General features: G+C 54.9%; 46 protein-coding genes and 1 riboswitch (1 of these 47 running past the window's edge). Of the genes, 22 read left to right on the top strand and 24 right to left on the bottom strand.

Annotated features, from left to right (window positions below; all coding sequences use genetic code 11):
* The 4 genes from dnaA (at position 1) to gyrB (ending at position 6,090) form a co-directional block, all read left to right on the top strand.
* Positions 1-1,380 (top strand): chromosomal replication initiator protein DnaA, encoded by a 1,380-nt coding sequence (gene dnaA, locus K0I63_RS00005; protein ID WP_220082148.1) that lies wholly within the window; start codon positions 1-3, stop codon positions 1,378-1,380.
* Positions 1,381-1,400: 20 nt separating this feature from the next.
* On the top strand, positions 1,401-2,501 hold the full coding sequence (gene dnaN, locus K0I63_RS00010; protein WP_220082149.1) for a DNA polymerase III subunit beta: 1,101 nt from the start codon (positions 1,401-1,403) through the stop codon (positions 2,499-2,501).
* A 72-nt stretch (positions 2,502-2,573) separates the two neighbouring features.
* On the top strand, positions 2,574-3,656 hold the full coding sequence (gene recF, locus K0I63_RS00015) for a DNA replication/repair protein RecF (RefSeq protein ID WP_220082150.1): 1,083 nt from the start codon (positions 2,574-2,576) through the stop codon (positions 3,654-3,656).
* Positions 3,657-3,672: 16 nt separating this feature from the next.
* Complete coding sequence (gyrB, locus tag K0I63_RS00020) at positions 3,673-6,090, top strand: DNA topoisomerase (ATP-hydrolyzing) subunit B (protein ID WP_220082151.1); 2,418 nt, start codon at positions 3,673-3,675, stop codon at positions 6,088-6,090.
* A gap of 87 nt (positions 6,091-6,177) precedes the next feature.
* Here the strand turns inward: gyrB and pxpA are convergent, their stop codons facing one another.
* The 5 genes from pxpA to glyQ all read right to left on the bottom strand — a co-directional run bounded on the left by pxpA (position 6,178) and on the right by glyQ (position 11,604).
* Complete coding sequence (pxpA, locus tag K0I63_RS00025; protein WP_220082152.1) at positions 6,178-6,912, bottom strand: 5-oxoprolinase subunit PxpA; 735 nt, start codon at positions 6,910-6,912, stop codon at positions 6,178-6,180.
* Positions 6,902-7,834, bottom strand: a complete 933-nt coding sequence (locus K0I63_RS00030; protein WP_220082153.1) for a 5-oxoprolinase subunit C family protein — start codon at positions 7,832-7,834, stop codon at positions 6,902-6,904. The genes pxpA and K0I63_RS00030 overlap by 11 nt, the downstream gene beginning before the upstream one ends.
* On the bottom strand, positions 7,831-8,517 hold the full coding sequence (gene pxpB / locus K0I63_RS00035) for a 5-oxoprolinase subunit PxpB (protein WP_220082154.1): 687 nt from the start codon (positions 8,515-8,517) through the stop codon (positions 7,831-7,833). Before pxpB ends, K0I63_RS00030 begins: the two co-directional genes overlap by 4 nt.
* 99 nt (positions 8,518-8,616) lie before the next feature.
* Entirely contained in the window at positions 8,617-10,686 is a 2,070-nt protein-coding gene (gene glyS / locus K0I63_RS00040; protein WP_220082155.1) for a glycine--tRNA ligase subunit beta, read from the bottom strand.
* A gap of 12 nt (positions 10,687-10,698) precedes the next feature.
* The gene (glyQ, locus tag K0I63_RS00045; RefSeq protein WP_011863820.1) at positions 10,699-11,604 is read right to left on the bottom strand and encodes a glycine--tRNA ligase subunit alpha; all 906 of its coding nucleotides are present in this window, start codon (positions 11,602-11,604) and stop codon (positions 10,699-10,701) included.
* Between the two features lie 109 nt (positions 11,605-11,713).
* Here glyQ and K0I63_RS00050 point away from each other — a divergent pair, with 109 nt between their 5' ends.
* Positions 11,714-12,283, top strand: a complete 570-nt coding sequence (locus K0I63_RS00050) for a DNA-3-methyladenine glycosylase I (protein WP_220082156.1) — start codon at positions 11,714-11,716, stop codon at positions 12,281-12,283.
* 5 nt (positions 12,284-12,288) lie between these two features.
* Here the strand turns inward: K0I63_RS00050 and K0I63_RS00055 are convergent, their stop codons facing one another.
* The 8 genes from K0I63_RS00055 to fadB form a co-directional block, all read right to left on the bottom strand.
* The gene (locus K0I63_RS00055; RefSeq protein WP_220082157.1) at positions 12,289-12,966 is read right to left on the bottom strand and encodes a hypothetical protein; all 678 of its coding nucleotides are present in this window, start codon (positions 12,964-12,966) and stop codon (positions 12,289-12,291) included.
* Positions 12,967-13,178: 212 nt separating this feature from the next.
* Positions 13,179-16,364, bottom strand: coding sequence for an amidohydrolase family protein (locus tag K0I63_RS00060; protein ID WP_220083344.1), 3,186 nt, complete (start codon positions 16,362-16,364; stop codon positions 13,179-13,181).
* Positions 16,365-16,683: 319 nt separating this feature from the next.
* Entirely contained in the window at positions 16,684-17,124 is a 441-nt protein-coding gene (locus tag K0I63_RS00065) for an MOSC domain-containing protein (RefSeq protein WP_220082158.1), read from the bottom strand.
* Positions 17,125-17,289: 165 nt separating this feature from the next.
* Positions 17,290-17,535, bottom strand: a complete 246-nt coding sequence (gene tusA, locus K0I63_RS00070) for a sulfurtransferase TusA (protein ID WP_011863825.1) — start codon at positions 17,533-17,535, stop codon at positions 17,290-17,292.
* A 133-nt stretch (positions 17,536-17,668) separates the two neighbouring features.
* The gene (ybaK, locus tag K0I63_RS00075; protein WP_220082159.1) at positions 17,669-18,133 is read right to left on the bottom strand and encodes a Cys-tRNA(Pro) deacylase; all 465 of its coding nucleotides are present in this window, start codon (positions 18,131-18,133) and stop codon (positions 17,669-17,671) included.
* Positions 18,117-18,605, bottom strand: coding sequence for a GNAT family N-acetyltransferase (locus K0I63_RS00080; RefSeq protein WP_220082160.1), 489 nt, complete (start codon positions 18,603-18,605; stop codon positions 18,117-18,119). Before K0I63_RS00080 ends, ybaK begins: the two co-directional genes overlap by 17 nt.
* 354 nt (positions 18,606-18,959) lie before the next feature.
* Positions 18,960-20,123, bottom strand: coding sequence for an acetyl-CoA C-acyltransferase FadA (fadA, locus tag K0I63_RS00085; protein ID WP_144202293.1), 1,164 nt, complete (start codon positions 20,121-20,123; stop codon positions 18,960-18,962).
* Positions 20,124-20,144: 21 nt separating this feature from the next.
* Positions 20,145-22,295 carry a fatty acid oxidation complex subunit alpha FadB gene (gene fadB / locus K0I63_RS00090; protein ID WP_220082161.1) on the bottom strand — a complete coding sequence of 717 codons (2,151 nt, stop codon included), beginning with the start codon at positions 22,293-22,295 and terminating at the stop codon, positions 20,145-20,147.
* Between the two features lie 304 nt (positions 22,296-22,599).
* Between fadB and pepQ the strand changes: the two genes are divergently transcribed.
* From pepQ to hemG (K0I63_RS00110), 4 genes are all read left to right on the top strand, one after another.
* Entirely contained in the window at positions 22,600-23,922 is a 1,323-nt protein-coding gene (gene pepQ, locus K0I63_RS00095; protein WP_220082162.1) for a Xaa-Pro dipeptidase, read from the top strand.
* Positions 23,923-23,936: 14 nt separating this feature from the next.
* Entirely contained in the window at positions 23,937-24,551 is a 615-nt protein-coding gene (locus K0I63_RS00100; protein WP_220082163.1) for a YigZ family protein, read from the top strand.
* Between the two features lie 152 nt (positions 24,552-24,703).
* A complete protein-coding gene (locus tag K0I63_RS00105; protein ID WP_011863832.1) occupies positions 24,704-26,161 on the top strand; it encodes a TrkH family potassium uptake protein in 1,458 nt (485 codons plus the stop codon).
* Positions 26,161-26,688: a menaquinone-dependent protoporphyrinogen IX dehydrogenase gene (hemG, locus tag K0I63_RS00110; RefSeq protein WP_144202301.1), complete on the top strand. Its 528-nt coding sequence runs from the start codon at positions 26,161-26,163 to the stop codon at positions 26,686-26,688. Before K0I63_RS00105 ends, hemG (K0I63_RS00110) begins: the two co-directional genes overlap by 1 nt.
* Positions 26,689-26,709: 21 nt before the next feature.
* Here hemG (K0I63_RS00110) and K0I63_RS00115 read toward each other — a convergent pair whose 3' ends face one another.
* Positions 26,710-27,015, bottom strand: coding sequence for an ArsR/SmtB family transcription factor (locus K0I63_RS00115; RefSeq protein WP_011863834.1), 306 nt, complete (start codon positions 27,013-27,015; stop codon positions 26,710-26,712).
* 272 nt (positions 27,016-27,287) lie between these two features.
* On the opposite strand from K0I63_RS00115, the gene hemG (K0I63_RS00120) reads away from it, so the two are divergent.
* Together hemG (K0I63_RS00120) and K0I63_RS00125 are read left to right on the top strand one after the other, a co-directional pair.
* Positions 27,288-27,821, top strand: coding sequence for a menaquinone-dependent protoporphyrinogen IX dehydrogenase (gene hemG, locus K0I63_RS00120; RefSeq protein WP_220082164.1), 534 nt, complete (start codon positions 27,288-27,290; stop codon positions 27,819-27,821).
* Positions 27,822-27,936: 115 nt separating this feature from the next.
* Positions 27,937-28,473: a thioesterase family protein gene (locus K0I63_RS00125; protein WP_220079531.1), complete on the top strand. Its 537-nt coding sequence runs from the start codon at positions 27,937-27,939 to the stop codon at positions 28,471-28,473.
* Positions 28,474-28,492: 19 nt separating this feature from the next.
* On the opposite strand, the gene K0I63_RS00130 is transcribed toward K0I63_RS00125, so the two are convergent.
* Entirely contained in the window at positions 28,493-29,140 is a 648-nt protein-coding gene (locus K0I63_RS00130; RefSeq protein WP_220082165.1) for a glutathione S-transferase family protein, read from the bottom strand.
* Between the two features lie 81 nt (positions 29,141-29,221).
* Complete coding sequence (locus K0I63_RS00135) at positions 29,222-30,121, bottom strand: LysR family transcriptional regulator (protein ID WP_220082166.1); 900 nt, start codon at positions 30,119-30,121, stop codon at positions 29,222-29,224.
* Positions 30,122-30,350: 229 nt separating this feature from the next.
* On the opposite strand from K0I63_RS00135, the gene K0I63_RS00140 reads away from it, so the two are divergent.
* Positions 30,351-31,040, top strand: a complete 690-nt coding sequence (locus K0I63_RS00140) for a DNA-3-methyladenine glycosylase I (protein WP_220082167.1) — start codon at positions 30,351-30,353, stop codon at positions 31,038-31,040.
* Between the two features lie 379 nt (positions 31,041-31,419).
* On the opposite strand, the gene K0I63_RS00145 is transcribed toward K0I63_RS00140, so the two are convergent.
* Positions 31,420-32,175 carry a TorF family putative porin gene (locus K0I63_RS00145; protein ID WP_220082168.1) on the bottom strand — a complete coding sequence of 252 codons (756 nt, stop codon included), beginning with the start codon at positions 32,173-32,175 and terminating at the stop codon, positions 31,420-31,422.
* Between the two features lie 424 nt (positions 32,176-32,599).
* Between K0I63_RS00145 and K0I63_RS00150 the strand changes: the two genes are divergently transcribed.
* The 3 genes from K0I63_RS00150 (at position 32,600) to K0I63_RS00160 (ending at position 38,984) form a co-directional block, all read left to right on the top strand.
* Complete coding sequence (locus K0I63_RS00150) at positions 32,600-33,760, top strand: efflux RND transporter periplasmic adaptor subunit (RefSeq protein WP_144202315.1); 1,161 nt, start codon at positions 32,600-32,602, stop codon at positions 33,758-33,760.
* Positions 33,761-33,769: 9 nt separating this feature from the next.
* Positions 33,770-36,919 (top strand): efflux RND transporter permease subunit, encoded by a 3,150-nt coding sequence (locus tag K0I63_RS00155; protein ID WP_220082169.1) that lies wholly within the window; start codon positions 33,770-33,772, stop codon positions 36,917-36,919.
* 223 nt (positions 36,920-37,142) lie between these two features.
* Complete coding sequence (locus K0I63_RS00160; RefSeq protein ID WP_220082170.1) at positions 37,143-38,984, top strand: M14 family metallopeptidase; 1,842 nt, start codon at positions 37,143-37,145, stop codon at positions 38,982-38,984.
* 60 nt (positions 38,985-39,044) lie between these two features.
* Here K0I63_RS00160 and K0I63_RS00165 read toward each other — a convergent pair whose 3' ends face one another.
* Entirely contained in the window at positions 39,045-39,836 is a 792-nt protein-coding gene (locus K0I63_RS00165) for a class I SAM-dependent methyltransferase (RefSeq protein WP_220082171.1), read from the bottom strand.
* Positions 39,837-40,051: 215 nt separating this feature from the next.
* Between K0I63_RS00165 and K0I63_RS00170 the strand changes: the two genes are divergently transcribed.
* Positions 40,052-40,822, top strand: coding sequence for a DUF4097 family beta strand repeat-containing protein (locus tag K0I63_RS00170; RefSeq protein ID WP_220082172.1), 771 nt, complete (start codon positions 40,052-40,054; stop codon positions 40,820-40,822).
* An 89-nt stretch (positions 40,823-40,911) separates the two neighbouring features.
* On the opposite strand, the gene K0I63_RS00175 is transcribed toward K0I63_RS00170, so the two are convergent.
* From K0I63_RS00175 to K0I63_RS00190, 4 genes are all read right to left on the bottom strand, one after another.
* A complete protein-coding gene (locus tag K0I63_RS00175) occupies positions 40,912-41,733 on the bottom strand; it encodes a phosphatase PAP2 family protein (RefSeq protein WP_220082173.1) in 822 nt (273 codons plus the stop codon).
* A 92-nt stretch (positions 41,734-41,825) separates the two neighbouring features.
* Positions 41,826-42,644, bottom strand: coding sequence for a phosphatase PAP2 family protein (locus K0I63_RS00180; protein ID WP_220082174.1), 819 nt, complete (start codon positions 42,642-42,644; stop codon positions 41,826-41,828).
* A gap of 162 nt (positions 42,645-42,806) precedes the next feature.
* Positions 42,807-43,187 carry a GIY-YIG nuclease family protein gene (locus tag K0I63_RS00185; RefSeq protein WP_258406913.1) on the bottom strand — a complete coding sequence of 127 codons (381 nt, stop codon included), beginning with the start codon at positions 43,185-43,187 and terminating at the stop codon, positions 42,807-42,809.
* Positions 43,102-45,162: a S9 family peptidase gene (locus K0I63_RS00190; RefSeq protein ID WP_220082176.1), complete on the bottom strand. Its 2,061-nt coding sequence runs from the start codon at positions 45,160-45,162 to the stop codon at positions 43,102-43,104. Before K0I63_RS00190 ends, K0I63_RS00185 begins: the two co-directional genes overlap by 86 nt.
* Before the next feature lie 139 nt (positions 45,163-45,301).
* Positions 45,302-45,501: riboswitch (FMN riboswitch) on the top strand.
* 169 nt (positions 45,502-45,670) lie between these two features.
* Here K0I63_RS00190 and ribB point away from each other — a divergent pair.
* Both ribB and K0I63_RS00200 read left to right on the top strand, forming a co-directional pair.
* The gene (gene ribB / locus K0I63_RS00195) at positions 45,671-46,324 is read left to right on the top strand and encodes a 3,4-dihydroxy-2-butanone-4-phosphate synthase (protein ID WP_220082177.1); all 654 of its coding nucleotides are present in this window, start codon (positions 45,671-45,673) and stop codon (positions 46,322-46,324) included.
* Positions 46,325-46,705: 381 nt separating this feature from the next.
* Positions 46,706-49,921 (top strand): EAL domain-containing protein, encoded by a 3,216-nt coding sequence (locus K0I63_RS00200; RefSeq protein WP_258406914.1) that lies wholly within the window; start codon positions 46,706-46,708, stop codon positions 49,919-49,921.
* Positions 49,922-50,098: 177 nt separating this feature from the next.
* Here the strand turns inward: K0I63_RS00200 and ftnA are convergent, their stop codons facing one another.
* Complete coding sequence (gene ftnA, locus K0I63_RS00205) at positions 50,099-50,623, bottom strand: non-heme ferritin (RefSeq protein ID WP_011863852.1); 525 nt, start codon at positions 50,621-50,623, stop codon at positions 50,099-50,101.
* 529 nt (positions 50,624-51,152) lie between these two features.
* On the opposite strand from ftnA, the gene K0I63_RS00210 reads away from it, so the two are divergent.
* From K0I63_RS00210 to moeB, 4 genes are all read left to right on the top strand, one after another.
* Positions 51,153-54,263 carry an efflux RND transporter permease subunit gene (locus K0I63_RS00210; protein WP_220082179.1) on the top strand — a complete coding sequence of 1,037 codons (3,111 nt, stop codon included), beginning with the start codon at positions 51,153-51,155 and terminating at the stop codon, positions 54,261-54,263.
* Positions 54,260-55,330 (top strand): efflux RND transporter periplasmic adaptor subunit, encoded by a 1,071-nt coding sequence (locus K0I63_RS00215; RefSeq protein ID WP_220082180.1) that lies wholly within the window; start codon positions 54,260-54,262, stop codon positions 55,328-55,330. Before K0I63_RS00210 ends, K0I63_RS00215 begins: the two co-directional genes overlap by 4 nt.
* A gap of 181 nt (positions 55,331-55,511) precedes the next feature.
* Complete coding sequence (moeA, locus tag K0I63_RS00220) at positions 55,512-56,759, top strand: molybdopterin molybdotransferase MoeA (protein WP_220082181.1); 1,248 nt, start codon at positions 55,512-55,514, stop codon at positions 56,757-56,759.
* 10 nt (positions 56,760-56,769) lie between these two features.
* Positions 56,770-57,537, top strand: coding sequence for a molybdopterin-synthase adenylyltransferase MoeB (gene moeB, locus K0I63_RS00225; protein WP_220082182.1), 768 nt, complete (start codon positions 56,770-56,772; stop codon positions 57,535-57,537).
* A 128-nt stretch (positions 57,538-57,665) separates the two neighbouring features.
* Here the strand turns inward: moeB and folM are convergent, their stop codons facing one another.
* Positions 57,666-57,671, bottom strand: the 3' end of a protein-coding gene (gene folM, locus K0I63_RS00230; RefSeq protein WP_220082183.1) for a dihydromonapterin reductase. It continues 702 nt past the right edge of the window; the window shows 6 of its 708 coding nt (coding positions 703-708); its start codon lies beyond the right edge, outside the window; its stop codon occupies positions 57,666-57,668.

Below are 57,671 nucleotides of genomic sequence, written 5' to 3' on the forward strand. Positions count from 1 at the left end.
GTGGCGGTTTCACTTTGGCAGCAATGTATCGGACGACTACAGGACGAGCTTTCCGCTCAGCAATTCAGCATGTGGATCAGACCGTTACAAGCCGAAATGGATGGGGAAACTCTTGTGCTATATGCACCGAATCGATTCGTACTCGATTGGGTGAGAGATAAGTACCTCAATACCATCAATCAGTTCTTCACCGAACAGATGGGTAGCGACGCCCCTAAGCTGCGTTTCGACATCGGCAGTCGCCCTGCGAGCAAACCGGCAGCGCCGGCTGCCTCGACCAAGAGCCCAGTTGCACCCGCGGCAAAATCCCCAAGCAAGCCGTCATTTAATAGCAACGAACCCGCGGTCACGGCGAATCATAGAAGCAATATGAATCCCACCTACCAGTTCGACAACTTCGTCGAGGGTAAGTCTAACCAGCTGGGTAAGGCGGCCGCCTTGCAGGTGTCTGAAAATCCGGGCGGCGCCTATAACCCCTTGTTCCTCTATGGTGGTACGGGCTTGGGTAAGACTCACCTGCTGCACGCCGTGGGTAATGGCATCATCAAGAACAATCCGAATGCCAAGGTGGTCTACATGCATTCCGAGCGCTTCGTGCAGGATATGGTGAAGGCGCTGCAGAACAACGCGATCGAAGAGTTCAAACGTTACTATCGTAGCGTCGATGCGCTGTTTATCGATGATATTCAATTCTTTGCTAACAAAGACAGATCCCAGGAAGAGTTCTTCCATACCTTTAATGCCCTGCTAGAGGGCAATCATCAGGTGATCCTGACTTCAGATCGCTATCCCAAGGAGATCGACGGGGTGGAAGATCGCCTCAAGTCCCGCTTCGGTTGGGGTCTGACGGTGGCCATCGAGCCGCCCGAGCTAGAGACTCGTGTGGCGATCCTGATGCGTAAGGCACAAGAGAGTGGCATCAACCTGCCTGATGAGGTGGCCTTCTTTATTGCCAAGCGTCTGAGATCTAACGTTCGTGAGCTGGAAGGCGCGCTGAATAGGGTGATCGCCAATGCCAACTTTACCGGACGTCCGATCACTATCGATTTTGTGCGTGAAGCCCTAAGAGATCTCTTGGCTCTGCAGGAAAAATTGGTCACTATAGACAACATTCAGAAAACCGTAGCTGAATACTATAAGATCAAGATGGCCGACATGCTGTCGAAGCGCCGCTCTCGTAGCGTCGCCAGACCGAGACAGATGGCGATGGCATTGTCGAAAGAGTTAACTAACCAGAGTTTGCCCGAGATTGGCGATGCCTTTGGTGGCCGTGATCATACGACAGTGCTACACGCCTGTCGCAAAATTGCCCAGCTACGTGAAGAAAGTCATGACATTAAAGAAGATTATGCTAACTTAATCCGTACGCTATCTTCATAAACTCTGGGAAATTGAAACTGATGAAATTTTCAATTGATAGGGATGCCCTATTAAAGCCGCTTCAACTCGTGAGTGGGGCGGTGGAGAGACGACATAACTTACCTATTCTGGCAAACCTTTTAGTTGAAGTAAGTGGTCACTCACTTAAGTTGACCGGTACCGATTTAGAGGTCGAATTAGTCGGCCAGGCAGAGCTGCAGGGTGAGGTTCAAGAGGGCCGCACCACAGTACCGGCAAAGAAATTTCTCGATATCGTTAAGTCCCTTCCCGATCAAGTCGAACTCAAGATAGAGCAGCAGGACAACCGTCTATTGCTGCGCTCGGGCCGCAGTCGTTTTACCCTGGCGACCCTGCCGGCCGAAGAGTATCCCAATGTGGATGCCTTCCAGGCCGACATCGAATTTACACTCAAGCAGGGCACCCTGAAGTCGCTGATCGATGCGACTCAGTTCTCCATGGCTAACCAGGATGTACGTTACTACCTGAATGGTCTGTTGCTGGAAACCGAAAGCAATGTGCTGCGTGCCATCGCCACCGATGGTCACCGTCTGGCCTTGAGTCACCGCATGGTGCAAGATTCCCTGCCTGAGAAGCAGGTGATCGTGCCGCGCAAAGGCGTATTGGAGCTGCAGCGTCTGTTCGAAGGTGAAGATCTGGATGTGACCCTATCTATCGGTGAAAATGCCATTCGTGCCACGACCCAGAGCGCCGTGTTTACCAGTAAGCTGGTGGATGGTCGCTTCCCCGACTATCGTCGCGTGTTGCCTAAGGGCGGTGACAAGATTGTTATCGCCAGCCGAAACCACCTCAAGCAGGCGCTGCTGCGTGCCTCGATTCTCTCGAACGAGAAGTTCCGCGGCGTGCGCGTGCAGCTGGAGCAGAATCTGATTAAGATCACCGCCAACAACCCCGAGCAGGAAGAGGCGGAAGAGATCCTCGATATCGAATATGACAACGCACCGCTGGAGATCGGCTTCAACGTCAGCTATCTCCTGGATGTGCTCAACAACCTGCCATCGGATGACGTGCGCATCACGCTGATCGATGGTAACTCCAGCGCCCTGATCGAAAATCACGTCGAAGAAGATTCTATGTACGTCGTGATGCCGATGCGTCTCTAGTCTTAAGCTATGCGCGCCCGCAAGGGCGTGCATTTTCTTAGATGGCCCTAGCGCCATTGCCATGAGTATTAGATGAGTTTATCTCGCCTTCATATCGATTCCTTTCGTAATATCGCCAGTGCCCAGTTGCAGCTCGGTGACGGCCTGAATCTTATCTATGGTCAGAACGGCAGCGGCAAGACCAGTATTCTCGAAGCGATCTTCTTTTTAGGGATGGGACGCTCCTTTCGCAGTCACCTGTCTCAGCGAGTGATTCAGAACGATCAGGATAAGCTGACCCTGTTTGCCCAACTAGAGCAGGGTGAGCAGGAGACGAAGATAGGGCTTAGACGTTATCGCTCGGGTGAAACCGAGGTCAAAATGAACGGCGAAAAGGTGAAACGCCTCTCCACCTTAGCCGAAACTTTGCCCATTCAGGTGATCACTCCCGAGAGTTTTTCGCTACTTTTTGAGGGGCCAAAATCCCGTCGTCAGTTTATCGACTGGGGAGCCTTTCATACCGACAAGAGTTTCTATACCGCCTGGGCTAATGTAAGACGGATTTTAAAGCATAGAAATCAGATGCTTAAAAGCGAAACTCCTTATCAACAGATTCAGTTTTGGGATAAGGAATTGGTGCGCTACGCCGAAATTGTGACTGAGATACGAAAGCGATATGTAGGCTCGTTAAATGAACGACTTAAGGGTATAATTGAAGAGTTTTTACCTCAGGTTGATGTTAAGGTTTCCTTTACCCGAGGCTGGGATAGTAAAACTGATTATCAGACCCTGTTGCAGGCACAATATCCCAGAGATGTAGCGGCGGGACACACGGCCAGTGGTCCTCATAAGGCCGACCTCAGATTAAGGGTCGGGACTTTGCCGGTACAGGATGCCCTATCCCGAGGGCAATTGAAGTTGCTCGTATGCGCGCTGCGTATTGCACAGGGAAAGTTGCTCAAACAACAAATAGATAAAAACAGTATTTATCTGGTGGATGATCTGCCATCGGAATTGGATGCTAGGCACAGGCAACTCTTGCTGCAGCAACTAAGCGATACGGGCGCACAAGTCTTTGTCACCGCCATCGAGCCTGCGGCAATAATGGATTCGTTAAACACGCCACCCGTTAAGGTGTTCCATGTGGAACAAGGGCGTGTAACGGTAATTGAATAACCGACGAGAGAACAATATGTCAGAGAATAGTTACGATTCTTCGAGTATTAAGGTACTAAAAGGCCTTGATGCGGTACGGAAGAGACCTGGGATGTATATTGGTGACACCGACGACGGTACGGGTCTGCATCACATGGTGTTCGAAGTGGTCGATAACTCTATCGATGAGGCGTTAGCGGGCCACTGTAATGACGTGATCATTACTATCCATGCCGACGGTTCGGTATCGGTAAAGGATGACGGACGTGGTATTCCGGTTGCTATCCACCCTGAAGAGGGGGTTTCGGCGGCTCAGGTTATTATGACGGTACTGCACGCCGGCGGTAAGTTCGACGATAACTCTTATAAAGTATCTGGTGGTCTGCACGGCGTGGGTGTTTCTGTGGTTAACGCCCTGTCTGAGAAGCTTAAGCTGACCATTCGCCGTGACGGCAAGCTGTATGAACAGTTCTACACCATGGGTGAGCCCGATGCGCCTATCGCCGAGATAGGCGAGGCTACCAACACAGGTACAGAGATCCGTTTCTGGCCAAGCGCCGAGACCTTCTCGGACACACAATTCCACTTCGATATCCTGGCTAAGCGTGTTCGCGAGCTGTCATTCCTAAACTCGGGCGTAGGTATTCGCCTGATCGACGAGCGCGACAACAAGGATGAGTTCTTCAAGTATGAGGGCGGTATCAGTGCCTTCGTCGATTACCTCAACCTGAACAAGACCCCGGTCAACAAAGAGATCTTCCACTTCGTGCAGGAGCGCGAAGACGGCATCACAGTTGAAGTAGCTATGCAGTGGAACGATGGCTTCCAGGAAAACATCTTCTGTTTCACCAACAACATTCCTCAGCGTGATGGTGGTACTCACCTTGCCGGTTTCCGTAGTGCCCTGACCCGTAACCTCAACAGTTACATGGACAAGGAAGGCTTCAACAAGAAAGGCAAGACCTCTGCCACTGGTGACGACGCCCGTGAAGGTCTGACTGCGGTGATCTCGGTTAAGGTACCGGATCCTAAGTTCAGTTCTCAGACCAAAGACAAGCTGGTATCGAGCGAAGTGAAGTCGGCCGTTGAGCAGACCATGGGTGAGAAGTTGGGTGACTACCTGCTGGAGAACCCGAACGAGGCTAAGCTGATCGTCGGCAAGATCATCGATGCGGCCCGTGCCCGTGAAGCGGCGCGTAAGGCCCGAGAGATGACCCGTCGTAAGGGCGCATTAGATTTAGGTGGTCTGCCAGGTAAGCTAGCGGATTGCCAGGAGAAAGACCCTGCGCTTTCTGAAATTTACATAGTGGAGGGTGACTCTGCGGGTGGTAGTGCCAAGCAGGGTCGTAACCGTAAGAACCAGGCGATTCTGCCGCTTAAGGGTAAGATCCTTAACGTTGAGAAGGCTCGTTTCGACAAGATGCTCTCTTCACAGGAAGTAGCGACCCTGATCACCGCCTTGGGCTGTGGTATCGGCCGCGATGAGTATGATCCCGATAAGACGCGTTATCACAACATCGTCATCATGACAGATGCTGACGTCGACGGCTCGCATATTCGTACCTTGCTGTTGACCTTCTTCTTCCGTCAAATGCCAGAGCTTATCGAGCGTGGCTATGTATTTATCGCCCAGCCGCCACTGTACAAGGTGAAGAAGGGTAAGCAGGAACAGTACCTGAAAGATGATCCGGCGCTGACCGAATACCTGACCAACCTGGCACTGGACGGTGGTGAGATCCATCCGTCTCAAGACGCACCGGCCATGTCTGGCGCGCCACTAGAGAAGTTGGTGTATCAGTACCGCGAAGTGGAAGCGATTTTCGATCGTCTCGAGCAGCGTTTCCCTATCATGTTGACCGAGCGCATGCTGTATCAGCCTGGCTTGAGCAACGATATCCTGGCCGACGAGGCCAAGGTGAAACAGTGGTGTGACAACTATGTTGCTGCCCTGACCGAAGCAGAATCGGGTGGCTTCATCTTCAGCGCCGAGGCTTTCCTCGACCCAGAGCGTCAGGTCTATCTGCCTAAGGTGACGGTACGTAAGCATGGTATCGATACCCACTACCTGTTCTCTTACGACTTCCTGCAGTCGAGCGACTACCAGCGTATGACGGCCCTGGCCGAAGCGCTTGAAGGCCTGATCGAAGAGGGCGGTTATGTGAAGCGTGGCGAGCGCATGAAGGAAATTTCTTCATTCGTCGACGCCCTGGATTGGCTGATGAACGACTCTAAGCGTGGCCTCTACATCCAGCGCTACAAAGGATTGGGTGAGATGAACCCTGAGCAGCTGTGGGAAACCACCATGGATCCTGAGTCGCGTCGCATGCTTAAGGTGACCATCGAAGATGCCATCGCCGCCGACCAGCTGTTTACTTGTCTGATGGGTGATCAGGTTGAGCCGCGTCGTGACTTCATCGAGTCTAACGCCCTCAACGTGGCTAACTTGGACGTATAACGGCTAGCGAGTTTTAAAAGCCCCGGTCTTCCGGGGCTTTTTTGTATCTGTGCTACAGAAAATAATCTTTAGCGAGTATTGGATGTTTTACTCTTGATGCTCTAGGCTGGCGTGAATTGCCTTGGCGAACTCCAGTGCCTGCGGGGTGTCACCATGCAGGCAGAGGCTGGTGGCCTGGCAGCTTACCGATTCACCCGTCACCGCCGTTACTTTCTGCTCTTCGACTATGGAGCTAACCTGTTCGAGTACCTTCTGGGCATCTTCTATAAGCGTGCCTGGCTGTGAGCGGGGGGCGAGCCGACCATCGGCGAGGTAGCCGCGATCGGCGAAGGCCTCTTCGATAACCTCAAGGCCGGCGCGCCTCGCCTGCATTACCAAGGGGCTACCCGCCAATATCATCAGCTTAAGCTTTGGATTGATCGCCTCTATGACCCGAATGAGAATGTCGCCTAGAGCGGGATCCTGGGCGGCATCATTGTACAGGGCACCGTGAGGCTTCACGTGGTGGAGATCGACGCCTAGCTCGTCGCATACGGCCTTTAAGGCGTTAATCTGTTGTAATAGCGAGTTAAAAAGCGGTGCTGCCTCTATGGCTATAGATAGGCGGCCGAAATTGGCTCTGTCGGGATAGCTGGGGTGAGCCCCGACCTTTACATGGTGCGCCTTGGCGAGTTTGACAGTCGTCAGCATGCTCTGGCGATCGCCGGCGTGACCGCCGCAGGCGACATTGGCCGAGGTGACCAGTGTCAGCAGCGCCTCGTCTTGTGGACCTCCCTCGCCGAGGTCGGCGTTGAGGTCGATTCTTAGCGGCTTAACTCCCATCCATAGCCCTCGCTAAGCGATAGAAATAGTGTTGCCATTCAAGGTTAGCATCTTCTACCTGATTGGGGCTGACATGCTGAAAGCGGATCGCTTGGCCTGCTCTGGCCTGGGCCAGTTTCCAGCGATCGGCCTCGATCACCATGGCCATTCTCGGGTAGCCGCCGCTGGTCTGGGCATCGGCCTGTAGCACTATAGGTTGGCCACCCGGCGGAACCTGCACCACGCCCGGCAGCACGGCGTGGGAGCGCAGACTCAGATGTTTGGCCGAGCCCAGAGACTCGCCTGTCAACCGGGCGCCCATGCGATCGTTTTGGGGCGAGACAGTCCAGACATTGTGCCAGAAGGCCTTACGATCCTGGTCGCTAAACTGGCTCATCTCTGGCCCGGGTAGGGCGCGCAGTATGCCGTCGTTGGCCCTGTGCACAGCACCAACCGGACGACTGAAGTTCGCTTCAGCATGGGAAATCAGGTTTAGTTTGTCTCCAGAGGCGAGTTGTCGTCCCTGATGGCCACCGAATTGTCCTGCCAGGAAGGTGCCGTGACCGCCGAGAACCTCGGGGACCTCGATACCGCCGAGGATTGCCAGGTAGCCCCACACGCCTTGTCTCGGTCCCTTCAGCGTCAGGCGTTCCCCCGGGTTCACCCGGCCGCGCCAGCCGTGCCACAGGGGACGATCATCTATCTTGGCCTCGAAGCTGGCGCCGCACAGGGCGACCCAGCTCGGGGTCTTGAAGGTGAACTCATAGCTGCCACTGGCGAGCTCGATGGCGGGGGCGTTATCCTCATTGCCCAGCAGGCGGTTGGCCAGGATCAGCGAGAAGCTATCCATGGCGCCACCGCTTGGTATGCCTAGGTGCCCCTGTCCCTGCCTGCCAAGGTCTTGAATGCTGGCTAGGCCGTTTACCCTATCGAGCCGCATCATAGCGCTATCTCCACAGGGATGAACCGTACCCTGTCGCCTGGCTTGAGCAGGCATGGGGTATCGCTGGTGGGATCGAATAGTGCTAGCTGGGTTTGCCCTATGATCTGCCAGCCACCCGGGCTCGTCAGTGGGTAGATACCCGTCTGCTCGCCGCCTATGCCAACGCTGCCTGCGGGAATGGTTAATCTGGGGGTCGCCAGCCTGGGCGTGTGTAAGTGCTTGGGCAGGCCTTCGAGGTATGCAAACCCTGGTTGAAAGCCGATGAAGAACACCTGATAGCAGGCCTGGCTGTGAAGCTTGACCACTTCTTCTGGGCTGAGGTGATGGAACTGAGCCACAGAGAGCAGATCCGGCCCCGCGTCACCGCCATAACTTACCGGGATCTCTATGGTGCGGTGCTCAAGTGTCTCGGTGGGTGCGCTCTGCCACAGTTCAGCCAGTCTCGCCTGCATGGCCTTTAACTGCCTAGTCTCTCTGACAACTATGCTCAGGTTGTTCATGCCGGGGATAGCCTCTTCGACTATGGGGAACTGGCGTAGCTGCTCGGCGATCCAGCACAGCTTAGACTGCACGGCCCAAGAGAGTGTTGCCTCGGGCGAGGGATCGAGTACCAGGGCGCGCTCGCCCAGGGGATAGATATTGATCTGCAAAGAGGGGATAAACCTATGACTGTCTCTCATCATTTGAGTCTAACGAGCTTGAGGCGCAATAGCCATCAATAGCATGTCCGGACATAAAAAAACGCACCCCTGAGGATGCGTTTTTTGTTTTTAAGCAGTAACTTATTGCAGCAGCGAGATATCGGCGGCGTGCAGGAACTGGGCTCTGAGCTTAGACAGCAGCGCCAGACGGTTCTGCTTGAGGGCCTCGTCATCGGCCATCACCATCACATCTTCGAAGAAGGTGTCGACGCTTTCACGCAGGCTAGCTAGCAAGGCCAAGGCCTGTTGGTAGTCGGCGTTGGCAAACAGCGGCTCCAGTTGTGGTTGCAACTCATTGAGCTTGCTGGCCAGCGCCTGTTCGGCGCTCTCTTGTAGCAGGTTGCTGTCGATATCGCTGGCGATATCGCCTTCGACCTTGGCCAGAATGTTCGACACACGCTTGTTGGCTGCGGCCAGTGCGGCGGCCTGCTCCAGGCTTCTGAAGTGGGTAACTGCCTTGATGCGGCTGTCAAAATCGGCTGGCGAGGTTGGACGACGTGCCAGTACCGCCAGGATCACATCGACGCTGATGCCTTGATCTTGGTACCAGGCGCGGAAGCGGCCCATCAGGAATTCCAGTACTTGCTCGGCGGTGTCGGCGTTGCTCAGGTTAGCACCGTGAAGCTCCTGTGCCTTGGCAACCAGATCGACCAGGTCGAGTGGCAAGTTGTTTTCTACACAGATACGCAGGATACCGATAGCCGCGCGGCGCAGGGCGAAAGGATCCGCCGCACCTTTTGGTGCCTGACCTATGCCGAAGATGCCCACTAAGGTATCGAGTTTCTCCGCCAGTGCGACCGAGATAGAGATAGGCTGAGTCGGTACGCTGTCGCCTGAGAACTTAGGCTTGTACTGTTCTTCGAGGGCAAGGGCAACCGCCTCGGTTTCACCGTCCAGGCGCGCATAGTGCATGCCCATGGTGCCCTGTAGATCGGTAAATTCCATCACCATGTTGGTCATGAGATCTGACTTAGAGAGTAGACCCGCACGGCCCGCCTGCTCGTTGTCGGCGCCGATACCCTGGGCGATGAAGGCGGCGAGGGCAGAGATGCGCTCTACTCTGTCTTTAATGGTACCAAGCTGCTGCTGGAATACTACGGTTTCCAGGCTGGCGAGACGAGATTCCAGGCTATGCTTCTTGTCGGTCTCGAAGAAGAACTCGGCATCGGCAAGACGTGGACGAACCACCTTCTCGTTACCTGCGATGATCTGTGCCGGATCCTTTGATTCGATATTCGATACGAAGATGAAATGCGGCAGCAGAGTGCCCTCCTTGTCGAATACCGGGAAGTATTTCTGATCGCCTTTCATGGTGTAAACCAGGGCTTCGGCCGGTACGTCGAGGAATTTTTCTTCGAAGTTGGCGGTGAGCACTACCGGCCACTCGACCAGTGAGGTCACTTCTTCCTGTAGATCTTCATCGATCTCGGCGATGCCGCCCATGGCGTCGGCTGCCGCCTGAGCATCGGCCTTGATGATGGCCATGCGCGCCTGATAGTCGGCCATCACCTTGCCCTGGGTTTCCAGTGCGGTGAGGTAGTTATCGGCATGATCCAGCTCCAGAGTATCGACACCCATGAAGCGGTGGCCACGGATGGTGCGCGCCGATTCGATGCCCAGCAGTTCGCCAGGGATCAGCTCGTCGCCCATCAGCATGGTGACTGTGTGTACCGGACGGATAAATTGGGTCTTGTTGCTGCCCCAACGCATAGGCTTAGGGATTGGCAGCTTGTCTAGCGCGCGCTGGGCCATCTCGGCAACCAGTGACTTGGTTTCTACACCGACAACCTTGGCCTTGTGAAGCAACCATTCGCCCTTGTCTGTGGTAAGACGCTCGGCCTGTTCGACCGTGATGCCGTTACCGCGGGCCCAGCCCATGGCGGCCTTGGTTGGGTTGCCATCGGCGTCGAAGGCTTGGGCGATAGCCGGGCCACGCTTCTCGACAACCTTGTCTGCCTGGGCGGTCACCAGGGCATTAACCTTTAGGGCCAGACGGCGAGGCGCCGCGTACCAGGTGGCCGACTCATAGCTAAGTTCGGCCTTCTGCAGCTCTTCTTCGAAGTTAGCCAGGAAAGATTCGGCTAAGGTGCGCAGTGATTTTGGCGGTAACTCTTCTGTGCCTACTTCAATGAGTAAGTTTTCAAATTTCATCTTAATATACCTCTACTTACACATTGGGAAGCCGAGTGCTTCACGGGCTTGGTAATAGGACTCAGCCACTGACTTGGCCATGGTGCGCACGCGCAGGATATAGCGCTGACGCTCGGTGACCGAAATAGCATGACGGGCATCGAGTAGGTTGAAGGCGTGAGAGGCTTTCATCACCTGCTCATAGGCAGGCAAGGGCAGTGGCGTCTCGAGTGCTAGCAGCTCGTTACAGGCTTTCTCGCAGTCGTCAAACTGCTTGAACAGTACTTCTACGTTGGCGTGTTCGAAGTTATAGGTAGATTGCTCAACCTCGTTTTGATGGAACACATCGCCGTACATGATCTTGCCCATAGGGCCGTCGGTCCACACCAGATCATAGACGCTGTCGACTTCCTGGATATACATGGCCAGACGCTCTAGACCATAGGTGATCTCACCGGTAACCGGACTACACTCTAGGCCACCTACCTGTTGGAAGTAGGTAAACTGAGATACTTCCATGCCGTTTAGCCAGACTTCCCAGCCTAGTCCCCAGGCACCCAGAGTTGGGGATTCCCAGTTGTCTTCCACGAAGCGTACGTCATGAATATTCATGTCGACGCCTAAGGCCTCAAGAGAACCCAGGTAGAGTTCCTGGATGTTACTTGGCGACGGCTTAAGTACTACCTGGAACTGGTAGTAGTGCTGCAGACGGTTAGGGTTTTCACCGTAACGACCATCGGTAGGACGACGACATGGCTGAACATAGGCGCTGCTCATCGGCTCAGGGCCAAGAGAACGCAAGAAGGTCATAGGGTGGAAAGTGCCCGCGCCTACTTCCATGTCCAGCGGTTGAACGATGGCGCAACCTTGCTGCGCCCAGTATTCCTGCAGGGTTAAGATGAAACCCTGGAATGTTTTTACGTCATGTTTCGTCGTCATGTCTACTACTGTCAGCTTGTGATAGAAAATGGTTTCGATTATACCTTGTTGAAAAAGGCTTATGTAGGTTATTTTTTACCTTAACGGCGGAAAAATAGGAAAAAACACCATGGATGTAAAGCGTTGTGGCTGGGTCGGCGAGGATCCGCTATATAAGGCGTATCATGACGAGGTTTGGGGACGTCCCGTGTATGACAGTCGGGAGTTGTTTGCCAAGCTCTGTCTCGACGGGCAACAGGCGGGTCTATCCTGGATCACTATACTCAAGAAGCAGCAAAATTATGAGGCGGCCTTTGCGGATTTTGACCCCTATGTCATAGCCAAGTTCGACGAGGCAAAGGTAGAGGAATTACTACAAAATCCCGGCATCATACGTAACAGGCTCAAGGTCAATTCCATCATCAAGAATGCCAAGGGTTACATCGCCTTCGTGGAGCAGGGCAACGACTTCTCCGAGTTTCTCTGGAGTTTCGTCGACGGCCAGCCCAAGCTGAATCATTTTCAACGGCTGGATCAGCTGCCTGCACAGACCCCCGAGTCGGAAGCCATGTCAAAGGCATTGAAAAAGCTTGGGTTTAATTTTGTCGGCCCGACTATCTGCTATGCCTTCATGCAGGCGGTAGGCATGGTCAACGACCACACCGCCGACTGTTTCTGTTACCAAGATAAGTCTAACTAAGGTGCTTAGTAACCTTTAAAGCGCATGGTAGAAGGGTCATCTGTCTGTAGGTAGATGGCCTGAAACTGTGTCTCACCCGTGTCGAGTTGGGTCTGCTTGATAAATGCGTAATTTTTATCAAATTCACTCAATTTATCAATACTTTGTTGGCTGATAGTGTCAGTTGTAAGGCTTAGGACGCAGATTCTGTCTCCGCAGGCATATTTTTCACTGTATATGGTCTCCGGCAAACGGGTGAGTCTGTCCGCCAGAGCCGTCTGGCGCTGTTGGCTGGTGGCATCATAGTTGTCGAGGGACTCGATGAGATCGACATAGGCTTCCAGGTCTTTATCAAATAGCTTTTTTATCTGCTCACCATCAACGACCCCCTGCGCGTCAATGATTTGCGCCACCAGCACCTTGGCCGAGGTCTGCTTGTCGTCCTCTACCTCATTCGATTCGGGTGTATCTGTATCGATCTCATTCCCGCCGTCGGTGTTCTCACTTATAAGGCTTTCTGTTTCTACCTTGCTGCTTGTTTGGGGCTGGGTCGGAGACTGACCTTGAGTACTCCTGTCCTGGTCAGGCTGAGCGATAGGAATCTTTGGCTCATCTCTTGATTGAGCTTGGTCTGCCTCTAGCATCAAATAGGCGATGGCCGAGGCGGATAATAATATGAGTAGGGGAAGTTTTAGGAATTTCATTTCCAGCATCCTTTTGGTTGTGCTCTTCCAGATTGAGCTTTGGTCGATTAGCTTAGGCTAATTTGCTGGCGAGTGTAAATGCAAGATATAAAAAAAGGATGTTCCACGTGAAACATCCTTTTTGCTTTTTAGGTCATTTTTGATCTGTTTTTAAATTTTTCTGAAATTAAAATTTGTGGCTTATCTCTGCCAGATTTTAAAATTGAAAACGTTTAAATTTCGAAGAAAAATGGCTTACGTTTGGTCTTGTCACCATTGAGTTGATTCATCGACTCGGCATCGAACAGCTTACCGTTGACCATGGTGTAACTCACCTTATCTGTGACACGGATATTCTCAAGGGGATTGCCGTCGATAACGATCAGGTCGGCAAGCTTACCTGTCTTGATCGAACCGAGTTGATGATCCATGCCGAAGGTTTCCGCCGGGTTGATGGTTGCCGTCTTCAGCACCTCCATGTTGCTCATGCCACCCTGGGCAAACATCCACATCTCCCAATGAGCGGCTAAGCCTTCGCGTTGACCGTGGGCACCAATGTTGGGTTTCACTCCCAGCTCGTTGAGCTCGTTGGCGACTCTGGCAACGTTGAAGTGGTTATAGTGAGCATCGGGCGCGGTGGGGCGACGCATAGAGCGGGCCTGCAGCAGATCACTCGGCACATACTTAGACAGGCGAGGGTGAGCCCAGACGTCTGTCTTATCGTACCAATAGTTCTCGCCCGAGATACCACCGTAGGCGACGACCAGTGTCGGCGTGTAGTGAACCTCTGTTTGACTCCAGAATTGCTTGATGTCGCTGTAGATGGCTGCGGCGGGCAGCGAATGCTCTACCGTGGTGTGGCCATCGGCGATCATGGTCAGGTTATGCTGCAGCAGGCTGCCACCTTCCGGTACCACCATCATCTCGAGTTCTCTCGCCGCGGCAATTACCTGTTGACGCTGGTTGCGCCTTGGCTGGTTATAGCTCTTCACGCTGAAGGCGCCCACCTTCTTGAGGCGCTCCAGATGGAACTTGGCGTCGTCCAGCGAGTCGATGTGCGAAGTATAGCCTGGCATGTTGGCACCGTAGAGAATCGTCCCGGTAGAGAAGATTCTCGGCCCGACGATATTACCGGCCTTCTGCTGCTCTGAGGCGGCGAAGATCTCCGTGGTGTCGTTTGAAGGGTCGTGAATACTGGTTACCCCAAGCGCCAGATTAGCGTAGAGCTCCCAGTTCTGCTGTGGAATGATCTCATTCTCGCCCTGAGCGCCGTGGGCGTGGGCATCGAACAGGCCAGGCATTATGCTCTTGCCCTTGATGTCGATAACCTGTGCACCCTTTGGCACTTGGGTGCTGGCGTCGCCGACAGCGATGATCTTGTTATTCTCGACGATCACCACACCGTTTTCGATCACCTTGTCATCTTCCATGGTGATCACTCGGCCGCCGACGAAGGCTATGGTTCCACGTGGAACATCAGCCTTCTTCTCGAAGCCAATCTGAGTGATCTTTGGTTCGATGGCTACAGCCTTTTCATCACTCTTATAGTCGGCGTCGACATCCATCTGGTACAACTCTGGGCCTAGGGTCCAGTAGAGCTGGTCGCTGTCGCCGTTCCAGCTAATGCTTTCACCGGCGCGCACGCTGAGCTGAGTCACAGGGAGATTATCGGCCTTAGGACCTATCTCTATGGTCTCGCCATGCTTTGCAAATGGGGTTACCCAGACCTTGAAACGCTCGGCGAAGGCCAGTTGCTTGCCGTCTGGAGAGACCCTGAATTCGGTGGCATGCTTGCTGGTGTAGTGCACCCGTTTCTGGAAGCCATGCAGGTTGATCGAGGCGAGTTGAGGCGTCTCGCCATGATCCATGAAATAAACACGGTCGCTGTCGGCACCAAACTGGGGTTGAAATCCATCGGGTGTTATCTTGTGGCTCTCTTTGCCCTTGATGTCGACCACATAGAGGCCGGGCTCCTGTGACCAGGTGCGTGGCGTGATATAGCCGCCTTTGATCTTACGGTAAACCACGAGTTCGCCATCGGGCGAGAAGGTGGGCTCTACATATTTGCCCGGCTCCTGGGTCAATGTCTTGCTACGACCGCCTCTGGCGTTGATGACACGAACACTACCCTGTTGGTCGTCGTCCCAGGTGGTGAAGACAATCTTCTTACCGTCGCGAGACCACTGAGGATAGAGTTCTCTGACCTGGTTGTCCAAGTCCGTTAGGCGGCTGACCTTACCCTCGGGCAGACGCTTAACCCAGAGTTTACCTAGGGCCTCATATACCACCTTGTCGCCGTCCGGTGATACCTGCGCCATGCGCAGCATCTTCACGTCGAAGCTATCTTGGTCGATATTCTGTTTGAAGCGCACCGATGGCTGTACCGCCAGTTCAGTTTTCACCTTGAAGGGGATCTCTTTGACCGACTTGCTCTCGACGTCCAGGTGATTGATCTTACCGCCCGCCCAGAAGACTAACTCCTGGTTGTCGGCTGTCCAGCTCATGGTAGGGTAGACGCCATGGATGGCCCAGGTTTCCTGCATGTCACGATCTAGCTTGTCGTAGAGCTTGGTCTTCTTGCCAGACTTTAGATCCAATAGGTAGAGGGTAGATTGGAAACCATCACGCTTGATGTAGGCGAGTTTAGTGCCATCCGGGCTCGGGGTTGGGCGAATCGCGCCGCCAGTGCCTTCGACCAATACCTCTATGTCACCGGTCTGGGTGTCGTAGCGTTTGATCTTATAGATGCCTTTTACCGAGTCCTTGGAGTAATGGAAGGTCTTACCCGGTGTGGCATCCTGGCTGAAGTAGACGTAGCGGCCATCTGGTGAATAGGCTGGTTCCCCCAGGTCTTTCTGCTCGTTGGGGCGCTCTGTCAGCTTAACGCCTGTACCGCCGGCAACGTGATATAGCCAGACTTCGCCTGCCCCCAGGCTGCGGCTGCCGGTAAAGTGTTTACGGCCGATGAGATATTGAGAATCTGGGCTCCATGCCGGGCTATTGAGCAGGCGGAAGGTTTCCTTAGTGACAGGGCGGGGATCTGTGCCGTCGGCGTTCATCACCCAAATATTGTCGCCGCCATCTTCATCTGAGGTGAAGGCGATGTATTTGCCATCCGGGCTATAGACGGGTTGCATCTGCCAGGCGATACCTTGGGCCAGGGGCTTAGCTTCGCCGCCTTCGATGGGCATCTGATAGATATCACCCAGCAGGTCGAACACTATCTGTTTGCCGTCTGGGCTGACGCTGACATTCATCCAGGTGCCTTCGGTGACATCTATCTTCACCTGTTCCAGCGGTGCCTTGGCCGGTGCATTAACCTGCCAGGCCGGAGGCGCATCTTTGTCTGCCGCCCAGGTCGGCAGGGCAAGTGTGAGGGCAATTGCCGTGCATAGGGGCGTTAATTTTTGTTTTAGCATAGGAGTTCCCAGTTTCATTATTATCCTTGGTTGGGCGCCTTTGAGTGGCTACAGAGAGGTAGTTGTATACAATCAGCACTAGTTATCGCACAAATTCGATAACAGTAAAACCTAAATTCTGTGACATTTGGTGAATGGTGAGGATAGCCTGGGCGGCTTAAATTGGGCTTAAGTTAGATAGGCTGAACGCCTTGATGAATATATCAAGGGATGGCTAAGTCGGTATTATCTAGCTGCTTAAGTTGTGCAACCGGGAGTGAATCGGGTTGAAAGCATAAAGGCAGCCTAGGTAGCTGCCTGTAGAGGATATAAAACTGAGCTATTTGGCTAACTGTACGCTATCGCCAATGCTGATCTCGGCATCGTTGAGTACGCGACAAGTGACGCCGCCGCGCCAGTCTGGTCGCAGAGCTGCTTCGAGTCCTGCATAGGCCATCTCCATCTTCTTGCAGGGATCGGTTTCACCTGTGATCTCCAGTTGTAAGGCGCCTACGTGAATCACCTTGCCGAGATCTTTTTCGCTGAAGCTGATGCCATCTATGAGTAAGTTGGCTCTGCGGGTGGTCCAGGGAAGTTCGGTATCGAGAGTCTCGCAGGCGGCGAGCCATTGCTGCGCCGACAGTAGGGTGACCTGACGTTTACCTGGCTTTCCAAATACATCTTGTGCAACCCCTGTGCTGGTGGTGACGAGCGCCGCCGAGGTTTCCAGCATGGGCCCACCTTTGACCACCTTGTAGCTAATGCCTTGTAAACTTGCCATTTCTATCAATCCTTTTGAATGCCGAATCTCAGTGTAAACCGTGACTCGAACCGCTGGCAAGGGGAATCGGCTGGGGGCCGAGTGCGCATAGGCGCTGGGGAAGGTGCGGGTCGATTAAGGCAGAAGAGCATGAGCGACTGCCTTAATCGGGGAACTTGAGTTGGGTTAGAGACCCTTCTTAATCAGATATTGGTAAGGTGTCGACTCGGTCTGGCTGGCGATCAGGGTGTGATCCATAAATTCACAGAAGCTGGGAATGTCACGTGTGGTCGCCGGGTCGTCGGCGATGATTAGCAGGGTCTCTCCCTCGTTCATCTTGCGCACCGATTTTCGCACCATCATCACAGGCTCGGGACAACGTAGTCCCAGGGCGTCGAGTTGGTGTTGTGCTTGTGCAAAAGGGTCGCTCATATCGTAAACCTTAATTGAAGTGAGACCGGATAAAATCGAGGGGGCTAATATTACGCTAGCCGGGCGTTTAAGCCAAGTCGCGCCCCCTGGATTTGTGATCCTATAAAGGACGTTTCACGTGAAACACACTGGATTATACCAGAGAGGCGAAACGCGCCTGAGTAACATCTTGTAGAGCCGTTGGGGTGAGCTCGATATCCAGGCCGCGGCGTCCACCACTGACATAGATTTGCGCTAGCTGCTGGGCGCTCTCGTCGATAAAGGTGGTAAGTCGTTTCTTCTGCCCAATAGGGCTAACGCCACCTAACACATATCCTGTGCTGCGCTGCACCTTTTCTGGCGCGGCCATGGCAGCCTTCTTGGCTTTCGCCGTCTTCGCCAGTTGTTTCAGGTTGAGCTTCTTGTCTACCGGGATGATGGCGACCACTAAGGTGCCGTTATCGAGTTCGGCGACCAGGGTCTTAAATACCCAGTCCAGCGGCAGCTGAAGTTTCTCTGCCGCCTCCAGGCCATAGGCGCCGGCATTGGCGTCGTGTTGATATTCGTGGAGACGATAGGGGATCTTGGCCTTATCGAGCATCTTAGTTGCGGGTGTCATGATTCTCTCTTTCTAAGGGTTTACGCATCACGCTGACCAATAGGTCTGAGTAGGGAAGTGTAGCGACAAGCTGCCAGCCTAGGCTGTGATAGAGGGCGAGGTTTTTGGCTTCGGTTTGCAGATAGAGGCCGTCTGCATCGAAGGCTAAGGCATATTGTTCGGCAACGGCAATTAACGCTTTAGCTATGCCTAGACCTCGATGAGAGGGGCTTACAAAGATGCCACCGAGCCAGACGCTATCGGCAGGATATTGAGGGTTTTCCTGATACCTGAGTTGGATGGCGCCGACGGGAACATTGTTATGCAGGGCTAGCCAGAGTTGGGGAATGCCCGCCAATTGCAGATATTGGCTCAGGGTGTGGATCAACTCTGCCTGGCTGCGATTCGGCCCCAGGTGACCCCATTCCTCATGATACCAGGTGGCCACTTGGCCTATGGCCTCTGGCTTGTCGATTAACCGAATTATTTCCATATCACCCCATCTTAATTCATGCGCCTGATGTTGATATTACAGCAGTGGTTAGGAAGTTAAAGCCAGAAACTATCTTATACCAATCGTAGTAAATAGCTGTTCATTCTAGCTTGTTAAAATGCGCGATAACGGCGTTAGTGTTTTTGATTGTAGAATAACTACTTATCTAAAAATCCTGCCTTGTTCTCACGCGTTTTCCCAGCGCTATTTCTGACCATCTACTTACTGTGATTGGTATTAGTCGCTTGAGGCGTATAAGGCCTGCTGAGGAAAGTGTGGTCTTGGTGTTTCACGTGAAACAAAAAAGGAGCGACTGGGTCGCTCCTTTACTTAGGCAAAACGGTAATGGACGCGTTAGGCGCGTTCGAATACGGTTGCTATGCCTTGACCCAGACCGATACACATGGTCGCCAGACCTAGGGTCGCATCTTTGCTTTCCATCAGGTTGATCAGCGTGGTCGAGATACGTGCGCCCGAGCAGCCCAGTGGATGACCCAGGGCGATAGCGCCGCCGTTGAGATTCACCTTCTCATCCACCAGATCCATCAAGCCAAGGTCTTTCACACATGGCAGCGACTGCGCGGCGAAGGCCTCGTTGAGCTCGATAAGGTCGATGTCGTTCATGGTGAGGCCTGCGCGTTGCAACGCTTTCTGGGTGGCTGGTACTGGACCATAGCCCATGATTGCGGCGTCACAACCAGCAACCGCCATAGAGCGGATACGTGCGCGGATTGGCAGACCTAAGGCCTTGGCTTTCTCCTCTTCCATGACCAACATGGCCGAGGCGCCGTCAGACAGTGCCGAAGAGGTTCCCGCGGTGACAGTACCGTTGGCTGGGTCGAATACCGGACGCAGGGTCGCCAGCGACTCCAGAGAAGTCTCGGGACGAATCACCTCGTCATGCATAACCTTGATCAGTGCGCCGTTGGCATCGTGACCCTCGATAGCATGGATCTCGTTGGCAAAGCGGCCTTCGACCGTTGCCGCGTGGGCACGTTGGTGTGAACGTACCGCAAACTCATCTTGCTGTTGGCGTGTGATGCCGTGCATCTTGCCCAGCATCTCGGCGGTGAGGCCCATCATGCCAGAGGCCTTAGCGACATTGGTAGCCAGGCCTGGGTGGAAGTCGACCCCATGGTTCATAGGCACGTGGCCCATGTGTTCGACACCGCCGACGATAAAGGTATCGCCCATGCCTGTCATGATGGCGCGAGCGGCCTGATGAATGGCTTCCATGGAAGAGCCACACAGACGGTTTACCGTCACCGCCCCGGCCTGTTTCGGAATGCCGGCTAGTAGCGCCGCGTTACGTGCGATGTTGAAGCCCTGTTCCAGCGTCTGCTGCACACAACCCCAGATTACGTCTTCAATAGTATTAGGATCGAGTTGAGGATTGCGAACTAAGAGGGCCTTCATCAGCTCGGCAGAGAGCGACTCGGCGCGCACGTTTCTGAATACCCCAGCCTTAGAGCGGCCCATGGGAGTACGGATGCAATCTACAATAACTGCTTGTTTCATTATTCTATTCCTTCCGGGTGATTAGGCTGGGTAGTAACTGCCGTTGGTGGCAGCCAGTTCACGCATCTTCTCGGTTACCTGATACAGGCCACCCAGGTGGGCGTACTGGTCGGCAAGGGCGACGAAGTTAGCGACACCTAAGGTGTCCAGGTAGCGGAACACACCTCCTCTGAATGGAGGGAAACCGAGTCCATAAACGAGTCCCATATCGGCTTCGGCCGGCGTGGCTATGATACCTTCTTCCAGACAACGAACCGTTTCTATGATCATAGGGATCATGGTGCGGGCGATGATCTCGTCGCTGCTGAACTCCTTCTGCTCACCGAAGGCGTTGCCCAGTAACTCATAGCTGAGCGGGTCGACCTCTTTCTTCGGCTTGCCGCGACGATCCACCGAATATTGGTAGAAGCCTTTGCCATTCTTCTGACCGAAACGTTCGGCCTCAAACATGACGTCGATGGCGTCTTTGCCTTCTTTCGCCATTCTGTCAGGGAAGCCTTCGGCCATAACGGCCTGGGCGTGATGACCTGTGTCCAGACCAACTACGTCAAGTAGGTAGGCGGGGCCCATAGGCCAACCGAACTGCTTCTCCATCACCTTGTCGATGGCCGCAAAGTCGGCGCCATCTTCTAGTAGGCCGCTGAAGCCGGCGAAGTAGGGGAAGAGTACACGGTTAACGAAGAAGCCTGGGCAGTCGTTGACCACGATAGGCGTCTTGCCCATCTTGGCGGCGTAAGCTACGACAGAGGCAACTGTCTCTTCAGAGCTATGCTCGCCGCGAATGACCTCAACCAATGGCATCTTGTGTACCGGGTTGAAGAAGTGCATGCCACAGAAGCGCTCTGGTTTCTGCAGGCTCTTGGCCAGCAGATTGATTGAGATGGTGGAGGTGTTAGAGGTGATGATGGCATCTTCGCCCACGACCTGCTCGACTTCTGCCAGTACGGTCGCCTTCACCTTAGGATGTTCCACCACGGCTTCGACCACGACATCGGCTTGCTTTAGTGCGTTGTAGTCCAGAGTTGCCGTGATGTTGTTGAGTACGCCCGCCATCTTAGCTGGCGTCGAGCGACCACGATTGATCTGCGCCGTGAGCAGCTTGGCTGCCTCGTTGAGGCCAAGCTCCAGTGCCGCCTGATTGATATCTTTCATCACGATAGGCGTGCCCTTGCTGGCGCTCTGGTAGGCGATACCGCCACCCATGATGCCTGCGCCCAGCACGGCGGCGGAGTTAACCGCTTGTGCCTGTTTGGCTGCTTTCTTGGCCTTGCCTTTAACTAGTTGGTCGTTAAGGAAGATACCGATAAGCGCCTTGGCTACGTCTGTCTTGGCCAGCTTGATGAAGGCCTGATGTTCTACCTGAAGAGCCTCGGCGCGCTCGCTCAAGGCGGCCTTCTCGATCACCTCGACAACAGCCATAGGTGCAGGATAGTGTTTACCGGCAACCTTGAATACCATGCCCTTGGCGGTGGCAAATGACATCATGGCTTCCAGCTTAGGTAGGGTCAGCGGTGACAGCTTGCGCTGACGACGGGCTTGCCAGTCAATCTTCTCGCTGATGGCATCTTGCAGCATCTGGCGTGCCGCCGTTTCCAGCAATTCTGGAGCAACTACGGCGTCGATGGCACCAACCTTGAGGGCGGCTTCTGGGCGTTGATCCTTACCTGTGGTGATCCACTCAAGTGCGTTGTCGGCACCTATCACGCGAGGTAGACGCACGGTACCGCCAAAGCCAGGGATGATGCCCAGCTTAGTTTCTGGCAGGCCGATACGCGCCGAGGTGTCGGCGATACGTAAGTCAGTGGCTAGGATAGTTTCGCAACCGCCGCCCAGGGCGAAGCCCTTGATGGCCGAGATAGTTGGGAAGGGCAGATCTTCGAGCTTGTTAAACACCTTGTTGGCGTCTTCCAGCCAGCCCTGCAGCACGCTGTCGTCTTGTGCAAAAAGTCCCAGAAATTCTGTGATGTCGGCGCCTACGATAAAGGCATCTTTGCCCGAGGTGAGCATCAGGCCCTTAACCCCTTGGGTTTGTGCTAGGGCATCGAGTGCGTCGTTAAGGGAGTTGAGGGTCTCTCGATCAAACTTATTGACTGAGCCCTCGGCGTTAAAACAGAGCCGAGCGATATTGTCTTCAAGTAATTCCACTTGAATCGTAGGACTTTGGTAGATCATTGCTTGCTTCCTTATTGCTTAAAGAGCGCCACCCACTATTAGAATCTTATAGCGTGGGTAAAAATCTCTATCTTACAGCAGGCCATCATTTGACCAGTTGCTGCTCAGTGTGCGTCTAAATCAGATAAATTTCAACACCCAATTTAAACACTTGTTTAATTTTGTTCGGTTAGGGGGATTTTTGTCCTTATGTTAGACTCACTAGATCATAGTCTCTGTGCTAAAAATAGGGCCTTGGGATAGCGCATTTCAGCCAAAAGAATGGGTGAAACCAGGGCCACAGAAGAATAACAGGAAGCTTATTATGGAAAACTTAGCCACCCTCTATCCCGCCCATATTATTGAACTGAACCGGCGTGTCGCCGAGATCACCGCAAGAGAGCAGTTGGCCGGCTTAGTGATTCATTCGGGTCAGCCCCATCGTCAGTTTCTCGATGATCTGGATTACCCCTTTAAAGTTAATCCGCACTTCAAGGCCTGGCTTCCGGTTATCGATAATCCCCACTGCTGGCTGATCGTCAATGGTCGTGATAAGCCGCAGCTCATCTTCTATCGTCCGGTAGATTTCTGGCATAAGGTCGCCGATCTGCCAGAGGATTTTTGGACGACCGAGATAGAGATCAAGGTGCTGACCAAGGCCGACAAGGTGGCGGATCTGCTGCCGGGTAATTTGCAGGAGTGGGCCTATATTGGCGAGCATCTGGATGTCGCCGATGTGCTGGGCTTTGGTAGCCGTAACCCCGAGGCGGTAATGAGCTACCTGCATTATCACAGGGCCAGCAAGACAGCCTATGAGTTGGCCTGCATGCGCCGGGCGAGTGAGATTGGTGTGCGTGGTCATGTGGCGGCAAAGAGTGCCTTCTATGCGGGGGCGAGCGAGTTTGAGATCCAGCAAGCCTACCTGGCTGCGACCGATATGGGCGAGAACGATGTGCCCTATGGCAACATCATCGCGTTGAATCAAAACGCCGCGATTCTGCACTACACGGCGCTGGAGCATGTGTCGCCCAAGCAGCGACTCTCCTTCCTTATCGATGCTGGTGGTAGCTTCCATGGCTATGCCTCGGACATTACCCGTACCTATGCCTTCGAGAAGAACCTGTTCGGCGACCTGATTGCCGCCATGGACAAGCTACAGCTGGCCATCATAGAGATGATGCGTCCGGGCGTGAAGTATGTGGATCTGCATCTGGCGACGCACCAGAAGCTAGCGCAGCTGCTGCTGGACTTCAAACTGGTGCAGGGCGATCCACAGGGACTGATAGAGCAGGGGATCACCAGCGCCTTCTTCCCCCATGGTCTGGGGCATATGTTGGGCCTGCAGGTGCATGATATGGGCGGCTTCCTCCACGACGAGCGCGGCACCCACATCGCACCGCCGGAGGCGCATCCTTTCCTGCGTTGTACTCGCACCCTGGCCGCGAACCAAGTGCTGACCATAGAGCCTGGGCTTTACATCATCGACAGCCTGCTCAATGAACTGAAACAGGATGGTCGCGCCGATTGGGTTAACTGGCAGATGGTGGATCAGGTGCGCCCCTTCGGTGGCATTCGTATCGAAGACAATGTGATCGTCCATAGCGATCATAACGAAAATATGACTCGCGATCTGGGTCTGCACGGTTAACAGGTAAGGCGTTTTTGAGCGAGAGTTATCCCATTCCGGCCAAGCCGATCACCATAGAAGAAGAGATAAAGCATAGCCGCTTTATCTCTTTTCTATTTCACTGCCCATCGGAAGATGCACTGAAGTGTGCGCTTACTAACATTAAGGCGGAGTATCCGGGGGCGAATCACTATTGCTACGCCTTCATCGCCGGAGCGCCGGACAATAATGTGGCCATGGGCAGTAGCGATGATGGTGAGCCGTCCGGCAGCGCCGGGCGTCCCATGCTGGCAAGCCTGCAGGGTGCCGAGATAGGCGAGATAGGCGCCGTCGTGGTGCGCTATTTTGGCGGCACTAAGTTAGGTGTCGGCGGCCTAGTGCGTGCCTACAGCTCTGGCATCAAACAGGGGCTGGCGCAGCTGGAGACCGAGATAAAGCAGATCCGTTATCCTGGAAGGCTGGCGTGCGATTATCATCAGCTCAAAGATGTGGAACACTTTCTCGAGCTCTGTGAGGGGCTGGTTGTCGACAAGGTGTTTACCGACAGGGTGAGCCTGAGTTTCGAGATGCCCAAGGCGACTCAGAGCCGTTTCAATCAGGAGCTGGCGACCCTGAGTCAGGGACGCCTCAAGGCGGAGTTTTCTGACTGATGCCCAAGGGGAAGCGAGCGCGGGCTAACATGTTCGCAAAGGGCTTTTTGCCTTGGGTCACAAAGCGCCGATAAATTTTATACAACTGCCGGGATAAACTATGCGAGAATGCGCCAGTGCGTCTTCGCAAACGGAATAATAAAAACGCCCTAATGCAATATAGAACCATTATAAGAATTACAGGCCTACTCATGGGGCTGTTTTCTTTGTCGCTTCTGCCGCCAGCGCTGGTTGCCGTGATCTATAAAGATGGCGGAGGCACCGCCTTTCTGCAGGCCTTCTTCCTCAGCTTGTTACTCGGCTTCGTGCTCTGGTATCCCAACAGACGTCACAAGAAGGACCTGCGCACCCGCGAGGGCTTCATGCTGGTGGTGCTTTTCTGGGGCGTGTTGGGCTCCATAGGTGCCGTGCCTTTTATCTTCTCCAGTCAGCCAGACCTCTCGCTCACCGACAGCTTCTTCGAGTCCTTCTCGGCGCTCACCACTACAGGGGCGACCGTGCTGGTGGGGCTCGATAGCCTGCCCAAGGCGATCCTCTTCTATCGCCACCTATTGCAGTGGCTCGGCGGTATGGGAATCATCGTCTTGGCGGTAGCCATCCTCCCCGTGCTCGGGATTGGGGGGATGCAGCTCTACCGGGCGGAGATCCCAGGGCCGGTGAAAGACAGTAAGATGACGCCGCGAATCGCCGAGACGGCCAAGGCGCTTTGGTATATCTATCTGGCGCTGACCATCGCCTGTGCCTTCGCCTACTGGGTCGCCGGCATGGATGTGTTCGATGCCATCTGTCACTCGTTTTCTACCATCGCCATCGGCGGCTTCTCTACCCATGACGCCAGCATGGGCTACTTCGATAGCACGGCGATCAACATGGTGTGTGTGGTGTTTCTGTTGATTGCGGCGCTGAACTTCAGCCTGCACTTCGCCGCCTTTACCCGTCGCGGCATCAACCTCAAGGTCTACCTGAGAGACGCCGAGTTTAAGGCGCTTATCGTGATCCAGCTGGCGCTGACGCTGATCTGTTTCGCAACCCTCTACCATACCGGCATCTATGACAGCGCCGAGGAGACCTTCGACTTCGCACTGTTCCAGGCGGTCTCTATCTCTACCACGGCCGGTTTCGGTACCGAAAGCTTCCACATGTGGCCGCTGTTTTTGCCTATGCTGCTGATCTTCTCCAGCTTCATCGGTGGCTGCGGTGGCTCGACTGCGGGTGGCATCAAGGTGATGCGGATGATCTTGCTGTTGCTGCAGGGCTCCCGAGAACTCAAACGCCTGGTGCACCCAAGGGGCATGTTTTCCATCCGTATCAATGGCAAGGCGCTGCCGGATCGCATCATAGATGCGGTATGGGGCTTCTTCTCTGCTTACGCCCTCGTTTTTGTGGTTTGTATGTTGATCCTGATGGCGCTGGGCATGGATAATATCACCGCCTTCAGCGCGACGGCGGCCTGTTTGAATAACCTGGGGCCGGGGTTGGGTGAGGTGGCCAGTAACTATGCCAGCATTGGCGATGGCGAGAAGTGGGTGTTGGTGGTGGCCATGCTATTCGGCCGATTGGAAGTGTTTACCTTATTGGTGTTGTTTACACCGACTTTTTGGAAGAATTAATGAGTCGTACCCTAATTATCTATTCGACCGTAGACGGTCAGACGAAAGCCATCTGTGATCAGATTGCCGAGCAGTGCAAGTCGGATACCCAGCTGGTGACCATGGTCAGCCTGGAAGAGGCCCAGTCGGTCAATCTCTCCTATTTTGACAAGGTCATCATAGGGGCAAGCATTCGTTACGGCAAACACAGACCCGAGCTGTTCCAGTACGTGAATCGCCACAGAGCCGTATTAAACGGCAAGAAGAACGCCTTCTTTACCGTGAACGTGGTGGCGAGAAAGCCGGAGAAGAATACACCCGAGACTAACCCTTACATGAAGAAATTTCTGCAGCTGTCGCTGTGGCAGCCTCAGCAGCTGGGTGTCTTTGCGGGTAAGATCGATTATCCCAAGTACCGTTTCTTCGATAAGTTCATGATCCGTTTCATCATGTGGATCACTAAGGGCCCCACAGATACCTCGGGTACCTATGAATTTACCGATTGGGATAAGGTGCAGGAGTTTGCGAAAGCCTTTAGCGAGCGTTAAAGGCTTTCATCTTCGCAGGAATTAAACGCAGTAACGCTTGTAGAGAATCGAGATCACCTCGGTGACCTGCTCGTTCTTCAGTGTGTAGTAGACGATCTGTGAGCTCTTGCGGGTCGCCACCAGATCTTCGGCGCGCAGTACCGCCAGGTGTTGTGACAACGCAGACTGGCTCAGGGGCACGTTTTCATTCAGCTGTGTCACGCTCAGTTCATTGTCGAGTAGCTGGCACAAGATCATCAGTCTATAGGGATTGGCTATTGCCTTAAGCCACTTGGCTGCGCTCTGGGCATTGGTGACCATTGCATCTACATCAATATCTTTTTGCATACGGCAACTCTCTTGTACTCGATTAATTAGATTATTCTAATTGAATGGGGAAGTGAAAGCAATGATACTCAGCCAGCCTGGGTAACTCAATGGGAGCCGACCTGTGTCCTTTTAGGATTGCTCATGATTTTGTAGTTATTTTACCCCGAGTTAAATATCCAATTGGTGGTGTATTTCACAAAAACCTTAACTAAATTGTGATCCAATTTGGGGTTTCTCCCGCACTTTGCTGCAACAATGTGGCTCTCTTTTCCGATACAGATGAGTCGCTTATGGCTTCAGTACTAATTGTTTACTATTCTCGCGGTGGCCATACGGCCAAGATTGCCCAGGCGATGGCGGCGCACTTGGACGCTCAAGGGCATAGTTGCGACGCCCTGCGTATTGGCGAGTTTGAGCATATCGATTGGGAAAAATACGACTATGTTGCCGTGGGCGCCTGCGTACTCTATGGCAGCTACCATAAGTCTGTGTTCGAATTTGTCACCCGCTACCAGGCTGAGCTGGCGGCCAAGCCTAACAGCTTCTTCAGCGTCAACGTGGTGGCCCGTAACCCCGAGAAACGGATCCCCGAGAACAACAAGTATCTGCAGAAGTTTATCGAGCTCTCTCCCTGGAAGCCGAATGACGTTAAGGTGATTGCCGGCAAGGTGGACTACCCCTCCTGGCGTTGGTATGACAGGTGGATGATCCAGCTGATCATGAAGATCACCGACGGCCCAACCGATCCTAAGGCGGTGATCGATTACACCGACTGGGAAGATGTTAAGCTATATGCCGAGCACATGCTGACCCTCAAGGATTAGCCTCTACTCTCTATTCATCGCGCCCTGGCAACAGCCCTTGCCTCGGCGCGATCTTGCTTGTCACCTGGTCTGACCTCTGGTAGCCTTTGCCCTTCATTTAAGGGAGCCGGGTGAGATGAACCTCTATTTTCGTTTGTTTTGGTTGATGTTTTGGCGGGTACGTCATTGTCGTCGAATCGATTTTCTGGGCACGAGTACCATCAGCTATCGCGCCTTGCCGCTGGATTGCGACATTAACCTGCACCTGACCAACTCACGCTATCCCGCCCTGATGGATCTGGCCCGTACCTATATGCTGGCCGAGATGGGGCTGCTGAAACGCTTCTTGAAACTCAAGTGGTTGCCGATCGTCAACGCCGCCGAGTTCACCTATATTCGTGACATCAAACCCCTGTGTAAATTCGACATTCAGAGTCGAGTGGTGGGTTGGGACGAGAAATACTTCTATGTCGAGCAGCGCTTCGTCAGCGGTGACACCCTCCACTGTATCGTGCATGTGCGCGGCGTGTTCGTGAACAACCGCAAGCAGGTGCCGATTAAGGAGATGCTCAAGGAGGCGGGCTTCGATGGCCCCGAACCTTGCCTACCGCCGGAAATCGAGAAGTGGAAAGCCTTCCTCACGCTGAAGAAAGAGCGCAACCTGCCTGCTTAACTCTTTTTGGGATTAGGGTTTAGGGAATGGGGCGAAATCCGGCCTGCACCGCGATGCGGGTGAGTTCTATCTCTTCCTGTACCTGGATCCAGGCGCCTCGGGTGTTGGCCTGATTCAGGTATCTGTCGATGGGATCCAGCTGGTACAGCTTGAGGCGATTTCTGGCGTGGATCAGGCAAGGGATCAGGGCGCAGTCCGCCATGGTAAAGGCATCGCCGCAGAGCCAGTGATGCCGCTGCAACTTGTCGTTCAGCTCATCTAGTAGCAGCATGATCTCCTTCTCTAACTGCCGCACCCTAATCGGATTATCTTCTTCACGGGCTTCCATCTGTTCCAGCAGATAGAGAGGATTGTTCAGGTCGTTGTCGATGAGGCGATCGTACAGGCGCACCTGTAGGCGCTGAGAGTAATCCTGTGGCAGCAGCCGGGTGCCGGTGGCAAATTCATGGTCTATGTAGTCTATGATGATGCTGGATTCGGGCAAGAGGTCGCCGGTGCGGGTCTTGAGCAGGGGTAATTTCCCCAAGGGATACTGCTGCTTAAATTCGTTGCGGGAAAAGGGATCGCTCAGCTCTATCACCCTGGGATAGAAGTTGGCCTGTTTTTCGTAGAGGGCGATCAAGACTTTTTGGGAATATCGTGACAGGGGATGGTAGAAGAGTTCCATCAAATGTACCTCCCATTTGCCCAGAACCAATAAGCTAATATTAGTCCGAAATCCCGCATCTGGCCTGCTTTTTAGCCTGTCTTATGCTGCCGGTGTGAGTCGCTCGGTCAGCAGTTCGATAAGTGCCCTGACTCTTGGCGGGATCACCTCAAGATAGGGATGTACCAAGTAGAGGGCACCACGCCCCAGATGATAGTCGGGCAGCAGCTGTACCAGCTGACCATTGGCAAGGTGCTGGCTTATCAAGGGAGAAGGCAGTAAGGCAACGCCCAGCCCCTGCACCACCAGTCTCAGGGTTCCCTGTAGGCTGTTGCAGTTGATAAAAGGGCTAAGCTGCAGGCGGACACGCTCACCTTCGCTGTTTTCAAACTGCCAATGCCTGGGGAGCCTGTCGCCCGCCAGGCCAATCCAATGATGATGGCTGAGATTGTCCGGATGCACAGGTGCGCCATGGTGCGCAACATAGTCTGGGCTCGCTACCAGATACTCATCGAAGCGACCCAGCCTGGTCTCGTTGACACTTGGCTGACTGGCGGCGCCTATCTGAATCGCCACATCTATCTGATGCTCGGTGAGGTCCAGCTGTCTGTCCTGGATCAGCAGGGAGAGATGCACCTTGGGATAATGCTGGTGAAACGCCTTGATGATGGGGGCTATCACTCCATCGCCTAGCGCCTGGGGGACGGCGAGGGTGATGCTGCCTTGCAGCTCGGCATCTGCTGGCTGCAGAGAGGTTTCCGCCTGCTTGGCGAGTTTGAGCAGCTCGGCGCAGTAGCGGTAAAAAGACTGGCCCTCCTGGGTGAGCGACAGGCTGCGGGTGGTCCTGTTTAATAGACGCGACTGGCATCTATGCTCCAGTTTCTTTAGGTGTTGACTCACCATGGAGCGGCTAATGTTTAGCGACTCGGCGGCGCGGGTCAAGGAGCCATGCTCGACCACACTGGCAAAGACCAGCATACGATAGAGTTGTGATGCGTCCATAATTAACCTCAACGGCCTCTCACCGACCTAGGTGCAAGCCAATTGCAATCATCTTTGGTTATTGTTTACTAATGTTGTAAAAATAAACCCATATATGGGTTATTTATTGTTCATGGTAACCAATATGTCAAAGTTGGCCGGGGTCGTCTCGTGTCATTTGGCGGGTGATCGACATGGCTGAATGGCGCGTAATCTGTATTCAACAAGCATTTAAGGAGCTGCTTACACTATGGCACGATTAGAATCGTTTGACAGTATTTACCAGCGCGCCTGTGAGCGCAAAGGCGGCGAAGCAGGCTTGGCCGCTCGTCTGCCAGAGGTGTTATCTCAGGATCAGATTGCCGAGTATACGGATGCCGAGCTGCTGTCTGAACTGAGTAAGAAGGTATTTCAATCGGGATTTGTATGGCGCATCGTCGACAACAAGTGGCCGGCCTACGAGGCGGCCTTCTTCAACTTCGAGCCCCACAAGATCTTGATGCTATCGCCTGAGCAGATCCAGCAGCGTGCCAGCGACCCCGAGTTGATTCGCCACCTGAAGAAGACCATGGCGATATATGATAACGCCCTGATGGTGCATGATATTAAGCTCGCACACGGCAGCTTTGCCAAATTTATTGCTCAGTGGCCCAGCGATAATATCATAGGGCTCTGGGGCGAGCTGAAATGCCTGGGCTGCCGCCTGGGTGGCAATACCGGCCCCTATTTTCTGCGCACCATAGGCAAAGATACCTTTCTGCTGACCGAAGATATCAAGGGATATTTTCAGGCTCACAAACTGATCGATGCCGGTTTTACCTCTAAACGTGGTTTGACTCAGGTGCAGGAGGTATTTAATGAGTGGCAGGGGCAGTCGGGCCGCTCTCTGGCGGAGATCAGCCGTATCCTCGCCTGTGGCGTGGGTGATAACCGGATATAACCTAGCTCCGTCTAAATACCTAGGATAAGTATTCTGGCCTCCTTGGAAGGGGGGGAATGCCAAAAAATGTCTGGAACATCAGAGGCCATGGACACCGGGAATATCTTTGGCCTTGTACAAATCCCCTCTATGTCCATCCATGGACACCGGGGATAAATATATCCCTATATAAATTCCCTCCATGCTCACTGACCTTCATGGATGAAGGAAATGCCATTTGATGCCGGGAACATCAAAGGCCATGGACACCGGGGATATTTTTGGGCATGTACAAATCCCCTCTATGCTCATCCCTGAGCACCGGGGATAAGTATATCCCTATACAAAAAAGCCAGCCCGAGGGCTGGCAAAGACGTGCAGAGATTGGAAACTGCTGTGCTTAGAAACTCTTGCTGACGCCGATAACGACTCGGTCATCAAAAATCTTGGTTTGTGTACCGTAAACCTTGTGGCTCTCATCCACTGTGCTGCCGTGGTATCTGAGATCGAAACTCAGGCCGGCAAAGGTTTTGCTGACACCCAGGTTCCAGTGGCCCCAGCCTTCGGCGCCGTTACCATCCAGATCCTGATAGCCGACGCTGGCAGACAAGTTAATGCCATTGTCGAACTGGTAGCTTGGATGGATGGCGTAGTTCACGCCTTGCCAGCCATCGACACCAAACCAGTCATCGACGGTCGGGGTCACTTCCAGTTGTAGGTTAGTGCGGCCGAACTGCTTACCCACCTTGAGCCATAACTCTGTGTAGTTAGAGTATGAGGCGCCCGGGTAGAGGTAGGAGAAGAGCATGACATCATAGGTGATACCAGAATCGCCGAAGGTGCCCGCCTTACCAATGTAGGGGGCGGTGACGATTTCAAGGTTTGGATCGGCAAACTTGATGTTGGAGGCATACACACCGCCGTACCACCCTTGATCATTTCCCCACCCCAGCGTGCCTTGCACGACAGGGATGTCGCCATCCATGGTTTCTGACTCACCACGAAAGACATAATCTGAGGCAAAGGTCAGCTTGCCTGTGATATTGCCGCCTAAGACTTGGGTGTCTTGCGCTTCGGCCATGACGCCGCTTGCGGCTAACAGGCTGCCAAGGAGTATCGAGCATTTTAACTGGGTTAAGGTCTTCATCATCTTCATCTCATCTAGCTGTTGTTTGGCTGATGAGGCGACTATAGGCGCAAGATGTGAATGGCCTTATCGGCACAGATGAACTGATCAAATAAAGATGTGAACAATTATGAATAGGTCTGAATTAACCCCATGTTTCATATGGTGTTAGTTTTCATCATGCCTGGATGACAGCGATCACATTTTAGACACAAAAAACGCTAAAACAGGGTGAAAACACGCAATTTTTAACTGTTTTTTAACAAGAAAACATGATTAAAAATAAAAATTTGCATTAACTTACAATATCTCCGCCCACATCTTCTTGTTGACCTTGGCTAGGTGTGAGATAAATAGTTTCTAAATCTTTTTTTAATTTTGCTTCCTCAAGATACCCCATAGCGCCTTACCCGTGCATGGGTGTTTTTTGTTGCGGCTTTGATTAGGAGTTCTCATGCGGCAAATAGTAAAAATTGCCTCGTTAGTTAGTGTGGCGTTATGGATAACAGGTTGTGGCCAGGACGAGAACCAAGGTCATTCGGCAGCAGCCCCAAGAAGCATGGAGGTTGGGGTGGTTCAGGTTGTCGAGCAGCCCCAGGCTATTCAGGTTGAGCTACCGGGTCGCAGCAAGGCATATCTTGAGGCCGAGGTACGTCCTCAGGTGTCGGGTATCATCACCGAACGCGGCTTCGTCGAGGGTGGCGAGGTAACCGAAGGCCAATCTCTCTATCAGATCGATTCGTCGACCTATAAGGCGGCGCTGGTCAGTGCCGAGGCCGATCTGGCCCGTGCCAATGCCAGCCTGGTATCTGCCAAGGCCAAGGCTGCCAGATATAAGGCTTTGATCAAGACTGATGCCATCAGCCAACAAGATTTCGACGAGGCTGATGCCCTTTACAAAGAGGCGTTGGCTAATGTGACTGTGGCCAAGGCGGCGATTAACACGGCTAAGATCAACCTGGAATACACTCAGGTGAAGGCGCCTATCTCGGGCCGTATCGGTAAGTCTTCCGTGACTGCTGGTGCCCTGGTGACCGCGAATCAGAGCGCCGCACTGGCGACGATTCAACAGCTGGATCCTATCAACGTCGATATCGCCCAATCCAGTGCTCAGCTGCTACGTCTCAAGGCCAAGCTTAAGCAGGGACAACTGCAGGCGGCTGATAATGCCGATGTACGTCTGATCCTGGAAGATGGCACGGAATATGAGCACATGGGGTCTCTCAGATTCGCCGAGGTGAGTGTCGATGAAAACACTGGCTCGGTAACCCTAAGGGCAGAATTCCCTAACCCGGATGGCGTCTTGCTACCTGGCATGTATGTGCGTGCCGTATTGAACGCGGGTACAGATCCTAAGGCGATTTTGGTGCCGCAGAAGGCGGTTACCCGTAATACCAAGGGTCAGGCCGTTGCCATGGTGATTGGCGCCGAGAGCAAGGTCGAGCCAAGAGTCGTGACGACCGCCGAGGTGATCGATCATCAGTGGCGCATCACCAGCGGCTTGAAGGCTGGCGATCAGCTGATTGTCGAGGGATTACAGAAGATACGTCCGGGCGCCCCTGTGGTGGGTAAACCACTCAGCGAGATGCAATCAGACAAGCAACCACAGAAGTAAGGTAAAGTTATGGCTCGTTTTTTCATCGATCGCCCTATCTTTGCCTGGGTGATTGCAATTATTGTTATGTTGGCCGGGGTGCTCTCTATCATGAAGCTTCCCGTGTCGCAGTACCCGAGTATTGCGCCGCCGACCGTGGTGATTAACGCCATCTATCCGGGTGCGTCTGCCAAGACCATGGAAGACACTGTGACCCAGGTGATCGAGCAGCGCATGACGGGTATCGACCATCTGCGTTACATCTCGTCCACCAGTGACAGCTTTGGTAACGCGCAGATCACCCTGACGTTCAATGCCGAGGCCGATCCCGATATCGCCCAGGTTCAGGTGCAGAACAAGCTGCAGCTGGCGATGCCGCTGCTACCGCAAGAGGTGCAGGCACAAGGGGTTAAGGTCAACAAATCCAGCTCGGGTTTCTTGATGGTACTGGGCTTCGTGTCTCAGGATGGCTCGCTGGAGAAGAATGATATCTCCGACTATGTGGGCTCTAACATCTTAGACCCTATGAGTCGTGTGCCTGGTGTGGGTGAGATCCAGCTGTTCGGTGCCCAGTACGCCATGCGTATATGGCTAGACCCGCTCAAGCTGACGCAATACAACCTCACCAGCCTGGACATCATGGCCTCGATTCGTGAGCAGAATGCTCAGGTGTCTGCGGGTCAGTTGGGTGGTGCGCCCTCTATTGCGGGTCAGGAACTCAACGCCACGGTAACGGCTCAGAGTCGTCTACAGACGGCCGAAGAGTTTAGAAAGATCATCATCAAGTCCGATCCGTCGGGCGCCAAGGTCTATCTGGAAGATGTGGCCCGAGTCGAACTGGGTTCGGAAAGCTATTCGGTAGAGTCCTTCTATAACGGCCGTCCGGCTGCCGGTCTGGCGATCAAGCTGGCCACTGGGGCTAATGCCCTGGCGACCGCCGAGCGCGTGCGTGAGAAGGTCGATGAGATGAAGCCTTTCTTCCCGCAAGGGCTGGAAGTGGTTTATCCCTATGACACCACCCCCTTCGTTGAGAAATCGATCGAGGGCGTAGTGCATACCCTGCTGGAAGCCGTGGTACTGGTATTCGTGATCATGTATCTCTTCCTGCAGAACTTCCGTGCGACCCTGATCCCGACCATCGCGGTACCTGTGGTACTGCTGGGGACCTTCGCCATCCTGTCGGCTACCGGCTTCTCGATCAACACCCTGACCATGTTCGCCATGGTATTGGCCATCGGTCTGCTGGTGGATGACGCCATCGTGGTGGTAGAGAACGTCGAGCGTGTGATGTCCGAAGACGGCTTGAGCCCGATAGAGGCCACTAAGAAGTCGATGGATCAGATCACCGGCGCCCTGGTGGGTATCGGTCTGACCCTGTCGGCGGTATTCGTGCCTATGGCATTCATGTCGGGTTCGACCGGTGTGATCTATCGTCAGTTCTCCGTGACTATCGTATCGGCGATGGCGCTTTCTGTGCTGGTGGCGATCATCCTGACGCCGGCCCTGTGTGCCACCATGCTGAAGCCGATTGCCAAGGGCCACCATGCGGTCGAGACGGGTTTCTTCGGTTGGTTTAACCGCACCTTCGACAAGATGACCTCGCGTTACGAGGCTGGCGTGGCGGCGATGATCAAGCGCGCCGGTCGCGTCATGTTGATCTACGTGGCCCTGACGGTTGCCGTGGGTTGGATCTTCATGCGCATGCCGACCGCCTTCTTACCGGACGAAGACCAGGGTATCTTGTTTACTCAGGCTATTCTGCCGACCAACTCGACCCAAGAGACGACCAAGAAGGTGATGAGCAAGATCTCCGACTTCTATCTCAACGAGACGGGCGACAGCGTCAAGTCGGTATTTAGCGTATCAGGCTTCAGCTTCGCCGGTAGTGGTCAAAACATGGGTCTGGCCTTCGTTGGCATGAAAGACTGGTCTGAGCGTACCGGTCCGGGTCAAGACGTTAAGTCGGTCGCCGGACGTGCCATGGGCATGTTCATGCAGATGAAGGAAGCCTTCGTGTTTGCCTTCGTACCGCCTGCGGTGATCGAGCTGGGTACGGCAAACGGTTTCGATTTCTATCTGCAAGACAGAAATGGCCAAGGCCATGAGAAGCTGCTCGAGGCCCGTAACATGCTGCTGGGCATGGCGTCGCAGAATCCTAATCTGGTGGGTGTGCGTCCAAACGGTCAGGAAGATGCGCCTATGTATCGCATCCATATCGACCACGCCAAGCTTCGCGCCCTGAGTATCGATATCGACGCGGTTAACAGCGTGCTGGGGACTGCCTGGGGTGGTAGCTATGTGAACGACTTCATCGACCGTGGTCGTGTGAAGAAGGTCTACGTACAGGGCGATGCCCAGTACCGTATGCAGCCGGAAGACCTCGATACCTGGTATGTACGTAACAGCCAGGGTGAGATGGTGCCTTTCTCGGCCTTTGCCACAGGTACCTGGGAATATGGTTCGCCGCGTCTAGAGCGTTTCAACGGTCTGCCTGCGATGAACATCCAGGGCGGTACGGCACAAGGTTATAGTACGGGTGCGGCCATGGCCGACATCGAGGCCATGGTAGCCAAGTTACCGCCAGGATTCGGCGTCGAGTGGAACGGCCTGTCATACGAGGAACGTCTCTCGGGTAACCAGGCGCCGGCGCTTTATGCCCTGTCTATCATGGTGGTCTTCCTGGTATTGGCGGCCCTGTATGAGAGCTGGTCTGTGCCGTTCGCGGTGATCTTGGTAGTGCCATTGGGGATCATCGGTGCCTTGCTGGCGATGAATGGTCGTGGCCTGCCTAACGACGTGTTCTTCCAGGTGGGTCTGTTGACTACCGTAGGTCTGGCGACCAAGAACGCCATCCTGATCGTCGAATTCGCCAAAGAGTTCTACGAGAAGGGCGCGGGTCTGGTGGAAGCGACCCTGCACGCGGTGCGTGTGCGTCTGCGTCCTATCTTGATGACCTCGTTGGCCTTCGGTCTGGGTGTTGTACCCCTGGCCATCAGCTCGGGCGTTGGCTCGGGTAGCCAGAATGCAATCGGTACCGGCGTATTGGGCGGCATGATGAGTTCGACCTTCCTGGGGATCTTCTTTATCCCTATCTTCTTCGTGATCGTCGAGCGTATCTTCAGCAAGCGCGAGAAGAAGGGCGCCGCAACTCAGGCTGCCGATTCGACACCACAAGAATAGGCATTAGCCATTTCGTCAAAAAGCCCGGTATTGACCGGGCTTTTTATTGCCTTAGGGGCTGTTGGCCGTTCAGGTTTAATTTTTGTTCAATCTAAATGGGTTTTGCTCAAGGCACCTGTTGTGCCGCATAGTTATTCTGTGCAAATAAGTCCTTAACGTATTGCACTTGCTGGCTATTTATTGAAAGATAATCGGCTAATAATAAGCCGTTAGGTAACTTAAGATGTCCCTATATTCTCGCGCTACGCTCCTCTGTCTCGCCGCCTTCGGCGCATCCGCCATGGCGGAGACCAGCGGCCCTCAACCGGCCCAAATCTCGTTAAATAAGACTTATATCAATGATGCCATCTTGCCGCCGAGCATCACCTGGCACGGCGCCAGCGAAGCCTTGCTGCGCGCTGCCGATGACCCTTGGGCGACGCCCTTCGAGCAGGGCGGTCTCAAGTCCAGCCCCAGCTATGACGACACCTTCGCCTGGCTGGATAAGCTGCTCGCCACCTGCGACAAGCTCCGCAAGGTTTCCTTGGGTAAGAGTCCTCAGGGGCGAGATATCTGGATGATAGTGGCGAGCCAGGAGGGCGCGGCGACGCCGGATGCATTGCAGGCCAACGGCAAGCCAACGCTCTTGGTACAGGCGGGTATCCACTCGGGCGAGATAGATGGCAAGGATGCGGGCAAGATGTTGCTGCGCGACATGGTGATGGGAGACAAGCAGGCGCTGTTAACCGGTGCGAACCTCCTCTTCGTGCCCATCTTCAGTGTCGATGCCCACGAGCGCAGCGGCCAGTTCAACAGGGTCAATCAGAGGGGCCCGGTGGAGATGGGGTGGCGCACCACGGCCAATAATCTCAACCTTAATCGCGACTATGCCAAGGCCGATACCCTGGAGATGCAGCACATGTTGGCGGCGATTAATCGCTGGCAGCCGGATCTCTATATCGACGTGCATGTCACCGACGGCATAGATTATCAGTATGATGTCACCTTCGGCTATAACCTGGCCCAGGGGCTGAGTCCCGCCAGCTATCGCTGGCTTAACGACAAGTATCGTCCCAAAATCGAGCAGGCGCTCAGCGCCCAGGGACATGTGCCCGGCCCCTTGGTATTTGCCATCGATAATCGCGACTTGAGCCAGGGGCTCTCCCTGTGGAACGCCAGCCCACGCTACTCTAACGGTTATGGCGATGCCCGCCATCTGCCAACAATATTGATCGAGAACCACAGCCTCAAGCCCTTCAAGCAGAGGGTGCTTGGCACCTATGTGATGCTGGCCTCGACCCTGGAGGTGCTGGGCGAGCAGGGCACGGCGCTGCGCAGCGCCATCAAGCAGGACAGTTATCGCTACAGCGACCGCATCACACTGACCTGGCAGTCGGAGAACCAGCCTAAGGGATGGGACTTCAAGGGGATAGACTATCGCCTGGAGCAGAGCCCCATCAGCGGCGAGACGGTCGTGCGCTGGACCGGCGAGCCTAAGCTGTACCAGAACCTTCCCGTGATAGGTAAGACACGCGCAGACATTAAGGTGAATCGTCCCAAGGCTTACTATATTCCGCCTCAGTGGCAGGAGGTGATCGAGCGTCTGAGCATTCATGGCATACGCATGACGCGTCTGGAGCAGCCTAAGACCTTGACCCTGACGCAATATCGATTCGGAGAGCCAGTGTTCGACGCCAAGGATTACGAGGGACGCCAGCGGGTATCCGCTCCTGTGTCGAGCCATAAGGCTAAGGTGGCGCTGCCGGCGGGCACGGTGAAGATCTGCACACAGCAACCCCTCGGCGATCTGGCTATCCTCTTGCTGGAGCCACAGTCACCCGACTCGCTGCTGCAGTGGGGCTTCTTCAATCCTGTCTTTACCCGCACCGAATATATCGAGCACTACGCGGTAGAGCCGCTGGCGGTCAAGATGCTCAAGGAGGACGCGTCCCTGGCGGCCGAGTTTGAGGCGGCGCTCAAGGATCCTGAATTTGCCAAGGATGCCGAGGCGAGACTGCGCTGGTTCTACGAGCGTAGCCCCTATTTTGATAAGCAGTACAGGGTCTATCCCGTGCTCAGAGACTAAACAAAAAAGCAGGCCAGGCCTGCTTTTTTTATGTCGGTTTATTCATCCCTAGTTGAAGGATTACTCAGGTTTACGGGCCGACAGGCTGTAGACCATGGGGATCGGCTTGCCCTGATGTAGCTGATAATACCTGGGCCTGTCACTTGAGAGCCCAAGGCTCTCGCCCGTCACCAGATTATCGAAGGCATCATAGGGGCTGAAGGGATACTCCTGAATCGCATCGATCTTGAGTCCGGCTTGGATGAGCGCCCCTATCACATCGGCCAGGGAGTGGGGCCAGGTCACCATGGTGTGTTTGGTGTCACTGGCGTTTTCCGTATAGGTGCCTTCCTCCTCGACATCGGGCTCTTGCTGGGCAAAATAACTGTAACCCTCCATCATTGCCTGCACGGGATGAAACTCCACCATATAAAACTCACCACCGGGCAGCAGCGATTCATAAATCAACTCTGCCCAAGGGATTAAATCTGGCAGCCAGCAGAGGGCGCCATAGGAGGTGTAGACCATATCGAATTGCTGCTGCAGCTGCGCGCCCGCCTGATAGAGATCGCTGCAGATAAAGTCGGCCTTAAGGCCGCAGGCCTCGGCCAGTCGCCTGGCATGATGGATGGCGGTGTCGGAGAGATCCACGCCAGTAACCTCGGCGCCCAGGCGAGCCAGGGAGAGGGTGTCCAGGCCGAAATGGCATTGCAGGTGCAGTAGGCTTTTTCCCTTTACCTCAAGGTCTGTTAGCTCTATCTCCTGCAGCGAGCTGTTGCCGGCGAGAAAGCCATCCACATCGTAGAAGCTGGAGTCCAGGTGTTCTAGGGTCCTGTGATTCCAGGCCGTTCGATTTAGGGTCAGATAATCCACTGCGCGTCTCATAAGTTGATGAAGTATTTCACTAAATAGTAACTAATCCTACGAATCGGGTGGTGGCATCACCATCCAAAAATCGGTTAAGCAAGATAATAACATAGCAAAAACAATTAGATAACTTGTTGGCATGTTATCTGCTTAGTTGGGCTATCTAAGCCGCCCCATCGAGGCGGTTCAAATGACTTTAACAGAGATTAAGGAAGGTGTTTATGTTGGCTCGTGTAATGACTATAGCGACGGTACTGGTATTTGGCCTCACTGGTTGCATAGTAAATGTGAACAGTGCGGGAAGGGACGATTTCGACTATCACAAGCAGACGCAGCTGACGCTGGATGCTCAGTCGCTGGAGACACTGGTTGCCGATACCGGCGCCGGTAGCCTGAAGATAGTGGGCGACGCCTCGGTTGAGAAGATCACCCTGGATGCCGACATTTATGGTTTTGATGGCGCCGAGCCCGAACTGACACTCACCCGCAGCGGCAACAAGGCCAAGCTGGTCGCCAACTTCGATGCCTTTCACCGCGCCAGCTTCTCAAACGGTAAGTCGCCCTACATAGATCTGTTGGTGAAGGTGCCAGCTGGAATCAAACTGGATATCCATGACGGCTCAGGCAGCATTGTCATTCGCGGCGTGCAGGCGGATATGGAGATCGAAGACGGCTCGGGTGCTATCGAGATAGATGGCGGCCAAAAGCTCATCATAGATGACGGCTCGGGCAGCATTACCCTCACCAATGTGGCGGGCGATATCCAGGTTAAGGATGGCTCAGGCAGCCTGACCATAGCCTCGGTACAAGGAGATGTGGAGATAGACGACGGCTCGGGTGCCATAGAGGTTAGAGGCGTTCAGGGTAAGGTCACCATAGACGATGGCTCTGGCGGCATCCGTGTGGTGGACACTCAGGGGCTTCACATCATAGACGCGGGCTCAGGTAGCCTTAGCTTCGACAATATTCAGGGCCAGGTCAGCATAGACTAAGGCCAGGACTTCCCGGCGCAGAGGCTAATCTCGGGGTCACACGAACCTAGGGATTAGCCGATGCCCACCCCATTAAGACTCTAAAAGGCTTAGGCTCTGACCCACTTACGCGGGACGAGCGGCTGGCGAGACTGTAGGTATTGGCGAAGCACCAGCACGCCGGCCAGCAGCAGGAGTCCCCAACGAAGGCCTATGATCTGCCAGGCCATCTGGGAAGAGGTCTCCTTGTACTGGCACACCACCAGCGTTAGCAGCAAGATGCTCACCAGGATTTTCCAGTGCCTTGGCGACAGACGCACCAGGGGAACATAGGAGGCGACATAGGCGCAGCTAAGCCCCAACAGGGCGCCCGCCAGCGTGTCTACCGGCCAATGGGCGCCGACCAGGATGCGTGACAGTGCCACCATGGCCGCCCCCATCAACAGGGCCCATTTACTCTTCTTATCCTGCATCACCATCAGCAAGGTGCCGGCGAACAGGAAGGCACTGGTGCTATGGCCAGAGGGAAAGCTGTGGTGCAGACGTGTCTCGCCGACGATATAGAGAAAATCCAGGGTTGCCGCCGGTCTGGGGGCATCGAAATACTGTTTTAGCAGCGGGACCAAGATCATCGACAGCAGGCTGGCGGTCAGTACCCGCGGCATCAGCTCGGGGCGACGCAGCAGACAGATGAGTACGATAGTGCCTAGGGTGCTGCCGTGGCCGAGATCGGTTATCCCCAGCTGTAGCCACTGTGGCAGGCTAGGCGAGAGGCCGTTGATGGCGCGAAAGAGGCTCAGGTTGAGATTTTGATTCAGGCAGAGCAGCGCCAGCATGCTGACCAGCAGGATCAGGGCGCCGTAGCGGCTGCGATCTGTGGTCATCGTCAGGGCGGTTTCTCTGGTGGTCTGAGCCTGGGTCAGTCTGAACATGGCGCACCTCTTCATCTTAGGAGCCTCCAGTGTAGGCACCTAAGTGTGAAGAAAGCGTGAATGTTGGTGAAAGTCTTACGCCTTTTGGGCAGTTAACCTTGAAACGCCAGCCAACGTCTTACCCTGTGCATGGCGCCATATTCGCGCCAGATCAACAGGGCGGCCGTGGCAATTAGGCCCCATCTGAGCATGAGGATCGGCCAGACATGATCTTTGTCGAAACTCTTATCCAGCTCGCTCACCACCAACACACACCAAAGGAAGGCCAAGATGAGCGCCTTGTGGAACTGGGTGAGCTTGACCAGGGGGCAATGGGCCGCCGCATAGGCGCAGAAGAGTCCGACGAAGGCACCCATTATCACGTCCTCTGGCCAGTGCGCGCCGACGATGATGCGAGACAGTCCCACCAGGCTGGCGAAAGCGATTGCCAGGCATTTAACCTGGGTCTGCCGATAGGCGAAGAAGAGGGTGCCGGCAAACAGGAAGGCGGTGGCGGTATGGCCCGAAGGAAAACTGTGTTTCAGGCGGATCTCACCGACGATATTCAGTGTCTCTAATATTACTGCCGGACGAGGCGCATCGAAGGTCTGCTTCAGCAAGGGCACCAAGATCAGCGACAGCACGCTGGCGATGACGACCCTGAGCAGAAGCTCCGGCCGTTTCACCAGACAGCAGAGAGTGATCACCCCGAGGGTGATGCCATCGCCTAAGTCTGTGATCAGCAGGAGGAGATCGGCTGGGGCGTAGGCCGCAATGCCGTTAAAGAATCGAAATAGGGATAGATTGACTGCCGAGTTCAACACCAAGAGGTGCAGACAGAGCAGAAACAAGAGTAATCCAATAAAGCCGCGTCCCTGGTACTTGTCTTGCGCAGGCATTCCCATTGCCTTTGCTTGTTGTTGTAAATTCATAGTCTTTCCACATAAACGCGCCCGCCTAAGATAGTGGTTTGTTATGGGTAAGTAAAGACGTTTAACCTGAGGTAAATCTGTGGTTTACATCTTGTTGAGCCGGGCCGGTCTGGTTTGTTCTGGCCTTAGCATATGATTTACGGCTGCTTTCCCCTGTAATTTTTAGGGGCATTTGCCATTTGCATCAAAGTGTATTAGGGCGACTTTTTGCGTTTTTGTGAGCCTTTTCACGGCGATCTCCCGCTTCAGGGCATCCGAGCGGCTGCCGATCCGCTCGCGATAGACCAAGGTCAGTGGCCCCTTGCCCCTGAGGTATTTGGCCGTCTTGGGGCCATTGTCGCTATGTTCCTTGAAGCGGCGGTCGATATCTGTGGTGATCCCAGTATAGAGGTGACCGTTGGCGCAGCGGATCATGTAGAGGCTCCAGGTGGTGCTAGCTAACTTCTCCTGGGTCATCTTAGGCGAGCCCCAGCAGGCCGAGGAAGAAGGCGTACTCTTCGGCCGTGTCCTCAAAGTGGCGATAACGGCCGCTCTTGCCGCCATGACCCGCCTCCATGTCGATATGAAACAGCAACAGGTGCTCGTCTTGTTTATATTCTCTGAGTTTCGCCACCCACTTGGCGGGCTCGAAGTATTGCACCTGAGAGTCGTGCAGGCCTGTGGTGACCAGCAGGTGCGGGTAGACCTGACGGCTGATGTTGTCGTAGGGCGAATAGCTCAGCATGTATTGATAAGCCTCGGCCTGATTCGGGTTACCCCACTCATCATACTCGTTGGTGGTCAGGGGCAGCGACTCGTCGAGCATGGTGGTGACGATATCGACGAAGGGCACGTGGGCCGCCACGGCCAGATAATGTTGCGGCGCCTGATTGATCACCGCGCCCATCAGGAGGCCACCTGCGCTGCCGCCACTGGCAACCACCTTATCCCGGTCGCAGTAGCCTAGCTCCACCAGGGCTAGGGTGACGTCGATAAAGTCGTTGAAACTGTTCTGTTTGTGCATCAGGCGGCCGGCGTCGTACCAAGGGCGCCCCAACATCTCGCCACCCCGCACGTGGGCGACGGCGTAGACGACGCCGCGATCCAACAGGCTGAGGATGGCGCTGTCGAAGTCAGGTTCTATGGTGTAGCCGTAGGCGCCATAGCCATATTGATACAAGGGGTTACTGCCGTCCTGGCGGAACTTGTCCTTGCGATACACCAGGGTCACGGGCACCTTGGCGCCGTCTCTGGCGTCGATGAAGAGCCGCTCTGTCTGGTAGTGTTGGCTATCGAAGCCGCCGAGTACTCGCTCCTGTTTCAGCAGGCGTCTCGGGCTGGCCTGGGTGAGATCCACCAAGTAGATGGATTCGGGCGTCGATGGGCTGGCATAGTAGATGCGCAGATGATGGCTATCCTGAACCGGGTTAACATCAAGACCCACCACGTAGGCGGCATCGTCGAAATCGAGTTCATATTCCGGGGCGTCGTTGAGGGGCTGGATGCGGATCTGACTCAGCCCCTGCTGGCGATACTGCACCACAAGATAGTCTTTTAACACCAGCAGATCCTCCAGGCGGCGCGACTCATCTGCGGGGATGACCTCCTGCCAGCTATGCTTATCGGCGAAGCTCGACTCTGTGGCCTTCATCAGACGAAAGTTTACCGCCTGCCAGTTGGTGAGTATGTAATACTCCTCACCGCGTTTAGCCACCGAGTATTCGTGTCCCGGCTCCCGCGGAAGCAGTGGCTTAAAGCATGCCTCTGGTTGGTTGGCATCTAAGATGGACACCTCGCTGGTGAGCGTACTCTCGTGGGTGAGCAGGATGCGCGATTCATCCAGGCTCTTGCTGATCGACAGGTAGAAGCTGTCGTCCGCCTCCTGATACACCAGGCGGTCATTGGCCTGGGGATCACCCAAGCGGTGGCAATAGACGCGATTGCCCAGTAGGGTTTGAGGATCCTTGGCAATATAGAAGATGTGTTGGTTATCCTTGGCCCAGACGATCTCGCCATCCGTGTCGCTAAGGCTGTCGCTGAGCCATTCACCCGTGTCCAGGCGCTTGATGCTGATGCGATAGAGGCGCCGACTTAGGGTATCTTCGCTGATGGCCAGCAGCGTCTCGTCTGGGCTAACGCTCAGCCCGCCCAGACTGTAAAATTCCTTACCCTGGGCGCGCGCGTTGGCATCGAGCAGTAGCTGCTCCTCACCCTCCAGCTCGCGTTTGCGGCCAAACAGCGGGTACTCCTGCTCTCCCTGATAGCGCTTGTAGTACCAATGTTGGTGCCAGCGATAGGGGACGCTCGACTCATCCTTGTCGACTCGGCCGATAAGCTCCTGAAACAACGTCTGCTGCAGTGACTCGAAGGGGACAAAACAGGCCTTGTGGTAGGCGTTTTCCGCCTCCAGATGAGCCAGCACCTCGGGGGATTGGCGCTCGTCATCTCTCAACCAATGGTAGTCATCGATACGATCATTGCCGTGATGCTTGAGGTGGTGGGCTTGTTTGCGTGCGACCGGGGGGGTTATCCCTGACATTGGAGTGACCTTATTCTGAGTCGAAAGTGAGCGGGTACTGGAGCAAGAGCTTAGGTGATCTGGCTTATATTTGTCACCCCTAGCGCTTGTACTTTGAAGGTTTTAAGCGCACCATAGCGGCGCTTTCCATCAAAGGAGAGTACATTCTCAGGGCGGGGTGAGACTCCCCACCGGCGGTAATCATCCTATGGGATGTCAGCCCGCGAGCGCCTATTTGCATCTAGGTATTAGTGTGCAACTAGGGTCAGCAGATCTGGTGAAGTGTGCAACAAGCCATCTATTCCAGAGCCGACGGTAATGAGCACCTAGTGCACTAAGTCCGGATGAAAGAGAATATAAGATAGCGTGACCGCGAGAAGATGAGGCTAGCCTCATGCTTTTCTCGTGCCTGCACACCTCTTATTCGGCGAGCCTGGATATCTTTTCTAAAGAGACTCTAAGGCGCGTCATTTTCTGCATGCCCTGATTCTGGAAAAACCATTTTATTAGTCTTACTAAGGATTTAACCATGAATCAGTCTCTACTTTCTCCCTTTGGCGATGCCATCACTCGCGTCGAAGCCGCCCTCACCGCGCTTAGAGCCGGTCAAGGCGTGCTGGTGGTCGACGATGAAGATCGCGAAAACGAAGGGGACCTTATCTATAGCGCGGAACACCTGACCCAAGAACAGATGGCGCTGCTGATCCGCGAATGTAGCGGTATCGTCTGTCTCTGCCTCACCGACGAGCGGGTGAAACAGCTGGAGTTACCGCCCATGGTGGCAGACAACTCCAGCCAATACGGCACCGCCTTTACCGTGAGTATCGAAGCTAAGGTGGGAGTGACCACAGGTGTGTCGGCGGCCGACCGCGTGACCACCATCAAGGCTGCCATCGCCGATGATGCCAAGCCAAGTGACCTGGCCCGTCCCGGCCATGTTTATCCGCTACGGGCGCAGCCCGGTGGCGTGCTAACACGTCGCGGCCATACCGAGGGCACCATAGATCTGATGAAGCTGGCGGGACTCAAGCCGGCGGGCGTGCTGTGTGAGGTGACCAATGTCGACGGCACAATGGCGCGTCTACCGGAGATCATCGCCTTCGGCGAGCAGCATAAGATGCCTGTGCTCACCATCGAAGATATCGTCTGCTATCGCAAGTCATTGCTGGAAAAGGCGAGCTAACCCAAACGCGTTAGCGCAAATCTGTTAACTCATACGAGTTAATTGATTTGTAATATTTAACTAAACAATTAACCTTAAAGTTGCTATTTGTTTAGTTTTATCCGATAAAAAGGCCGATCTCATCGGCCTTTTTTATGTCAATCCCTGTGCCAGCCTCGCTCTGCTTGTGCCGAACGCCTTCCTGCAAAATCTTCTCGTCAATTTAAATGTTAATAAAAAATAAAGGCTTATCTAATAGTTCACCATTGAAGCGTTAATTTCGTGACCTAGATTAGACTTTGGTGAAATAGGTATGACGGCGGGGGTTAGGCTATGTTACTACTCTCAGACCCTAAATTCCTCGCGTCTGCTTTTGTGATAATCGAGCAAGGAGCGCTTAAGATGTCATCTATGCTGAACCGGTATAGTCTGAGCCAGAAATTAATCTTGCTGGCGACTATCCCCATGTTGCTGCTGCTGATCTTCGGCAGCTTGCGCATGCTCGATCTGATCGAGCGCCAGCAGACGGCTCAGCGCAATGCCCTGGGGGTGATGATCACTGAGCAGACCCAGAAGCTCATCTTCGCCCTGCAGAACGAGCGAGGCCTGTCGGCCGGTTTTGTCGCCAGCCAGGGTAATCGATTCGAGCGGCGGCTACAGACCCAGCGGCGCCAGACAGACAAGGCATTGCAGGAGCTGTTGGATGCCCCCAATATCGCTAACCTGCATCTCTCCCTCAGCGAGATAGACAGGCCCAGCGTCAACCTGCAACAGAGTGTCGACACCATTCATGCCCTGGGCGCCCGCCTCAAGCAGGTGCGCCGCGGGATAGATAGTCGCGCTGAGGGAAGCGGCTTTAACTTCTACAGCGAGTTTACTCAGCACCTCTTAGTGCTTATCTCCCAGATCCAGTCCCAGGTGCAAAACACCCTGCTCGCCAAGGCCTATAACGACCTTATCCACATGCTCAAGCTACAGGAGCTGGCGGGCAAAGATCGCGACCTGCTCAATCGTCTGCTGGCCGCCGACAGCCTAGATCATCAGGCCTATCTCGCCCAATACTCGATGCAGGATGAGCTGCTGGACGCCTTTCACGAAATGCTCTCGACCACTTCCCCGGCGGATCTTGCCCTGATCAAGGAGACCCTAGATAACGAGGCGACCCAGGAGCTGCTGCTGATGAAAGGGCGGGTGAAGGCGCAGGTGAATCTTATTCTGCTGGCCAATCGCCTCAGGGAGCGGCTGGGGTATGGCGGCTTGATCGATCACTATCAGGATTACCTGCTCTCGGGCGAAGAGACCAACATCATGCTGTTCGAAGAGGACTGCCTGGCCATACAGGGGCTTTTGCAACAGGCCCAGAAGCTGCCCCATGTGACCTCACCACAGCGCGAGGCGCTAGCCCAGATAGATAATACCGTGGAGCAGTATCGTCAGGCGGTGGATGTCCAGCACCAGCACAGGCTATCCGGTCATGCCGGACCCTTGCCGCAAGAGGAGCGCTCAGTCATAGCCGATCAGGCCATGTTAGAGGCCCTGTCTCAGCTGCAACACCAACATCCAGCGGTGGCCAGCGAGGCCTGGTGGGGGCTGGCCACTGAGGCCCTGGGGCAGATGAATCAGGCGAGCCTGACCCTGAGCAATAACATAGCTAACTTGGTACAACGTCAGGGGCGCGAGGCGCTCAGCTTCCTGGTGTTAGGCATCATGGCGGCCATGTGCAACTTTCTGTTTTTGATCGTATTGGGTCGTCTCATAGTCAATAACCTGGTGACCCGCATCGGTACCATAGCCTCCCTGATGCAGCGCATGGCCCAGAATACTCAGCTGCAGTTGTCTGTGCCGGTGGATGGGCGAGACGAGGTCGCCAAGATGGCGATGGCCCTCAACGCCATGTTAAGTGAGCGCCAGGAGGCCAACCGTGAACTCTCCCTGGCCTCGGCGGTGTTTGAATACTGCGCCGAAGGGATAGTGGTCACCGACAAGGACAACCTGATCGAGGCGGTAAACCCCGCCTTTACCCAGATCACTGGTTATACCCTGGAGGAGGTGAAGGGTCGCAGCCCGGCCGTCCTCAATTCCCATCAGCAGCCCCATCACTTCTACGAGCAGATGTGGCAGTCGCTCAAGCAATACGGCAAGTGGCAGGGGGAGATCTGGAACAAGCGTAAGAACGGCCAGATTTATCCCGAATACCTGGCCATTACCGTGGTGAAGGATGATAAGGGGCGGGTGGTGCAGCATATCGGCCTCTTCCTGGATATCAGTAACCGTAAGAAGTACGAGCAGGATATCTGGTACAAGTCCAACTACGACGCCCTGACCAACCTGCCTAATCGTCAGCTCTATACCTCGCGTCTGTCGCAGATGCTGCAACTGGCGGAGCAGCGTTGCTGCTCTGTGGCCGTGCTCTTCATCGATCTGGACAGGTTTAAATACATCAACGACATCTATGGCCATGCGGTGGGCGACGAGCTGCTGCAGGTGGCGGCCGCTAGGCTGGAAGCCCTGCTGGAACAGCATGACTTCGTCGCCCGTCTCAGTGGCGACGAGTTTGTGGTGGTCATGGGGCACACCAAGCATCAGGGCGAGATAGAGCAGCGGGCGCAGCATATATTGCAGCACCTGTCGTCGCCTTTCGGCATCAACCGCAACGAGCTGCTGATCTCCGCCAGTGTCGGCATCAGCTGTTACCCCAGCAACGGCACCAGTGTCGAGGTGCTGACCCGTAATGCCGAGACCGCCATGTATCAGGCAAAGCAAGATGGCCGCAACTGCTTCGGCTACTTCTCTCCCGACATGAACAACAACATGCTGGCACGTATCACCCTGGAGCAGTCGCTGCGCAGCGCCGTGCTGCAACACGAGTTCTGCCTGCATTATCAGCCGATTGTCGATACCAGCAGTGGTGAAGGCGTCGCCCTGGAGGCCTTGCTGCGTTGGCGTCATCCGCAACGAGGCTTGGTGCCCCCGGATGAGTTTATTCCCATCGCCGAGGAGACAGGGCTGATAGAGCCAATCGGCGAGTGGGTGATCCAGCAGGCGCTGCGGGATCTACGCCAATGCCATAGCCAGGGGATAATGATCAACATGGCGATCAACGTCTCTGGTCGTCAGCTGGCCCACGGCGATCCCAGCCATTTCGCCTGCATGCTCAACGGCTTGCTGCAGAAATATGATGTGGCGCCCCAATATGTCCATATAGAGATCACCGAATCGATTCTGATGGCCGATACCGAGCTGTCGCTCGCGGCGCTGACGGCGATTCGTCACCTCGGGGTGGAGATCTACCTGGATGATTTCGGCACAGGCTACTCCTCCCTCAGCTATCTGAAGCAGTTCCCCATCTCGGTGATCAAGATAGACAAGAGTTTCGTCGACAACATGCTGGAAGACAGGGCGGATGCTAACCTGATTAAGGCGATCATCACCATGGGGCAGAGCCTGGATATGCGCCTGGTGGCCGAAGGGGTGGAGAGCGAGCCGCAGCGCAGCTTCCTGCAGGGGTTAGGCTGTGACTTCGTGCAGGGCTATCTTGTGGCCAAGCCTATGCCGCTCAAGGAGCTCGCGCCCTTGCTGCGTCGTATCGTCAGGGAGAAACCGACCTCCCTGCTTTGACTGCTCAACTCAATCGCTGCCGATAGCCAGATTGTTTGAAAACGGTTTGGGAGAGGCGCTTGGGTATTAGGCTTGAGACAAAGCTTGTTGGGCGAGTGCCTTGTGTGACGTCTTTGCGAAGACCATTTACAGAAAGTCTAACGGGGGAAAGGCGGGGCACCATGCCCCGCACCTGGCTTATTCGCCGACTGTCATCACGCTGGCAGACTCCTGCTGAGCCATCTGCGCCAGATCTTTATCGACGAAGAAGAGCGCCTTGCCATCTTCGCCCACCAGACGGATCTTATCGACGATAGACTTGAACAGCTTCTCCTCTTCGTGCTGCTCAGACACATACCATTGCAGGAAGTTGAAGGTCGAGTAGTCCTGATTGGTAAAGGCTGTGTGGGCCAGGGCGTTGATCTTGCTGGTGATCATCTGCTCGTGCTCATAGGTGTATTCGAACAGGGCCAGTAGCGAATCGAACTGTGACTGCGGCGCCTCGATTGCCCCCAGCAGCGGCATGCCGCCAGTTTCGCTCACATAGGTAAATAGACGATGCATGTGCTGCATCTCCTCTTCGGCGTGAGCACGCATAAATTTCGCGGCACCCTCAAAGCCCTTGTCTTCACACCAGGCGCTCATCTGTAGGTAGAGGTTAGAGGAGAAGAACTCCACATTAATTTGCGCGTTCAACTGATCTATCATCGTTTGTGCCAGCATAGTTACTTCCTTTAATTAAGTCATTTCTTGGTGCTAGGGCCTGTTCACCTTTCAGGTTTAATTTTTGTTCTATCTAAACGCGTTTTGCTCGAGGCGAGAGCAATGAAGCATAGTTACTCTATGTGAATTGCGAGCAACAAAGTGCAGGGCGCGTTTAGATGAACCCATAGGGCAGCGTTTGCAGGCCATTTCTACTGCGTTATCGCCAGTTTGTGTAGAACCACTACACGACTCAGGCTCTGCCTTGTATCAATCACCTTCAAACTGCTGCAAAAACAAACAGGAAAGGTCAATAGGCCCTATTTATTGTGTTTAACCCCCCAGTGAAATGCAACCATCTTTACTTAACTCAATGTTTTTAAATGCAAATAATTATCGTTAATGGCTTATTGGGGTGCATTCATGCCTGCTTGTTACATTTGCTAACCAAATCAGGCGGATTTATTAACATTTTGTCTCTAGGCTTTAGGGTCAAGAAACTAAGCTCATAACCCCGGCCGGGTCTGACGTGCCTGGGGTGGGACAATCGATGAACCTCACCAAATTAAGCACCAATAACCCTGCCGGCACCCTAGTGGCCCTGCTGCTGATCGCCATATTCGGCGTGTTAGCCATAGGCAAGCTGCCGATACAGCTGCTGCCGGACATTCAACGGCCGCAGATCTCCGTCTTCAACAACTGGCGCTCGGCGGCGCCCCAGGAGATGGAGTCCAACATCATAGAGCCTCAGGAAAATGTGCTGCGCCAGGTACCCGGTGTGGTGGAGATGACCTCAAATATCTCCCAGGGCTTTGGCGGTATCACACTGACCTTCGAGGTGGGCAGCGATATGCAGGAGGGGATGATCAATGTGATCAATGCCCTCAACCAGACGCCCCCAAGGCCGCTGGATGCCAACGAGCCCTTCATCAATGTCGGCGGCGGTAACGGCGCGCCCAACCTGGCCTCCCTGCTGATCCGCATGGCGCCGGATAATCCTGCCACCGACTTCGCCCAGTATCAGAAGCTGATCGACGATGTGGTGGAACCCAGACTGCGGCTGATCTCCGGTGTAGGTTCGGTGCGCCTGCAGAGTCGCCTGCCGAAAGAGTTACATATCGAGTTCGACCCCTATCGCGCCGCGGCGCTGGGGATCACTCTGGATCAACTGCGCAGCACACTGTCGCGGGCGGCGGATATCTCGGGCGGTACCGCTAACGTGGGCCGTCGCCAATATACGGTACGTTTCATCGGCCAATACACACCAGAAAACCTGGGTAATCTCATTGTCACCTACAACGAGGGGCGTCCCATCTACCTCAACGAGCTGGCGGATGTGGCGGTTTCCACCGCCGATGTGCAGGGTTTTACCAAGCGTAATGGCTATCCCGCCTATTATATGACGGTGGAGGGCACCTTCGATGCCAACACGGTGAAGGTGCTCGATGGGGTCAACGAGGCGATTGCCGATCTCAATCAGGGGCCGCTCAAGGAGGCGGGGCTGGTGCTGGATCTCTCCTTCGATGCCTCTGTGCATATCAAGCGGGCCATCTGGCTGGTGAAGGGCAACCTAGCGATCGGTGTGGTGCTGGCGCTGGTGATTCTCTACGCCTTCCTGCGCAGCTTCCGCGCGACCCTGATGATCGCCTCGACCATCCCCGTCGCCCTGCTGATCGCCTTCTTCTTCCTCGAGATGATGGGACGCACACTGAACGTGATCTCCCTGGCGGGCCTGGCCTTTGCCGTAGGCCTGGTGCTGGATGCGGCCATCATAGTGCAGGAAAATATCGTGCGTATCTTGCAGCAGGGGACGCCGATCCGCGAGGCTATCGCCAAGGGCACAGATCAGGTCAAGGGGGCCTTGCTGGCCTCCACCGCCACGACGGTCGCCATCTTCCTGCCGATCCTGTTTATGCCCGGGGTGGAGGGGCAGCTGTTTTCTGATCTGGCGCTCACCCTGTCGGTGGCCGTGGTCTCCTCTTTTATCAGTGCCATCACCCTGATCCCGGTATTTAGCCTGTTGTGGCTCAAGCTCTCAACCCAGGATGATGGCCAGCAGAGCGGCCGTCTGTGGCGCTGGATCTCGGCAACCGTACAGCGCCTCACCGGCGACACCAAACGTGCCGTCTTCTGGTGCGTCACCCTGATATTGGGTGCCGCCTTGTTGACGACGGTCCTGATGCCAAGACCCGACTTTCTGCCCCAGGCGCGCTCGGATGGCATATTTGCCTTCTTTGCCCTGCCGCCGGGCGCCAACGTCAAGACGCTGGAGAAGGAGGTGGGTGATGTGATCATAGAACGCCTCAAGCCATACTATGACAAGGAGAAACAGCCCTATATCAAGGGATATAACTTCTCCATGTACAGTGCCTTCAACGTGCTGTTTATCTATCCCGAAGACCCGTCCCAGGCCGATGCCATGATAGAGCTGCTCAACAAGGAGATCTTGGTGGGCCTGCCCGATACCCAGGCCTTTACCAACCGCGGCTCCCTGCTGCAGTTTGGCTTTAACGGCGGCCGGGCGATCAATATCGACCTTCAGGGGGCCGACATGGAGGCCCTGATGGAGACGGCAGGCAAGGGGATGGGACTGATTCAAGAGGCGCTGCCCGGCGCCGTGGTTAGGCCGATTCCTGGTCTCTCCATGGCACAACCCGAGCTGCAGTTGATCCCCAACGAGCGCCGTCTGGCCCAGGCGGGCGTCGACCGGATTCAGATAGCCAACGCCATTCGCGCCTACACCTCTGGTTTGTTTGTGGGTGAGTATTTCGACGGCAACGAGCGCATGGATGTGCTGCTCAAGGGACCCAAGTGGCAGGTGCCCGAGCAACTGTCGGCGACTCCTGTCTATACCCAGGCCGCCGGTATTCAAACCATAGGTGAGCTGGCGACCCTCAAGCGAACCGTGGGACCGACCCAGCTGCAGCGAGTCAACGGCAAGCGCAGCGTCAGCCTGTTGATCTTCCCGCCGGCGGATATGTCCTTGGATGAGGCACTGGAGAAACTCAATGAGTCGGCGGTGCCGACCCTGAGAGCCAGCCTGCCGGAAAACAGCTCACTAGGCTATCGTGGCAGCGCCGACAAGCTCGACAGTACCATCAAGGATATGGGCGCTAACTTCGCCCTGGCGGTGGTGATCCTCTTCCTCTTGATGGCCGCCATGTTTAAGTCGGCCAAGGATAGCCTGCTGGTCTTGCTCTCTATGCCGCTGGCGATCTGTGGCGGCGTGGTCAGCCTGCGGCTGCTAAACTTGTTTAGTTTCCAGAGCCTGGATCTGCTGACCATGATAGGTTTCATCATCTTGCTGGGGCTGGTGGTCAATAACGCCATCCTGCTGGTGGATCAGACCCGCCAGAGTTATCGCGAGACGCCGGATATCGACCAGGCTATCGCTCAGGCCGTGGCGACCCGAGCCCGCCCTGTGTATATGAGTACTCTGACCTCCATCTTTGGCATGCTACCTCTGATGCTGGTGCCGGGGGTCGGCAGCGAGATCTATCGCGGCCTGGCGGCGGTTATCGTCGGCGGCATGACCTTTAGCGCCTTGTTTACCCTTATTTTGATGCCCAGCCTGTTGCGTCTGACCCATAGGCTGAGCCCAGTTACCAATAGGCAGGCCGACGAGCCCGCCCTCGCATCCACCACAGGAGTGAAGTCATGAGATCCTTAATTGCCGCTGTGCTGGCGCTCTCTCTAATCGGTCCCATGAGCTGGGCCCAGGGCGAGGCGCCCGAGCGTCTGGTGCAGGTGGTTCAGGTTGAGAACCGTGCCCTGTCGCCCAAGATCATGGTGATAGGATCTGTGCACTCCCGTAACTATGCCGAGCTGACCGCGGGTATCGAGGGCAAGCTCGAGTGGGTGATCGAGGCCGGCACCCTGGTGAAGGCGGGTGAAGTGGTCGCCCGCATAGAGAAGACTCGTCTCGAGTTGCAGAAGGCTCAGCAGGAGGCGCAGATAGAGTATGAGACTGTGGGTCTGTCTAGGCTGAACCGCGAGCTGAAGCGCTTGCAGAAGCTGATGGCTAACAAGAACGCCTCCGAGACCGAGCTGGACAAGGCGCGTTCTGATCGCGACCTGGCCGTCGCTAACCTCAAGCTGGCGCAGATTAAACTTAAGATGATCCTCGATGATATTGCCCGCACCCAGGTGAAGGCGCCCTTTGCCGGCATCATCACGGCGCGTCAGCGTCAGGCGGGCGAGGATATCAGCCGCGCCGAGTCTATCGTCGCCATCACAGACCCGGACAACCTGGAGATCAGACTGCATGCACCGCTCAAGCACAGCCGCCGGGTGAAGGTGGGGGATGAACTTAGGGTCTATCATGGCCTGGGGGAGTTCTCCGCTAAGATACGCAGCCTGATCCCTGTGTCTGATGTGCGCTCCCAGACCTTCGAGGCCCGCATCGACCTACCGCTGGAGCGGCAGGATATGCTCAACGTCGGCGAGCTGGTCTCCCTGGCATTGCCAATTGCTCCTAAACAGCTGACCACCTTAGTGCCCCGCGACGCCGTGGTGCTGCGCTCCGCCGGTGCCTTCGTGTTCAAGATAGATGCGAGTAACAAGGCGGTGAAGGTGGCAGTCGAACTGGGCGATGGTGAAGGGGAGTGGATCGCCGTTAAGGGTGAACTCAGCGACAGCGACCAGGTGGTGATTCGCGGCGCCGAGACGCTACAAGATGGCCAGCAAGTGAAGGTGCAGGCCAATAGCCAGGAGCTGAGCGCCGGTTAATCTATACCTTTGGAGATAGTCGAGCCGACATCCGCCCCGCTGGTGTCGGCTTTTTGGTTGAATCTCGGTGGATTGCGGCCAAAAACTGCCGTCGAGATCATAGTCTTCTGATCTCAGCGTGGCATAATGAGCGGCAATATTCGCTTTTACTCATATCCTACAGTTAACGCTAAGGTACTCTATGTCTATGCAAGCCGATCCCTGTGCAAAACCCAGCCTAATGCATCCCGATGAAGCCATCATCAAGCTTTTGGAACAAGTTCGTCCACTGGAAGAATCGGAAATGGTGCAGCTTCCCCATGCGCTGGGACGTGTGCTGGCCGAGGATCTGGCCTCTAGCATAGATCTGCCACCCTTCGATAACTCGGCGATGGACGGCTATGCCTTCCGCTTCGAGGATCTGGCTCAGGGCAATCGTTTCACCCTCATAGGTCAATCCTTTGCCGGTCATCCCTTCGAGGGCGAGGCCAGCGCCAATACCTGTGTACGCATCATGACGGGCGCGCCTGTACCGCCGGGTTATGACACAGTGCAGATGCAGGAAAAAGTCGAGGTCGACGGCGACAGCATAGTGATTGAGGCGCCCAAGGCGTTAGGCGCCAACGTGCGTCGTCGCGGTGAAGAGGTGATCACGGGTGGCAAGGTGCTCTGCGCTGGCACTCAGATAGGCGCCGCCGAGATGGGCGTGCTGGCCACCATAGGCGCCAGCCAAGTGCGGGTGACCCGCCTGGTCAAGGTAGCCTTCTTCTCTACCGGTGACGAGCTGCGCCCCGTGGGCACAGAATTGGCGCCGGGTCAGATCTACGACTCCAACCGTTACAGCATTCAGGGCCTATTGAGCCGCGCCAACGTCGAGTGGATAGACCTTGGGGTGATCGAAGACGACCCTGAGGCGATCCGCGCCGCGTTTCGTAATGCCGCGGCTAATGCCGATATGGTGATCACCTCGGGCGGCGTCTCGGTCGGCGATGCCGACTTTACCAAGCAGATCCTCGACGAGGAGGGGGAGATCACCTTCTGGAAGCTGGCCATCAAGCCGGGCAAGCCGTTCGCCTTCGGTCGTATTGGCGAGGCGGTCTTCTGTGGTCTGCCGGGCAATCCCGTCTCCTCCATGGTGACCTTCTACAAGTTGGTGTGGCCGCTACTCAACAAGATGCAGGGGCTGCCTCAGGTCAAGCCGCTCCTGTTACAGGCCAAGCTCAAGGGCGACCTGCGTAAGTTCCCCGGCCGCGTCGAGTATCAACGTGGCGTGCTGAGTCAAAATGCCCAGGGTGAGGCCGAGGTGAGCGTCACCGGCGGCCAGGGCTCTGGCATGCTTACCTCAATGAGTCTGGCCAACTGTTTCATTATCCTGGCTCAGGAGCAGGGCGATACGCCTGACGGTAGCCTGGTGACTGTGGAACCCTTCAACTCAGTGCTGGCACTCTAGGGGCGGACAGATGGAGCCGAATACCCAAGAAGAGATCCTCTCCGACGCGGAGATCTTGCGCTATAGCCGCCATATCTCCATCAAGGCGATGGACTTCGAAGGCCAGGAGCGACTCAAGCAGGCCAAGGTGCTGGTGATCGGTGCCGGCGGCTTAGGCTGCGCTTCTACCCAATATCTGGCGGTCGCCGGAGTGGGTCAGTTGACTCTGGTGGATTTCGATACCGTCGAGCTGACGAACCTGCAGCGGCAGGTGTTGCACCATGACGCCACTATCGGCCAGCCCAAGGTGGAGTCGGCCAAGACCTCCTTGATGCAGCTCAATCCCCATCTCAGGGTCGAGACCATCAATGCCGTGCTCGATGACGAGCAGATCTTGGCGCTGGTGGCCGAGCATGATCTGGTGATGGACTGCACCGACAACATAGTGGTGCGTGAACAGCTCAATCAGGCCTGTTTTCAACATAAGGTGCCTTTGGTGTCGGCCGCCGCCATCCGCATGGAGGGTACGGTCACCGTATTCGACTATGGTGAGCAGAGCCCCTGTTATCATTGTTACAGCAAGCTGTTTGGCGACCAACAGCTGACCTGCGTCGAGTCGGGCATTCTGGCGCCCGTGGTGGGTATGATAGGTTGCCTGCAGGCGGTGGAAGCGATTAAGGTGCTGGCCAAGATGGGTAAGACCCTAAGCGGTCGCATCCTGATGATAGATGCCATGACCATGGAGTTTCGTGAGATGAAGCTGCCTAAGCAGTCTCACTGTCAGGTATGTGGTGTGTGAGCGTTTACTTACTTCATGGTGTTGCCTGGGTATTTGATATAGGCGGCTAGATAAGAAGCGAGGCTAAGGCCTCGCTTTTTTGTGTGTCATCGTTTGACTCTCGCTCAGGGGCGATATCAATCGGCAGTCTATTT

The organism is Shewanella rhizosphaerae (assembly GCF_019457655.1).
Classification (GTDB): Bacteria; Pseudomonadota; Gammaproteobacteria; order Enterobacterales; family Shewanellaceae; genus Shewanella; species Shewanella loihica.

Bases quoted from the DNA above. Each gene is read 5' to 3' on its own strand.
- hemG (WP_220082164.1), top strand. From the start codon at position 27,288: ATGGCTTCAGTACTAATTGTTTACTATTCTCGCGGTGGCCATACGGCC.
- ftnA (WP_011863852.1), bottom strand. From the start codon at position 50,623: ATGCTGGCACAAACGATGATAGATCAGTTGAACGCGCAAATTAATGTG.
- K0I63_RS00215 (WP_220082180.1), top strand. From the start codon at position 54,260: ATGAGATCCTTAATTGCCGCTGTGCTGGCGCTCTCTCTAATCGGTCCC.
- K0I63_RS00125 (WP_220079531.1), top strand. From the start codon at position 27,937: ATGAACCTCTATTTTCGTTTGTTTTGGTTGATGTTTTGGCGGGTACGT.
- K0I63_RS00200 (WP_258406914.1), top strand. From the start codon at position 46,706: ATGTCATCTATGCTGAACCGGTATAGTCTGAGCCAGAAATTAATCTTG.
- K0I63_RS00140 (WP_220082167.1), top strand. From the start codon at position 30,351: ATGGCACGATTAGAATCGTTTGACAGTATTTACCAGCGCGCCTGTGAG.
- K0I63_RS00180 (WP_220082174.1), bottom strand. From the start codon at position 42,644: ATGAATTTACAACAACAAGCAAAGGCAATGGGAATGCCTGCGCAAGAC.
- pxpA (WP_220082152.1), bottom strand. From the start codon at position 6,912: ATGGGAGTTAAGCCGCTAAGAATCGACCTCAACGCCGACCTCGGCGAG.
- fadA (WP_144202293.1), bottom strand. From the start codon at position 20,123: ATGAAACAAGCAGTTATTGTAGATTGCATCCGTACTCCCATGGGCCGC.
- fadB (WP_220082161.1), bottom strand. From the start codon at position 22,295: ATGATCTACCAAAGTCCTACGATTCAAGTGGAATTACTTGAAGACAAT.
- K0I63_RS00170 (WP_220082172.1), top strand. From the start codon at position 40,052: ATGTTGGCTCGTGTAATGACTATAGCGACGGTACTGGTATTTGGCCTC.
- K0I63_RS00210 (WP_220082179.1), top strand. From the start codon at position 51,153: ATGAACCTCACCAAATTAAGCACCAATAACCCTGCCGGCACCCTAGTG.
- K0I63_RS00160 (WP_220082170.1), top strand. From the start codon at position 37,143: ATGTCCCTATATTCTCGCGCTACGCTCCTCTGTCTCGCCGCCTTCGGC.
- ybaK (WP_220082159.1), bottom strand. From the start codon at position 18,133: ATGACACCCGCAACTAAGATGCTCGATAAGGCCAAGATCCCCTATCGT.
- glyQ (WP_011863820.1), bottom strand. From the start codon at position 11,604: ATGACGACGAAACATGACGTAAAAACATTCCAGGGTTTCATCTTAACC.
- K0I63_RS00190 (WP_220082176.1), bottom strand. From the start codon at position 45,162: ATGTCAGGGATAACCCCCCCGGTCGCACGCAAACAAGCCCACCACCTC.
- ribB (WP_220082177.1), top strand. From the start codon at position 45,671: ATGAATCAGTCTCTACTTTCTCCCTTTGGCGATGCCATCACTCGCGTC.
- K0I63_RS00105 (WP_011863832.1), top strand. From the start codon at position 24,704: ATGCAATATAGAACCATTATAAGAATTACAGGCCTACTCATGGGGCTG.
- K0I63_RS00185 (WP_258406913.1), bottom strand. From the start codon at position 43,187: ATGGCGGCAAGAGCGGCCGTTATCGCCACTTTGAGGACACGGCCGAAG.
- K0I63_RS00130 (WP_220082165.1), bottom strand. From the start codon at position 29,140: ATGGAACTCTTCTACCATCCCCTGTCACGATATTCCCAAAAAGTCTTG.
- moeB (WP_220082182.1), top strand. From the start codon at position 56,770: ATGGAGCCGAATACCCAAGAAGAGATCCTCTCCGACGCGGAGATCTTG.
- K0I63_RS00065 (WP_220082158.1), bottom strand. From the start codon at position 17,124: ATGGCAAGTTTACAAGGCATTAGCTACAAGGTGGTCAAAGGTGGGCCC.
- glyS (WP_220082155.1), bottom strand. From the start codon at position 10,686: ATGAAATTTGAAAACTTACTCATTGAAGTAGGCACAGAAGAGTTACCG.
- pepQ (WP_220082162.1), top strand. From the start codon at position 22,600: ATGGAAAACTTAGCCACCCTCTATCCCGCCCATATTATTGAACTGAAC.
- pxpB (WP_220082154.1), bottom strand. From the start codon at position 8,517: ATGATGAGAGACAGTCATAGGTTTATCCCCTCTTTGCAGATCAATATC.
- tusA (WP_011863825.1), bottom strand. From the start codon at position 17,535: ATGAGCGACCCTTTTGCACAAGCACAACACCAACTCGACGCCCTGGGA.
- K0I63_RS00055 (WP_220082157.1), bottom strand. From the start codon at position 12,966: ATGAAATTCCTAAAACTTCCCCTACTCATATTATTATCCGCCTCGGCC.
- hemG (WP_144202301.1), top strand. From the start codon at position 26,161: ATGAGTCGTACCCTAATTATCTATTCGACCGTAGACGGTCAGACGAAA.
- K0I63_RS00150 (WP_144202315.1), top strand. From the start codon at position 32,600: ATGCGGCAAATAGTAAAAATTGCCTCGTTAGTTAGTGTGGCGTTATGG.
- K0I63_RS00155 (WP_220082169.1), top strand. From the start codon at position 33,770: ATGGCTCGTTTTTTCATCGATCGCCCTATCTTTGCCTGGGTGATTGCA.
- gyrB (WP_220082151.1), top strand. From the start codon at position 3,673: ATGTCAGAGAATAGTTACGATTCTTCGAGTATTAAGGTACTAAAAGGC.
- K0I63_RS00060 (WP_220083344.1), bottom strand. From the start codon at position 16,364: ATGCTAAAACAAAAATTAACGCCCCTATGCACGGCAATTGCCCTCACA.
- K0I63_RS00115 (WP_011863834.1), bottom strand. From the start codon at position 27,015: ATGCAAAAAGATATTGATGTAGATGCAATGGTCACCAATGCCCAGAGC.
- K0I63_RS00050 (WP_220082156.1), top strand. From the start codon at position 11,714: ATGGATGTAAAGCGTTGTGGCTGGGTCGGCGAGGATCCGCTATATAAG.
- K0I63_RS00135 (WP_220082166.1), bottom strand. From the start codon at position 30,121: ATGGACGCATCACAACTCTATCGTATGCTGGTCTTTGCCAGTGTGGTC.
- K0I63_RS00080 (WP_220082160.1), bottom strand. From the start codon at position 18,605: ATGGAAATAATTCGGTTAATCGACAAGCCAGAGGCCATAGGCCAAGTG.
- recF (WP_220082150.1), top strand. From the start codon at position 2,574: ATGAGTTTATCTCGCCTTCATATCGATTCCTTTCGTAATATCGCCAGT.
- K0I63_RS00175 (WP_220082173.1), bottom strand. From the start codon at position 41,733: ATGTTCAGACTGACCCAGGCTCAGACCACCAGAGAAACCGCCCTGACG.
- K0I63_RS00145 (WP_220082168.1), bottom strand. From the start codon at position 32,175: ATGAAGATGATGAAGACCTTAACCCAGTTAAAATGCTCGATACTCCTT.
- K0I63_RS00030 (WP_220082153.1), bottom strand. From the start codon at position 7,834: ATGATGCGGCTCGATAGGGTAAACGGCCTAGCCAGCATTCAAGACCTT.
- moeA (WP_220082181.1), top strand. From the start codon at position 55,512: ATGTCTATGCAAGCCGATCCCTGTGCAAAACCCAGCCTAATGCATCCC.
- dnaN (WP_220082149.1), top strand. From the start codon at position 1,401: ATGAAATTTTCAATTGATAGGGATGCCCTATTAAAGCCGCTTCAACTC.